This window comes from Bartonella sp. ML70XJBT (genome assembly GCF_028618425.1).
Lineage (GTDB): Bacteria > Pseudomonadota > Alphaproteobacteria > Rhizobiales > Rhizobiaceae > Bartonella.
The window spans coordinates 173,015-224,783 of sequence record NZ_JAQISX010000002.1; the positions used below are offsets into that span (position 1 = coordinate 173,015).

Genomic DNA, 51,769 nt, shown 5'->3' on the forward strand with positions numbered 1-51,769 from the left:
ATGCGTTCTTTAAGAACATTTTCTTCCCAATTACCATAAGGAAACCCTGCGTCATCAGCTACATAAATAAATTGTATTTCAGGAATAAAAATGCGCGCTTCCCTCAACACTGTTAAACCACCAATACCACTATCAAAAAAAAGAACAGGTCGTACATCCATTAGTTTTCACACTTGTTTTTAATTTTTTGACGATCACGCTCGTTAGGGGCTCTACTCCCCCGTGGATATTGTGGAGAAAAATGATCCAATGAAGATATAACGCCTCGCAATAAGCGAACCTCAGATTCACTAAAGTTAGCACGCGTAAAAACAGAGCGTAAATTTGTAAGCATAACCTCTTTTCGTTCTCGGGGCCTAAAATACCCACGGATATCCAAAGCCTCTTCCAATTGAGATAAAAAACCATGAAAGGCTGCTTTATTTGCAGGCTCCATCTTTACTGCATGAAATGCCGTATCGCTCACATGTTCTAGACCTGCTTTCATCCATTCATAAGACATCAAAAGAACCGCTTGTGCAATATTAAGTGACGCAAAAGCAGGATTAACTGGAAAAGTGATGATTTCATCCACAAGGCTAATTTCATTATTTTCTAGTCCCCATCTCTCTCTTCCAAAGACAATACCTGTTTTATGTCCGATATTCTCACGCTGACGGAGTACATTTGCTGCTTCGACAGCACTTTTTACAGTTTTAAATCCGCATCTTTCACGGGCTGTTGTCGCAAAAACATAATGTAAATCTGCAATTGAATCACGCAATGTGTCAAAAATCACGGTGTTGTTAATGACATGATCAGCTTTACTTGCTGCAGCTCTAGCTTTTTCATTTGGAAATGTTTCTCGAGGTTTGACGAGCCGAAGCTTAGAAAGCCCAAAATTTGCCATTGCCCTTGCGACCATGCCAATATTTTCTGGAAGCTGCGGTTCAACTAAAATAATAATGGGTCCATTTGTTAAATTTTCACGATTCTTATTCGTTCCAGCCATCAACCTTACCTAGTTTCATTTAACGATTTCTCTCTCCACTATTTTTTTAACGTAACCTTCTTCACAGTACTCTAATGTTGCTTAATAATAAATTATAGGCAATGTTATCCTTCCATTCAAAGAGTATAGATTTCTCTCATAAAAATTTTAAAAGCCATTAAAGTGAACGATGAAGTTTATAACAATTTATATAAGATATCATGGCGTTTTTTACATCAATTTTATTTTTTAAATGGGAATAGCTCTTACAAATCATAATCTCAGTTGAATTATGAAATTATAAATCCTAAAAAAGAAATATGTACTTTATTCCCAAACTTTTTCCTGCAAAGCTTATCCGTCGTTATAAACGTTTCCTTGCAGATGTTAAACAGGATGACCAACACATCTTCACTGTGTCGGTACCAAACACAGGATCAATGCTTGGATTGACAGCTTCCAACGCCAATATTTGGCTTTCATATCATAAAAATACCAAGAGAAAATATGCCTATCAATTAGAAATTGTCGAATCTGATAATACTTTAGTTGGTATTAATACCGCTTTACCTAATAAACTTGCATTAGAAGCAATTCAAAACGGATTGATACCTGAATTAAGTGGATATAAAACAATTTTAAAAGAGCAACGCTATGGAACACAATCGCGCATTGATTTTCTTTTACGGGATGACATTCTTCCTGATTGTTACCTAGAAGTCAAAAATGTCCATTTTATTCGTAAAAAAGGATTAGCAGAATTTCCAGACAGCGTAACAAAACGAGGAGCCCATCACCTTGATGAGCTCATACAGGTCGTACAACAAGGAAAACGAGCTGCTATGCTTTATATTATTCAACGAGAAGATTGTGCAGCTTTTACCATCTGTCATGACCTTGATCCACTCTATGGACGTAAATTTGATTTAGCATTAAAATCGGGGGTAGAATGTTATGCTGTAAAATGTCAGTTAAGTGTAGAAGGTATTTTTCCGATTGAGAGAGTAAAAATAGAAAACAGAAAAAACAATGATTGAATATATTGAATATAATAAAGCCCCTTTAAAATTTAACGGGAAAATTCGCATTTTCGATGACTATGCTTTCGCTAAAATGCGTGAAGTTGGTCGTATTGCTGCAGAATGTCTTGATGCACTTACGGATCTTATTAAACCTGGTGTCACTACGCAAGAAATTGATGATTTTGTATTTACTTTTGGTGCCCAAAAAGGAGCTCTTCCTGCTGACCTAAATTATCATGGATACAATCATTCATGCTGCACATCTATCAATCACGTTGTCTGTCATGGTATTCCTAATAAAAGACCCTTGCAAGAAGGCGATATTGTGAATGTTGATGTGACCTTTATTCTTGATGGTTGGCATGGTGATTCAAGCCGGATGTATCCTGTTGGAAAAATTAGACGTGCTGCAGAACGCCTTTTACAAATAACCTATGAAAGTCTTATGAGGGGCATTGCTGTCGTTAAACCTGGAGCAACGACAGGGGATATTGGTGCTGCCATTCAACAGTATGCAGAATCTGAACGGTGCTCAATTGTGAGAGATTTTTGCGGACATGGTATCGGTCAACTGTTTCATGATACCCCCAATATTCTTCATTATGGAAATCCTGGAGAAGGAATCGAATTAAAACAAGGGATGATCTTTACAATTGAGCCTATGATTAATCTTGGTAAGCCACAAGTTAAAATTTTATCTGACGGTTGGACTGCTGTTACTCGTGATCGCTCTTTGACAGCACAATATGAGCATACAATTGGTGTCACAAATGAAGGGTATGAAATATTTACACAATCGCCTAAAAATATCTTTTATATTCCAAATTCGCAGATCTAATCCACTGTAGAGATGTTATGGTTAAAAAAATAAATCAAAAGGAAAATATTCAAAGTACTCACTTTGCATTAACATCAAATTCTCCACCCACCCCAGTATCAGAAAGAAAAAGTAAAGAACTTAAGAGAAACATACAGCTTGATAAACATTATCAAGGACATCGTGAGCGTCTTCGAAAACGTTATTTAAAGTCAAAAGGAAATGCACTTGAAGATTATGAATATCTTGAATTATTGCTTTTTCGCACAATACCTCGGGCAAACACAAAGCCTATAGCTAAAAATTTGATAGCACATTTTGGTTCATTAGCTGATGTGTTAGGAGCTGATATTCATCGACTTCAAGAGGTTCAAGGATGTGGTCCCGCAACGGCAATTGATTTAAAAATTATTTCAGATGTTGCTGGACGTCTTGCTCGTGCAGAGTTGTTCAAACGCGATATTTTTTCATCATGGGATAAAGTATTAGCATATTGTAAAGCTGTTATGGCTCACGAAACACGTGAACAATTTCGCATTTTATTTCTCGATAAGAAAAACGGCTTACTTGCCGATGAAGTACAACAAACTGGAACCATTGATCATACCCCTGTTTATCCTCGTGAAGTTATTTTTCGAGCTTTAGAGTTATCCGCATCAGGACTTATCTTAGTCCACAATCACCCTTCTGGTGATTCTACCCCTTCTGATGCAGATATAACAATGACATACAGATTAAAAGACGCGGCAAATGCATTAGGTATTACGGTTCATGATCACCTTATTATTGCACGCCACAACCATACAAGCTTTAAAGCATTAAAACTCATATAAACCTTTATGGGGAAAAAACTTCATTCAAGGATGAATAGCCAATCAATTTTCTAAATCAATATCTAATATAGCCATTGAAAAATTATAGGATAGCTCATCTTCATCTTCATCTCGATAGATAACGCCTAAAAACTCATCCCCCATATAGACCTCACAAGAATCATCCTTTTTAGGCCGTGCTCTGACTTGCAATGCTGAGTTTTGGAATGTATTTTTTAAATAATTATCAAGTTTTTTTATTTCATCAGCATTCACTATGCTCTCCTGTTTTTTGAAACAATTTAAATAACCGCGTGTTGCGCGGATAAGACACTTATCTGATTCTGTAAAGCCAGTAAAAAAGCTTAATCTGAATATTGGCTTAATATTACATATATTTACAACTTTTTCTTTATATATTCATAAAGAACTTTTATAAAAGGAGTCTATCATTATTAAATATACTCGTATAGATAAAAAAATGGCAGAAAACTGTATATTTTAAATAATTTTACTTTATCTCCAGTTTTAGCATCTGTATTTATGAATACATATTTAGAAGAAAAATTAATCAACGATTTATAATTTTGTCCCTTTTATAAAAAATAAAGTAATAATAATTTTTATTTAAACTTAGATTTTTTAGCAAAAAATATTATTACGTCACTCAAAAACAATTCTGTTCAACAAATTTTAAATATAGTTATCTAGCTTTAAAAGAATTACATATTTTAAAAAATATACAAAATAAGTGAAAAAAACTTATGTCAAAATGGAGAAGTTTTTAAACAAGCTTTTGAGTTTATACACGAAAATATTGGGTATTTTTGTAAATGCTAAGACCTATCAAAATTTTTATTTTATAGGATAACGAGAAAGAAAATTGATAACACCTTTTTTATAAACTTTATCACCTACAGCAAGCATATGATCTCGATCAGGAATTGATAAAGCTTCACCACAAGGCAACAAAGCTGCTAATGGCTCTGCAGCACCGCCAATCTCATCTAATGAACCAACGGCAACAAGTGCGGGTTGTTCAATTTTATAAATTTCAGACGCCGTTAACTCCTGTTTTGATGTGATAATACAAGCAGCCAGAGCACGTCTATCACTTTTCGTTTGATCAGCAAATTTACGGAACATTAAACCACGCGTATTGGTAATGGTAGAGGGATCTTCCGCTAAAAGAGCCTCAGCAACAGGTTCCCAATTTCCTGCACCCGTTACCATACCAATACCTAAACCACCAAAAATAACGCTGTTCACATATGTTGGATATAAAAGAGCCATAAAAGCACTAATACGAGCTCCCATAGAATACCCCATAACATGGGCTTTAGATAATTCTAAATGCTGTAAGAGTTTGACCGCATCGCCAGCCATAGCTTGAGGTGTATAAAAGCTAGGATCATAACTTTTAACTGAATCTCCATGCCCTCGATTATCAAGAGCAATAACACGATATCCCGCTTCAGTGAGAATACGAAACCAACCCGTTGCATACCAATTCACCCGAGCAGAAGATCCAAAACCATGAATCAACAAAATAGGTGCACCTTGCCCTTCTTCTCGATAAGCAAAGCGCAAACCATCATATTCAAAAAAACGAACGTCCTCAGCTGTCATTGTTTATTACACTTTCCACAAATAACAGGATGAATAATATGTTGCCCTTTTTGTATCTGTTTTTCAGAAACCTCACCAGCATTAATCTCAAGTGCAAAAGCTGCCGGAACGCCTGAAGAAATGATTTTTTTTGAAAATGGAGAAGTGTTTTCAATAATCGATACAATAACCCCTTTAGAGTTTAAAAAAATCATATCTAAGGGCAATGGTGTATTTTTCATCCACATAAAAAGCTTTTGTTCACCTCCCGATTGATAATTTTTCTTCTGCTTAAAAAGCATTGCACGATCGCGTGGAAAATCAGTCCGATACATTAAACCTGCTGCTGCTTGAGAGGGAGTAAAAGCAATCTCTACCTTATAAGAAACTATACCTTGGCTTGTGTGTATTTCTAAAAGAACCGAATGGACAGGAATCTCTATGGGCTCCTTCGCGACAACAACGCGCATTTCTAACATAAAAAGCATCGCCCATAAAACAATATATCCTTTTTTAAAAGGCTGTAACACTCTTGTCTCTACCACAAAAAAATTTATACTTTGTTTCTAAAATAAAAAATATCAGAGTTTAAAAGCCAAAAAACTAGAGAGTTGTTCTCTTGCTTTCCTTATTTTTTTCAATAAGTACACGCATTTTTCTTACTTAGTTTATAAACTCACAAGAGCCATAACAAAGACCCTCTATAGCTATTTATACAATAACACCCTTTTAAAAATACAAAAATGTAATGACTTCATTCGTAAAATTCAATGAGTAGCGATTTAATGTGTTGTTGCAAAAGGAAATCCTATATCTGGATAAATTTCTGCTGTCATCAAACCTTTTTCCCCTTTACCAAATCGGACAAGAACAACTTGCCCTGAACGAAGCTCTGCTAAACCAAAACGGCGCAACGTTTCCATATGAATAAAAATATCTTCTGTCCCCTGCCCACGGCTAAGAAAACCAAAACCTTTGTCACGATTAAACCACTTAACAATTGCACGCTCTAGACCACTTTCTGGAGTAACAACAACATGAGTACGGGCAGGAACTTCTGATGGATGAACTGCTGAAGAACAATCGATGGATTTCACTTGAACGCATTTTAACCCTCGCTCAGTTTTTTCCACAGCGCAAATAACTTTAGCGCCCTCCAAAGCTGTTTGGAAACCATCCCTTCGCATGACTGTAACATGCAATAATATATCAGGGAAATGAGGCAAATCAGGTACAATAAATCCATAGCCCTTACTACCATCAAACCACTTAATGACACCACTGATTTCGATAATCTCCCCACAAGTACCTATACTCTCCTCAGATAGGGAACAATCTTTTAATGCATCCTTACTCGTCATAATAACGTGATCCTGTAGCTTATAAATTGTACAATATTGATTCTCTAGGTTTAAGTAAACATTGCTCTTGTATCAACACGCAAGCCCCAAGATAAGATTTCCCCATATTGTCGTATCTCTTACACGTTAATATCAACATGAAATTTATAAAAAATATTTATAAAACTATTTGATTGTAAGCTTTACATATCCTAAAAAAGGGACCAAACAAAAAAGCTCATATAAAAGTTTTTCACATAATGATATTTTCATTAATGTGTAACTTGCGTGATGAAGAAGTTCAATATAAGGTCAAGAACAACAATTCAATTAAGGAAAATGCGCAATGCAATTGAAGAAAATCCTTACGACAATCGCCACTTTTATGGCATTTACAGCGAATGTTTATGCGAGTGAACCTATCAAAATTGGTGTTTATCTTCCATTAAGTGGTCAAAATGCCTTTGGAGGTCAGCTTGAAATTCGAGGGATCGAATTAGCCCATAAACAAGTCCCAGAAATTTTGGGACGCAAAGTGGAGCTTGTTATTATTGATAATAAATCTGATAAAGTTGAAGCGGCAAATGCTGTTATGCGTTTAACAGCAAGTGAAAAGGTAAGTGGAATCATTGGTAGCTATGGTTCTTCACTCTCACTAGCAGGTGGTGAAATATCTGAAAAAGCAAAGACTCCGACCATAGCAACTTCTTCAACGAGTCCCCTTGTTACACAGGGTAAAAAATATTACTTTCGCGCTTGTTTTATTGATTCCTATCAAGGAATCGGCATTGCAACTTATATAAGCCAAGTTTTACGGGCAAAAAAAGCCGCTATCCTCAAAGATATTTCAAGTGATTATGCCATTGGGCTTGCAAGTTATTTTACGCGAGCTTTCAAAAAATTAGGTGGTGAAGTTATCTCAAACTTAAATTATAATTCTGGAGATCAGGATTTTTCAGCTGTTCTCACACAGATTATTGCAAAAAAACCTGATATTTTGTTCATTCCATCTTACTTTTCTGAAGGTGCCATCATCATGAAACAAGCGCGTGAATTAGGAGCGAAGTTTCAAATTATGGGTGGAGATGCCATGGATAATCCAGAAACCATTACCATTGCAGGAAGTGCGGCAGAAGGTTTCTTACATACGACACTCCCCTATAGTGAGGATATGCCAAATATGTCAGCCGCTGCGCAAAAGTTTACAGAGGAATGGAAAAAAGCTTATCCTGATAAAGAGCCCAATATCAATTCAGTTTTGGGATACACGAGTTATATGATGTTTATGAAGGCCATTGAAAATGCTGGCAGCGCTGATCGTGAGAAAATTACGATTGCGCTAAGCAAGTTAAAAGATTTTCAAACGCCTTTTGGTGATATGTCGATGGATGAAAATCATAACCCTAGAATTCCTATTGGTATCATTAAAATACAGGATGGAAAACGTGTTTATTTAGAAGAAGTTAAACCTGCTTTTTAATTTAAGAATTGTACGTATTAAAATTGAAATGCAAAAATTGGTTGAGAATATTTTTCTCAACCAAAAGTTTAAAAAATCTTATTATCCTATGTAAATTAACGAATGTGGAAGGATGAGAGATGAGCACTGAAATGTTCATCCAGTATTTTTTTAATGCACTGGCATTGGGGTCTCTTTATGGGCTTATCGCTATTGGGTACACCATGATTTACGGTATATTGAGACTGATTAACTTTGCTCACGGTGATATCTTTATGCTGGGAGCCTATTTTGTTTTCTTTTCCACAATTAGCTTTATGCCTGCGTGGGCCGCACTTCTTCTTTTGTTCCTCGCTACTCTTATCTATTATTCAGTATTTATAGGTTTTAGAAGGCGTCCTTCATTTTATTGGATTGCTGTTTTTTTAATTTTTACGTTAGGGGTTGTTTATTATTTAAAAATTTCTCCACAAGATTTTACCCCAATCTGGTTTTTAGCTCTTTGTTTTTCCATTTTTATTACAAGTGCAGTGGGGATTATTGTTGATCAACTCGCTTATAAACCTCTACGTCATGCGCCGCGTATTTCGGCTCTTATCGGTGCAATTGGTGTTTCTTTTTTTATTGAAAATCTTGCTACTGTACTCTTTAGTGGTGTTCCCAAAGGTGTAAAACAACCAGATTTTCTGGTAACACCATTTTTATGGCACCTAGGATCAGAAGCAGAAGGTATCATTAGAATTGCTCCCATGTCATTGATTGTTCCCATTGTGTCATTGATTCTTATTGTTTTACTGTTATGGGTTATCCATAAAACAAAGCCTGGTCTTGCTATGCGTGCAATCTCTCATGATATTGAAACGACACGTTTGATGGGGGTTTCTGTCAATAAAGTCATTGCATTTACATTTGGGATAGGCTCAGCACTTGCTGCTATAGCCGGTATTATGTGGTCTTTACGTTATCCTCAAATTCAGCCTTATATGGGCGTTCTTCCTGGTCTTAAAGCCTTTATCGCTGCTGTTATCGGAGGTATTGGTTCAATACCAGGAGCAATGTTGGGAGGATTATTATTAGGGTTTATTGAAATTATGATTATCGCATTTTTTCCCGCGCTATCTGGATATCGTGATGCCTTCGCTTTCATTTTATTGATTCTGATTTTATTGGTATTGCCCACGGGATTAATGGGTAAAAAAAGTCAGGAGAAAATCTAATGGTAAAGTCAGCGACAACCTTTTTATCATGTATGAGTATTTTCGTTCTTATAGGTTTTTTATTCTATGCGGATAACCATTTTAATGATTATACACTTCGTATCATCAATCTAATTGCTATTAATGCAATCTTGGCAATTTCACTTAATTTGATTTATGGCTTTACAGGTATGTTTTCCCTTGGACATGCTGGCTTTATGGCTATTGGTTCTTATGTCTGTGCAATTTTACTTCTTTCCCCTGAACAAAAAGAGATGATGTGGATTCTTGACCCCATAGCTGAACCATTATCTCATCTGCAATTCCCTTTTTTTGTTGCTGTTGTTATCAGTGGTTTGTGTGCAGCAATTATCGGTTTATTAATTGCTTTGCCAATATTACGTCTTGGTGGCGATTATCTCGGAATTGCAACATTGGGTTTTGCAGAAATTATCCGCATTGTCATTACGAATGCGACATCTCTCACAAATGGTTCTTTGGGAATCAAAGGAATACCTCAAAATGCAACATTATGGTGGAACTATGGTTGGTTAACATTTACAATTCTCTTTATTGCTCTCTTACTGCGAAGCAATACGGGTAATGTATTACGGGCTATTCGTGATGATGAAATTGCTGCGAAAACTATGGGAATTAATGCTTTTTTCTACCGTAGTTTTTCTTTTACTGTTGGAGCGTTTTTTGCAGGTGTAGGTGGCGCATTAATGGCTGCTCTTATTTCAACCATTGATCCGAAAATGTTTAATTTTTTGCTCACTTTTAATATTTTGATGATTGTCGTTGCTGGTGGTCTTGGCTCAATTACAGGAAGCGTTATTGGCAGCATTATTATTACCGTCATGCTTGAATGGCTTCGTATTATTGAAAGTCCATTTGACTTAGGCTTTATACATATTCCAGAAACACCAGGACTTCGCATGGTTGTTTTCTCTCTTTTATTGCTGGTAATTATTTTATTTTGGAGAAAAGGGTTGATGGGACAACGTGAATTCTCATGGAATGGAATTTATAGCTTTTTGGTACGCAAAAAGTTTTCTAATACTGAGGGAAAGCTATGAACGACATTCTTCTTTCACTCAATGATATTGTAATGCGTTTTGGTGGATTAATTGCTGTCAATAACGTTAACATGGCCATTAAACGAGGAAGCATAACAGGATTAATTGGTCCCAATGGTGCCGGAAAAACAACAGTTTTCAATATGATTTCTGGGTTTTATGCCCCTACAAGTGGTACCATTCTTTTTGATGAGCAAAAAATTTCTGGAGAACCTCCTTATATTGTCTGCAGGCGTCATATTGCCCGAACATTTCAAAATATTCGTCTTTTCTCAGGGTTGACGGTTTTACAGAACGTTATGGTAGGCGCTCATGTCCGTCAAAAATATCCTTGGTTTTATTCGGCTCTCTTTTTTTCAAAAGCAATGAGAGAAAAAAGAGAAGTTTATAAAAATTCCATGGAACTTCTTGAACGGCTACAACTTGATCATCTTGCCAATCAATTGGCAACAGCTTTACCTTATGGTGTACAACGGCGTTTAGAAATCGCACGTGCGTTAGCCACAAGGCCTAAATTGCTTCTTCTTGATGAACCTGTTGCTGGCATGAATCCGCAAGAAAGTGAAGATCTTAGAAAATTCATAGCAAAAGTGCAAAAGGACTTTGATCTTACAATTCTTCTTATTGAGCACGATATGAAAGTGGTTATGGGGCTCTGCCAACATATTTTGGTTATGGAATATGGCTGTTGCATTGCCAATGGCACACCAAATGAAATTCGTAATGACCCAAAAGTTATTGAAGCTTATCTTGGCGGAGATGTTTATGGATATTCTTAAAATAAAAAATCTTCACGTTCATTATGGCGCCATTAAAGCTGTCCAAAATCTTTCCATGTCCATAAAAAAAGGAAGTATTGTTACTTTAATTGGAGCGAATGGTGCAGGAAAAAGCAGTATTGTACGCTCTATTACAGGACTTAATCGCTCTGTTTATGGAGAAATTACCTATAATGGTGAATCAATTATTAAAAAATCACCAGAAGAGATTTTGCGATTAGGGATTGCTCTAAGCCCTGAAGGGCGACGTATTATGCCCCATTTCACTGTTTTAGAAAATCTCCATCTGGGTGCTTATATCCGTCATGATAAACAGGGAATTTCTCGTGATATTGAATGGATATTTGATCTTTTCCCGCGTCTACGTGAAAGATCAAAACAGTTGGGAGGAACAATGTCAGGTGGAGAACAACAAATGGTTGCTGTAGGGCGCGCACTCATGAGCAATCCTGATATGGTTATATTAGATGAGCCCTCATTGGGATTAGCCCCCCTTCTTGTCCGGGAGATTTTTTCGATTATCCGGAAAATTAATGATATGGGAAAAACTGTTCTTCTTATTGAACAAAACGCATTTGCTGCACTTTCTATAGCTGATTATGCTTATATTTTAGAGGTAGGGCATATTTTATTTCACGGTGAAGGAAAAGCTATGCTTTCTGATCCGCGCGTTAAAGAAGCCTATCTTGGTGGATAAAGACAAAAAATTAAGGAAATAGAGTCCACCCCTACTCACTTTTAAGAAAGCATTTCTCATAACTGATGAGAAATGCTTTTCAGTTTGATGATTATATCCACCATTTTTCTGCACAAAATGTTCCTGCAGCTTGTTCAATAATATGTGCCATTTGAAAAATGACCTCTTCAGCAAAAGGTTTACCAATCAATTGCAATCCCAAGGGTAAAGCATTTGATGACAAACCAGCAGGAACAGAAATTCCTGGTAAACCAGCCATATTAACCGGCACAGTAAAAATATCATTAAGATACATTGCGACAGCATCATTTTTTATTTTTTCATCAGCAATACCAAAGGCAGGTGTTGGTGTTGCTGGTGTAAGAATAGCATCAATGCCTGAATCAAAACATTGATCAAAATCACGTTTTACAAGTGTTCTTACTTTTTGAGCTCTTAGATAACAGGCATCATAATAGCCTGATGAAAGAACATAAGTCCCTATCAAAATACGCCGCTTGACTTCATCACCAAAACCAACAGAACGTGTCTTTTCATACATTTCAATGATATCTTTTCCAGGTACACGCAAACCGAAACGGACACCATCATAACGCGCTAAATTAGAAGAGGCTTCTGCAGGAGCTATAATATAATAAGAAGGTAGAGCATATTTTGTATGGGGTAAAGAAATATCGTGTATTTCAGCGCCTGCATCTTTTAACCAATTTATTCCATTTTGCCAAAGTTTAATAATTTCAGAAGACATTCCATCCAGATAATATTCTTTTGGAATACCAATTTTCATTCCTTTAATTGATTGACCAAGATAACTTTCATAATCAGGAACTGGTAAATTCACAGAAGTAGAATCTTTTTCATCAAAAGAGGCCATTGATCTGAGTAAGATAGCACAGTCACGAACATCTCTAGCAATAGGTCCAGCTTGATCAAGGGATGAAGCAAACGCGACAACACCCCATCGTGAACAACGTCCATAAGTTGGCTTTATTCCTACAGTCCCCGTAAAAGCTGCTGGTTGACGTATTGAGCCACCTGTATCTGTTGCTGTTGCACCCGCACAAATTTGTGCGGCAACAGCGGCAGACGATCCCCCCGAAGAACCACCAGGAACGAGTTTTTCATTCGAGCCTTTTTTTCTCCATGGATTAATAACGGGACCATAATATGATGTCTCATTAGAGGACCCCATAGCAAACTCATCCATATTAAGTTTTCCTAGCATTACGGCACCATCTTGCCATAAATTAGCCGTAACGGTTGATTCATAACGCGGTTTAAAACCATCAAGGATATTTGAACAAGCTTGAGTATGAACACCACGGGTTGCAAAAAGATCTTTAACTCCTAAGGGAATCCCTTCTAAAAGCCGCCCCTCTCCTTTCGCCAAGCGATCCTCTGATTCAGCAGCCATTTTTCTTGCTTGTTCTGCTGTTATTGTTACATAAGCATTCAAAGTAGGATTAGCCAATTCTATAGCTTTTAAATAGGCTTCTGTTAGTTCCGTTGCTTTGAGCTTTTTCTTTATGAGAGCATCACGAGCTTGTGCAATTGTGAGAGTTGTTAAATCAGTCATATTGGTTCTCAAATTTCAAAAATATAAAAAGTTACTCAACAATTTTTGAGACAAGAAAAAAATTTTCTTCTGTAACAGGGGCATTGGCGATAATATCCGCTACTTTATTGCCATCTGTAACATGATCTTCGCGCATTCGTAGAGTCATCGGTATCAGAGATGTTAATGGTTCAACTTCACTGACATCAACTTCATTCAATTGCTCTACAAAACCTAAAACAACATTGAATTTTTTTGTCATAGGTTCTATCTCATTATCGTGGATGGCAATCCGCGCTAAACGTGCAACCCGCTTAACGGTTTCTTGATCAACAGACATACTCTTTACGCCTTTCTGTTTTCTTTTATTTGTTAATCTTTATTCTGGCTATACAAGGCTGCACTTGCAAGCGCAAGAATATTAGATAACATAAATAAAGAATATAATTATAGATCTGAAACATTAAAAAACGTATTATAATTCTTATGGCTGTTATTAATATCAATGAAGTTATGACACATCTTTTGCCTGGACAAACAATAGCAGGCTTGGATTTAGGGACAAAAACGATTGGAATTGCGATTTCTGATATGGGGCTAATTGTTTCAAATCCCCGTCCTGTACTTCAGCGAAAAAAATTCACAGAAGATGCTCGCACACTGATTAAAATTTTTGATCATGAAAATGTAGGCGTTGTTATCATTGGCTTACCTCTTAACATGAATGGAAGCAGTGGCTCTCGTGTTCAAGCAACTAAGGCTTTTGTAAGTAATATGAAAGCACATACAGAAATTCCATTTGTTTTTTGGGATGAACGCTTATCAACCATTGCCGCAGAACGTTCTCTTTTAGAAATGAATGTATCACGTACTAAAAGAGCAAACAGAATTGATTCGGCAGCTGCTGCTTTTATATTACAAGGTGCTCTCAATAGAATTCAAAACTTTCATCATATGGAAGGATAGAGAACATTGAGCAAATGCCCTGCATTATAGCGCGCAATAAGCATCCCATAAGAAGATCTCCATTGTCCACCAAGGCGGCTTTCCATATAGGCATTTGCAACGTGTTCTATATCCGTAAAACATAATGATGCAGCAGCTGCTGCATAAGCTACTTGTTCAACAAAAAATCTTCCTGCTCCTTCATTTGCCGCGGCCATATCACTGGCAGACTTAATAATTTCAATGGTACGTGGTCCTGCTGGGCCAATATCAAGAGCAATTTTTTCTAACAATTTCTGAAACAAACTCGGCGCTTTTTCAGCAATAAGAATGGCATCCTTTACCAATTGATTAGCCGAACTATTTCTCACAATTCGCGCAGGTCCATTATGCAACATTTGTGATAATGGATTGTTCTCTATAAAGCTTTCAATACCAAGTTGTGCAATAATTTCACCAATAATAGGCACAACCAATTGACTGACGTGATAAGCAATAATAGGTGTCATAATGCGAGCGAAAGCGGCTTCAGAACGGTCATTTGCTGCATTGTCAAAGGCTCGCGCTAAACGCAAAACCAATGCTTGTGAAGCAGCAATATCTAATGCAATATCTGCAAAAATACGTTCTGTTAGTGGTGGTAAAGGCTGATTTGGTGTTTTTTTGCGGAAAAAATCTATACCAAATTGAAGAGCAGCACGCAAAACACCTGCCGATATGACAGATTGATCAAAACGCATCATCGTCTCGATATCTTTAATAACTTTAAGCCCTTCTCCAGCATTTCCCAAAAGCCAGCCATAACTGCCTTGAAAATCAACAACTCCCTCTGGGGTTAAATGTTCTCCAGAACGCTGAATTAAATGACGAATCGATATCAGTCCATTTAATGCACCATTTTCCTGTATACGTGGAACAAAAAAGCAACTTAAATGACCATTTAAATCTGCACTAACAAGATATCCATCAGCTGTAGGATTAATAACATTAGTTTTTACAACATTTAAACGATACAGATCACGTTCCATATTTTCATCAAAAGAAATTTTCTTAACACTTGGAAAATTGAAAGCGTATTGTTCAATGTCATCAAAAGCACACGTTAGAGAAGCAGATTTTTTATGATCAATAGGCTTTGATGAGGAATCATATTGGCGTGACAAAAGGACATTTTGCCATTTTTTAAAGATGTCACTATCACTAATTAAAACAGCAATCGCTGCACTCGTTATAATAACTTCATTCAAATGCCCTGTTTCTAAACCAGCAGATAAAGCCAAACGAATCGCACGTGCTTGATAGCGTACCCCATTTTCTGAAGAAGTATTTTCCCAAAGTGAAGTGACCAACCCTGCTTGTCTAGAATATTTTTGAAGATCTTTATAGGAAGAATGTATTTCTAATTTTTCTACCTGTTGCCCCCATTCATCGTTATAATACAACAAAGGCTTATAATGATTCGCTAAGCAAGAAAGCTTCCATGCCTCTCGACTCGCAGTAAAATCCCCTATTTCTTCAAAGCTTGCTAGTAAAAACTTAGGTAAAGTAGAGGCTATACGAAACATAAGCGTATCGCTAAGAAATGTATTTTTTCGACGAGCATTTTGCGCAGAGACAGCACTCATAAGTCTATTCCTATATTCAAATCATTCATATCATAGACTATTTGTCTTTTTAGAGTTAAGAAACATTTATCATATTCAAACAAATGCTTGTTAAATCCGTTTTAAAGAGAGATAAAGAAGAATGCTATGATTCAAGATAATTTTTTTCCACTTTTCCCTCATAAACATCTTTTAGCTATTAAAGATCTGAGTGTACAAGATCTTAATACATTGCTTGATCGTGCAGAAGCAAACATTATTCTTTCTAACAAAGTTGATAAAATAAAATCTATTTTGTATGGGCGGACTCAAATTAATCTCTTTTTTGAAGCTTCTACGCGAACACAATCTTCTTTTGAATTAGCAGGCAAACGGTTGGGAGCAGACGTGATGAGTGTAGCGATCGACAACTCATCTGTAAAAAAAGGGGAAACGTTACTTGATACGGCTGCAACACTTAATGCGATGAAGCCAGATATACTGGTTTTTCGCCATAGCAGTGCGGGAGCAGCAGCTCTATTAGCACAAAAAGTTGATTGTTGTGTCATTAATGCCGGTGATGGTTCTCATGAACACCCAACCCAAGCTTTATTAGATGCTCTCACCATTAAAAGAGCAAAAGGTCGTATTGAAGGATTAACGGTTGCCATTTGTGGAGATATCTTGCACTCGCGTGTCGCGCGTTCTAATATCCTCAGTCTTAATGCTTTGGGGGCCCGAGTTCGTGTTATTGCACCTTCCACACTCTTACCCACAGGGATTGCCGATATGAGCGTTGAGGTTTTTAACAGTATGAAAGAAGGTCTTAAAGATGCTGACGTTATCATGATGTTACGCTTACAACATGAACGTATGGCAGGCTCTTTTATTCCCTCTATACGTGAGTATTTTCATTATTTTGGCTTACATAAAGAAAATTTGGCTTATGCTAAAGATGATTGCATTATTTTGCATCCTGGTCCCATAAACCGTGGTGTGGAGATTGCATCCGATATAGCCGATGGACCACAAAGTATGATTCATACACAAGTAGAAATGGGAATTGCAGTGCGTATGGCCGTCATGGAAGCTTTATTAGATTCACGCTTGAAGATCAATGGAGAAAAAAAATGATAAAACCAATTGTTTTTCAAAATGCTCGTATTATTGATCCTTCACGTACAATCGATGAAATTGGTACAGTTATTGTTGAAAATGGACGGATTATAGCCGCTGGGAAAGAAGCTTTGAATCAGGGAATGCCTACAGACGCAGAAATTATTAATGCACAAAACAAAGCAATTCTCCCTGGACTTGTTGATGCACGTGTTTTTGTTGGAGAACCAGGAAATGAAAATTGTGAAACAATTGCATCTGCAAGTCAAGCAGCCGCAGCAGGTGGTATTACTTCCTTTCTTATGATGCCCGACACGCACCCAGTTATTGATAATGTTGTCCTCGTTCAATTCATTAAGCGCACAGCAGGGGAAATGTCATCGGTCAATATTTATCCTGTTGCGGCAATCACACAAGGTTTCAACGGAGAAGAAATAACCGAATTTGGTTTGCTCAAAGATGCAGGAGCTGTTGCTTTTAGTGAAGGAAAAAAAACACTTCAAAATTCATCTGTTATGCGACGTGCAATGACTTATGCACGCGATTTTGATGTTCCCTTGATACATGAAACGCAAGATAAGGATCTTACAGGAAAAGGTGTCATGAATGAAGGGTTGCTCGCCAGTTGGCTAGGGCTTTCTGGAATCCCCCGTGAAGCAGAAGTTATCCCACTTGAAAGGGATCTGCGCTTAGCGACATTAACGCAAACCCGCTATCATGCCGCCCAGATATCAACAGCGCTCTCTGCTGATGCTCTTCGCTTAAGCAAGCAGCGCAGTGAAAAAATTTCAGCCGGTGTATCGATTAATCATTTATCTCTCAACGAAAATGATATTGGTCAATATCAAACTTCTTTCCATCTTATACCCCCATTGCGTACAGAAGAAGACCGGATAGCACTGATTGAAGCAATAAGAGATAGGACGATAGATATCATTGTCTCTTCCCATGATCCTCAAGGTATCGCCACAAAACATTTACCCTTCAATGATGCAGCAGCTGGTGCTATTGGTATGGAGACCTTATTGAGTGCAGCTTTGCGTCTTTATCATGATGAGAGCCTATCTCTTCTCCGAATAGCTGAGCTTTTGTCAACAACGCCTGCAAAGCTCTTTGGACTCGATGCAGGAACACTCAAAAAAGGTGCTTATGCGGACCTTATTGTGGTTGATCTTGAAGAACCATGGGTTGTTTCAACAGAGAAGTTTTATTCACGTTCAAAAAATACGCCTTTTGAAAATGCACGTTTTCAAGGACGTGTACTTCAAACCTTTGTAAAAGGGAAATCCGTTTTTAAACTTGACCGACAAACGTAATGAGATTCTTGAATGAATGAAGCAAAAATATTTTTTCAGTCTACTCCATGGTTTATTTTCCTCGTATCTTATCTCATCGGATCGATTCCTTTTGGTCTTCTATTTACGAGATTGGCCAAACTTGGCGATATAAGAGCAATTGGTTCCGGAAATATTGGAGCAACAAATGTTTTACGAACAGGAAATAAAAAAGTTGCTGCTCTAACACTTCTTTGTGATATGTTGAAAGGAGCTATCGTTATTTTCGTTATAAAGTTCTTTAATGATCCGCTCGATAAGAGTGTTCTTATTTCTCTAGCGGGTTTTTTTGCTTTCTTAGGACATCTTTTTCCCGTATGGCTTAAATTTAAAGGTGGTAAAGGTGTTGCAACCTATTTAGGGGTCTGCTTAGGCGTATATTGGCCCGCAGCAATTATTTTTATTATTGTATGGAGTGCAATTTTTCTTCTCATGCGTTATTCTTCATTATCTGCGCTTATTGCTGTTACAGTCACGCCGATATTCGTTTTTTATTTTTCCAATTTTTATTTCTGTTGTATGCTGATCGCGATGAGCCTATTTGTGTTCATAAAACATTGTGCAAATATCAGTAGATTATTAAGTGGGGAAGAAAGTAAGATTGGTACGCAAAACAGAGATAAATAAAGGAATCCTGCTTACTGATCGTCAACGTCTAAGCTGGTTACGGTTATTGCGCAGTGAAAATATTGGAGCTGTTAGTTTTCGCAATCTCATTGATCATTATAAAACAGCAGAAAATGCTTTAGCAGCGCTGCCAGAACTTATTAGAAAAGGAGGCGGTTCTGCATCTATTAAAATAGCAAGCTTAGAAGATACAGAAAAAGAAATACAAGAAGCTGAAAGATTAGGTATTCGGTTTATTGGTATGGGAGAACCAGATTATCCAGTTTTTCTGAAAGTTACAGAAGCTCCTCCGCCACTTATTGCTATCAAAGGTAATGTTTCAATTTTTCAAAAAACTTCGATTGGAATTATAGGCTCTCGAAATGCTTCAGCTGCTGGAAAAAAACTTACAGCTCAGTTTGCGCATTTTCTCGGAGAAGAAGACTTTGTAACAATTTCTGGGCTTGCTCGTGGAATTGATAGCGTTGCGCATCAAGCAAGTTTAAAAACAGGAACTGTTGCAGTCATGGCTGGGGGAATTGATCATATCTATCCTCCTGAAAATAAAAAGTTGTATGAAGATATCATCGCCAACGGTGGAGCCATCATCAGCGAAATGCCCATCTCTTGGAAGCCGCGCGCTATCGATTTTCCAAGAAGAAATCGTATTATTGCAGCTCTCTCACTCGGTCTCTTGGTTGTGGAGGCTGCCCTGCGTTCAGGATCCTTAATTACCGCACGTCAAGCAGCTGAAATGGGACGGTTGATTTTTGCTATTCCCGGTTCTCCACTTGATCCAAGGTCTGTTGGTACAAACAACCTCATAAAGGACGGCGCTCTCCTCACCACACATCCTTCTGACATCATAGAAACACTTACGCCATTAATTTCATCGCTTCCCAATTCCCAACTCAATTTTTTTGAGGAACCATCCTCTTTACAACTTGAAAAGGAGGATTGTAATTCAGTAGACGAAAAAAACTCTCATCCCTCTTTAATGGGTGATGATGATGCAGCACGCGCAGCAATTCTCTCTGCTCTTTCGACAACGCCAATCGACATAGATACACTCAGTACCCACGCAGGTGTTCCACTCCCAACTCTCTACCTCTTATTGGTAGAACTCGAGCTTGCTGGAAAGCTTATTCGACACTCTGGTGGTTGTGTGTCATTGTCGAATCTTGATCTTCCCCAAGAGCCTCAGCACTATTAATAATGCTTTGCCCTTCTTTGGCAACCATATCCAAAAGCAATGCTAAAAGCGGACTATGCGCCTGACGCGCCATCTGATTCATTTGCTTTGACATGTCTGTAATATATTGGATAACTTTCAAATGATTTATAAACATAATCCTCTATCCTTGAGCATTTCCCCTCCACCTCTCAATAGATGTCATCTTAGTATTTTAGTAATTCGCCGTACGCTTTTGTAATAACAGTTAAAAATAAATCGTGTAATTCTATATAGGGTGCGCTTTAATAATAACAATCACAAGTTGTACAATATTCATGTTTTTTATATGGCTAATATTTTTTTTATGTGTTCTTAAGCAATTGCCATTAGCTATTCACGTGAAAGGCGTTTATAAAAAAGTTTTTATTTCAATATTCGGGTAAAATTATGAATATCGTTATCGTTGAATCTCCAGCAAAAGCAAAAACAATTAATAAATATCTTGGGTCTCAATACAAAGTTGTCGCATCATTTGGACATGTTCGTGATTTGCCTGCAAAAGATGGCTCCGTTTTACCGGATCAAGATTTTTCGATGAAATGGGATATAGATTCTGTGGCTGAAAAACGTTTAAATGAAATAGCAAAAGCCGTTAAAGAGGCCGATAGCCTTATCTTAGCAACAGACCCTGATCGTGAAGGGGAAGCTATTTCATGGCATATTCTGGATGTTCTTCATCAAAAAAAAGTTTTAAAAGATAAACCTATAAAAAGAGTTGTCTTCAATGCCATCACGAAAAAGTCTGTGCTTGATGCTATGAACAATCCGCGGGATATTGATACATCACTTGTCGATGCCTATCTTGCACGTCGTGCTCTCGATTATCTTGTTGGTTTTACACTTTCACCTGTTTTATGGCGTAAACTCCCTGGTGCACGCTCGGCTGGACGTGTTCAGTCGGTTGCTTTGCGGATTATTTGTGACCGTGAAGCAGAAATAGAACATTTTATCAAAGAAGATTATTGGTCCATTACAACACAGTTAAAAACCATCAGAAATGATCATTTTCAAGCAAGATTGACAATGTTTAATCAAAAAAAGATTGGCAAACTTGATATTCAATCTCAAGAACAAGCAGATCAAATTCGCCTTATGTTGGAGAAGGCCCAATATCATACACTCAGTGTTGAAGCAAAACCTACAAAAAGAAATCCTTTTCCTCCCTTTACTACCTCTACACTACAACAAGCGGCTTCTTCAAAATTAGGCTTTTCAGCTTCTCGCACGATGCAAATTGCCCAAAAGCTTTATGAAGGAATTGAAATTAACGGTGAAATGGCGGGACTTATTACTTATATGCGTACCGATGGTGTGCAAATAGCGCCAGAAGCCATTGATACAGCAAGAAAAGTAATTCATGAATCTTTTGGAAATGACTATGTTCCTGAAAAACCACGTTTTTATTCAACAAAGGCAAAAAATGCACAAGAAGCACATGAAGCAATCCGTCCAACAGATTTTCAAAGGTCCCCCAACCAAGTTCGTAATTTTCTCGACAGTGATCAGGCAAAGCTCTATGAGTTGATATGGAAGCGCGCTATTGCCAGCCAAATGCGTTCTGCTGAAATTGAACGTACAACCGTTGAAATTGAAGCCCAGCAAGGAGACAACCGTGCAAATCTTCGCGCAACAGGATCTATTGTTCGTTTTGACGGCTTTATTTCCGTCTATACAGATCAACGAGACGAAGAAAATAATGAAGAAAATGAATCAACACGTTTACCACAAGTAAATACAGGTGAAGCACTTACGAAAGAAAAAGTTGAATCTGTACAACATACCACAGAGCCCCCTTCCCGTTATTCTGAAGCCTCATTAATTAAAAAACTTGAAGAATTGGGAATTGGTCGCCCCTCAACTTATGCCTCCACATTGGCAACATTGTGTGATCGTGGATATATTGTCATTGATAAGCGGAAGCTAATTCCTGATGCTAAGGGGCGTATTGTTACAGCCTTTCTTGAAAATTTTTTTAATCGCTATGTAGAATATGGTTTCACAGCAGATCTTGAAGAAAAGCTGGATCTTATCTCTGATGGCAAACTTTCTTGGAAAGACGTATTGCGTGATTTTTGGGATGGATTTAATGCATCTATTAGCAATATCCAAGAACTTCGTATCGCCAATGTCCTTGATGTTTTAAATGTAACATTAGCACCTCTCGCCTTTCCTGAACGCGAAGATGGAAGTGATGTGCGTTCCTGTCCTCTGTGTAAAAATGGTCAATTATCTTTAAAGCTTGGTCGTTATGGTGCTTTTGTTGGCTGTTCCAACTATCCTGAATGTAAATATACACGCCAACTTGGGACAGATACAGAAGAAGAAAATAAAGCTGTGCACAATGAGGAACCTGTGATGCTTGGTGTTGATCCTCAAACAGGAAAAGATATTTCTCTTCGCAATGGCCGTTTTGGTCCCTATATTCAACTTGGTGAAAGCAAAGAAGCCAAACGTGCGGGATTACCAAAAGAATGGCAGGCGGAAAATATCACTCTTGATAAAGCCTTGGCTTTACTCTCCCTACCCCGTGAAATTGGAACGCATCCTGAAACAGGCAAAATGATCACAGCGACAATTGGACGCTATGGTCCCTACCTTAGTCATAATGGAAAATCTGCGCGCCTTCTTCATGCGGATGAAGTTTTTGATATTGGTATCAATCGTGCTATTACAGTATTAGCAGAACAACAAGAAAATAAAACCAAGCAAAGCAGAACAACATCTACAGCACTCGCAACATTAGGAGAGCACCCCGAAGGAGGAACTGTCACTGTGCGCAATGGACGTTATGGTCCTTATGTCAATTGGGGTAAAGTTAATGCAACATTGCCAAAAGATAAAGATCCCATTAGTGTAACCCTTTCAGAGGCATTAGAACTTATATCGGCCAAAGTATCGCGTAAAAAGACAACATCAAAAAAAGCTTCTTCCAAAGCAAAAGTAAAAGAGACATAAAATTTGGCTAAAGGTGAAAAAAACGTAAAATTCCTCTCCTCAGTTAGGGGGGGAAATTTGCCCAATAGGGAAGAAATTCTTTCCTTTATCAATGAAAACCCTAACCGATTAAGTAAACGAGAAATCGCCAAAGCTTTTAACTTAAAAAGCAATTCTCGTATCTGGCTTAGAGATATATTATGCACATTAAAGGATCAAAATCTTATATCTAAACAGCGCAAAAGAGTAATAAACAAAGGACAATTACCCCCTGTTACTTTAGTAAAAATTAGCGGTCGTGATAAAGATGGGGGGTTTATTGCACAACCTTTTGAATGGGAAGATACGCCAAAACCTAATATTGAAATACACTCTTTTCGTCACATAAAAGGAGGGAGCATTGGTGTTGGAGATCATGTTCTTGTAAAAGTTTTTCGAAATAAAAATTCTCAAAATTCCCCTTATACGGGGCGAATTATTCGTAAAATTGATATATCCCCAAAGAACACATTTGGTGTTGTACGAAAGTTAGAAAATAATCAATGGCGTCTTGAACCTATAGACCGCAAAACCAATGAGCTCTTCATTGAAGTATCTCCAGAAATGAAGGTTGAAACGGGTGATCTCGTTGAAGTTGAAATAAAAAAAAATACTGGTTATGGACTTAAAAGTGCGCAAATAAAAAATGTTTTAGGGCATATTAAGAGTGAGAAAACACTCTCAATGATTGCTCTTCTTTCAAAAGGAATTCCTTATATTTTTCCTGAAAGTGTTCTTGAGGAAGTTAAACATATCAAAGCTGCTAATATGGATAATCGTGAAGATTGGCGACAATTACCATTTATTACGATTGATCCACCAGATGCAAAAGACCATGATGATGCAGTCTATGCAAGCAAGGATAAGGATCCTACAAATGATGGTGGTTGGATTATTATTGTAGCTATTGCAGATGTTTCTTACTATATCAAAACAGGAAGCGCTTTAGATAAAGAAGCATTAAAACGTGGAAATTCTGTTTATTTTCCTGATACCGTTGTACCAATGCTACCTGAACGCCTTTCTCATGATTTATGTTCTTTGCGTGAAGGAAAAGAAAGACCAGCTTTAGCCGTTCGTATGATTTTTGATGCAAATGGTAATAAACTAAAACATAGTTTTCATCGTATTATGATGCGTGTAAAAGCCAAACTCTCCTATCAAGAAGTACAATTGGCAAAAAAAGAACATATCCATAAAAAAAATGCTTCCCTGTTTGAGAATATTTTGCCCCCCTTATGGAAAGCTTATGCATGTCTTAAAATCGCTCGAAATCGTCGACAGCCCCTAGAACTAGAAATAGCAGAAAAAAAGATTATTCTTGATCAAAATGGATGCATCCAAGATGTTGTGAGTGAAGAACATTTAGAAGCCCATCGTTTGATTGAAGAGTTTATGATACAAGCCAACATTGCAGCTTCTGAAACATTAAAAAAACATCATCAGTCCTTCATTTATCGTATTCATGACAAACCCTCTCTTGCCAAACAAGAAATATTGCGGAATTTCCTTCAAAGTTTAGGAATATCCCTCTCAAAAAGTGCTGAATTAACATCAGCACGTCTTAATAGAATTTTAGAAAAGGTTGCTCATACGGAACAACAAGAACTTGTCAATCAAGTTATATTGCGTTCACAATCACAAGCAGAATACAATCCTAAAAATAGTGGACATTTTGGTTTGAATTTGCAGAACTATACACATTTTACATCACCAATTCGCCGTTATGCTGATCTTGTTATTCATCGAGCACTCATTAAAGCTCTCAAACTAGGAAATGATCAATTAACGGATACACAAGAACAAAACCTTGCAGAAATTGCTACGCAAATTTCTTTATACGAGCATCGTGCAATGATTGCTGAAAGAGAAACGATTGATCGGCTTGTTGCGCACTATTTAACGAATAAAATTGGCCGTATTTTTACAGGCCGTATTTCTGGAGTCACAAAAGCAGGGCTTTTTATTTCTCTTGATAAACTCAATACAGATGGTTTTGTCCATATTTCTACACTTAAAAATGATTATTATCATTTCGATGAAGCGCAACATATTCTTATAGGACAACATAGCCATAAAGGCTATCAGCTTAGTGATATTGTAGAAGTAAAACTTATAACCGTACAGCCTTTTGCTGGTGCTTTAAGCTTCGAGCTTTTAACAGAGCCCCGTCCAATCAAATTTTCATCGATATCCTACCATAAAAACAAATTAAAAAAACAAAAGCGCCATTTTTATGGAAGAAGAAAATATTAGTTAAAAGTAAAAAATATTTCTTAAATTTTTATTGAAAAATAATAAAGCTTTTCATTCACTCTTTAATAGTTAATAATAAATGATATCATAATGATTTAAACTAAGAAACTGTCTATAATATTGAATATTTATATCATTTTTGTATACAATATGCTTTCTTTGACATATTAAGAGCATATGTTTTATTTTGTATTAAAAGTATTGCAGAGTTTTTTTTATACTCAATGAAGAGAGAGAATCTGCAAAGGTTTGTTTGATCTTTCTTTCATTTCAGCTTGCCTCTTCATTACAAAAGTACCTTAAGCCATTCTCATGAAAAAAAACTCTCAAAATAATCCCTTGCGTGCAATTATTGCCGCTATTGCAACCATTGGCATTGTTGGAACAGCATTAGCAATGGGAACACAACTTGTCTCTCTTCTTATGGCAGAGAAAGGGCTTTCCAACAGTACGATCGGCTATAGTGGAACAGTTGGTGGAATCGCCACAATTATTGCAGCTATTTTTACATCTCGAATTGCTTTATGTTTAGGCGTCGCTCAAACAATATTGCTTATGAAGGCGATAGGATCTCTAAGTTTTTTAGGATTCTATTTTTTTTGAATTCATATGGGATTGGTTTATTTTAAAGTTTATATTGCATTTTACTATGACAGTTATGCTCCTCCCAAAAAACGCGGTTTGATCCTTTCTATTTATGCTATTGTCTTAGAATTAGGGTTTGTGATAGGTCTAACACTGCTAGCAAAAGTGGGAACACAAGGATTTATTCCTTTTGCTGTTGGCTGTAGCCTTATTATACTTGCTACTATACCAATTCTTGCAGCTTGGAAATTAAGTCCAGAATTTCAAAAAAATCAATATACGCCATTTTTTCGTTATCTTTTTCAGGTTCCAAACGCGATGATGGCGGCTCTTGTTTATGGGCCATTCAAATGGGCACATTAACGCTTATAATCCCCTTTAGTTTATCCATTGGTTATAATGAAAATGAAGCAGCACACTTTATGGCAACCCTTGCACTCGGGAATATTTTTCTCTTAATTCCTATCAGTATGTTAAGCGACTATGCCAAAGATAGGCGCTATCCGCTGATAGGTTGTGCTATCTTAGGTTTTGTGGAAACTTTTATAGTACCATGGATTATTCAATATCTATGGATTCTGATGTTTGATCTATTTATTCTAGGTGGTGTATCAGCGAGCCTTTATACAATTGGTCTTGCACATCTAGGTGGTGCACGTCTTAGGGGGCAAGAACTTGCTGCTGCTAATTTTGCTTTTACTTTTTGCTATGGAATTGGTATGCTCATAGGACCAACTTTTATCGGAAAATCCATGGATATTTTTGATCTTTTTGGTTTTTTTAATAGCCATGGCTGTTTTTTTTGGTTTATATGTCATTTTGGTATTTACCCAACTTATGAGAAAACTAATCAGCTCTTGACTTTTTTGAGAACATCCGTACTGTTGCCGGAAAATTTGATGATGTTGGAAATAAGTTCTAACAGCGATGATATTTTTTTCAGTATAAATAGGATTTTTGCATTATGGCTAAAGCAGCAACCATTAAGATCAAGCTTTTATCAACTGCAGATACTGGTTTTTTCTATGTAACAAAGAAAAACAGCCGTACAATGACAGATAAAATGAGCAAACGTAAATATGATCCAGTTGTAAAAAAACACGTTGAATTTAAAGAAACGAAAATTAAATAAATAAGCCAATCATTATTGATAGGTTTTATACTCCCAAAGAAATGCGAGATTATTACTCTTCAAAGTTATTTTTTGAGGAGTGTTTTTTGTTGTTTTTATTTTGAAATCTGTATAACTTTAAATTTGTATTGGCCTATATGGATTTAGCTAAGTTGATTTATTATTTAAGTTGCTTACATATTATACTGAATGCATATTTTATTTTTGTAATATCTAACGAAATTTTATCATTAAAACGGAATGCTTTTTTCGTCATGTGAATGAAGTTTTTGAAAGAATGATAAGCAATGCTCAATAGAATGCGTTATAATGATAGTAGCAGTTTCTTTATTTCATGAAAAAAAACTTTTCCCATTTTAATCTAAGAAGCTTAAATCAAATTATCGGTTTTAGTATTTTTATCACAGCTAGCATTCTTATCATGATGACAACTTATTTTAAGCCGACTCAGACGTTGCGCCAAAAAGAAAAATTTTCTTCTAAAAATTCTATTGAAGGAAAGACTCTTGTCATTGATGGCGATTCCATCATGATTTCTTCCATTAAGATTCGGCTAGTTGGCATTGATGCTCCTGAACTTCATCAATTTTGTGGAAAAGAAAAGCTACGATACCCTTGTGGACTTGAGGCAAAAAAATATTTAGAACAATTGGTAGAAAACCAATCTGTTACATGTCATTGGCATAAAACAGATAAATATCGCCGTATCCTTGCAACATGTCAAACGCAACAAGTTAGCGATATCAATGCCGCACTTGTACAGAATGGTTGGGCTGTAAGCTATTATGATTACCCCAAAGAAGAGCAAGAAGCCAGAAGAAAAAAAAGAGGAATATGGGCATCAAGTTTTCAACGACCCAAAGAATGGCGCAAAGCACATCCTCGCACAGAGTAAAAAATATTTTTAAATTTTATTGACTAATGAAACAATGTAGCCCAATTATCAAACTTGAAAAAGAAATCTATTCCTGTCGGGTTTGTATCCAACAACCATATTATTTCTCTCCTCTTCCTCATGAACCAAATCCCGTTGTTTATTTATCCCATACGGCTTTAATTGCAATCGCAGGACAAGCCCCAGGATTGCGTGTTCATGAAACATCTATTCCTTTTAATGATCGCTCTGGTGAAAGATTACGTGATTGGCTTAACGTAACAAAAGAAGAGTTTTATAATAGATCTCTCTTTGCGTTTGTTCCTATGGGATTTTGTTTTCCAGGTTATGACAAAAATAAAACTGATTTGCCACCAAGACGTGAATGTAGAGAAATATGGCATGAGAAGATATTTCAAGCGATGCCTCAAATAAAGCTTGTTCTTGCTATTGGCAGTTATGCACAAAAGTGGCATATTACAGAATTAAAACATAAAACCGTTTCAGCAACTGTTCGTGATTGGAGAAATATCCTTTCCATCTCTCAGCCTCGAGGCTATAATGTTATGCCTTTACCTCATCCATCATGGCGAAATACTGCTTGGCTACAGAAAAATCCATGGTTTAATGATGAGCTTATTGTATATTTGCGTCATTTAGTACGTAAATTTTTATAGATTAAAATATTGAGAAAAAATATGGATCGTCTTGACCGAAAAATTTTACATCTTTTGCAAGAAAATGCGACACTTTCTGTAGCTGATATTGCTAAAAAAGTGGGGCTTTCGACCACTCCTTGCTGGCGTAGAATTCAAAAACTTGAAGAAGAAGGTGTTATTCAGCGTCGCGTTGCCGTTCTTTCTCCAGAAAAAGTAAATGCGCACGTTACTGTTTTTGTTTCTATTCGTACAAACACCCACAGTCATGAATGGTTTAAGCGCTTTTCAAAGATTGTGCAAGAATTCCGTGAAGTCATTGAATTTTATCGAATGAGCGGGGATATTGACTATTTATTGCGTGTTGTCGTTCCCGATATTGAAGCTTATGATCTTTTTTATAAAAAATTAATTTCTAAAATTGATATCCGTGATGTTTCATCTTCTTTTGCAATGGAACAGATTAAATATACAACAGAACTTCCACTTAATTATATTAAATTACATGAAAAGGCGAATGAACAAACTTAAAAGTTTTTTTTATGTCCTTCTCATATTTTTTTAAGTATTCAAACTTTCTTGCTCCAAAACCGCCATTTGCGCATGTGTTAAAACAGCAGCTTTGACGATACCAGCAGCCATAGCGGCTCCGGCCCCCTCACCAAGGCACATTCCCAAATCCAGAAGTGGCTCTTTGCCAATTTTTTTTAAAAGTTTACGATGAGCTTCCTCAGAAGAAACATGTCCAACAAGGGTATGTTCAAGAGCTCTTGGATGCATTTTATAAAGGATAGCAGCAGCAGCTGTTGCCACAAAACCATCTAAAATAACGGGTATTTTTTCCATTCTTGCTGCTAAAATAGCACCAACCATAGCAGCAATTTCACGCCCTCCCAAGCGACGCATTATCTCAAAAGGATCGTTGAAATGTTCTTTATGCAAAGCGACAGCTGTCTTAATCGCTGCTATTTTACGCTGATAAAAATCATCTTCCGATCCCATACCACTTCCTGTCCACTCTTCAACTTCTCCCCCAAATAATGCAAAGCATAAAGCTGAAGCTATTGTTGTATTTCCAATCCCCATTTCACCGATACATAAAAGATCTGTCCCACCAGCAATGGATTCCATGCCAAATGCCATTGTAGCAGCCGCACTCCGCTCATCCATTGCGGCATCCTTTGTAATATTTATTGTTGGATATTTCAGTGCTAAATCAAAAATTTTTAATCCAAGATCATAAGCTATACAAATTTGGTTGATAGCAGCACCACCAGATGCAAAATTTTGAACCATCTTTTGTGTCATCGATTGTGGATATGGCGTAACATTCTCTTCTACGATACCATGGTTTCCAGAAAAAATAGCGACCAAAGGCCGCGTTACGATAGGTTTTTCTGTGCCTCTCCACCCCGCATACCAAACAGCAATATCTCCTAGTTTTCCTAATGATCCTCGCGCTTTTGTTAAGTTTTCTTGCCGTTTTTTAGCTAAAATTATCGAAAACTCATCAGCAACAGGTAAATTTGTAAGTAAAGTACGAAAATCATCAAATGGACGAGCTGTCATGAGAATACCTTTTAAAATCTACAATGTTTAATGAAAATCACGTCATATAGATAGGGTATGAATAATTTATTGCTTTTTTAAATAGTGTTTTTAAAATATTAAATATTATAGCGAAGACTTCTATATTCCATTTTCTACCCCAATAAGAAACATGCAAGATTCAAAATAGCATCAAGACGTTATGACGAGCTTTACAGGATATCTTTAACCTATTTTTCTGTCTAATAGATGTCATCAACATGCCGTTTAATATATAAACTTTAATATCCTTATTCATAATAAAAGTTATAAATTTCCCCAAACTATAAAATCCAAATGATCAAAATACAAAGGATCTGAGCTTTACACATGTTAATGTCTTGCTTTTATCCCATGAGTGCAGAAAAAGCTTCTTTCAAAATATAGATATCTGCATTTGGTTTTGTCGCCTCATTAGATAATATTTGTCTCCATCGACGAGCCCCTCCCCGCCCATGAAATAAACCAATCATATGACGCGTCACATGAGAAAGACGCCCTCCCGATACAATATGTTGAGCCGCATAATCACACATGATTTCAATAAGATCACTCTCACTCAAATTATTCTGCGACTCACCATAGAGTTCAAAATCAATATGCTTTAACAAAGTTGGATCATGATAAACTTGGCGCCCAACCATGGCAGAATCACAAAAAATCAAGTGTTCTTTTATCTCATCAATTGATTTAATTCCACCATTTATCCCAATGAATTTATGAGGATATTTACGTTTTAATTTATAAACTCTTTCATAATTAAGGGGTGGAATATTGCGATTTTCTTTTGGACTTAATCCTTTTAGCCACGCTTTACGCGCATGAACCCAAAGGGCATCACATCCTGCATTCCAAACTTTCTCTGCTAAAAGATCTAAAGCTAATTCTTCATTCTGCTCGTCAACCCCAAGACGACATTTGACCGTTACAGGTATCGTAACTGCTTTTTTCATGGCTTCCACAGCATTTGCCACAGTATCAGGATATAACATCAAACAAGCTCCAAATACACCTGCTTGAACACGATTTGATGGACAACCAACATTGAGGTTTATTTCATTATAACCAAAATCTTCAGCAATCCGTGCAGCCTCTGCTAATTTTTTCGGATCCTCTCCCCCTAATTGTAATGCAACTGGACATTCCTTATGGCTAAAAGCCAACAATTGTTTGCGAACACCATGAATGACGGCATCTGCTACCACCATTTCCGTATAAAGGAGTGCTTTTTTTGTTAAAAGACGATAAAAAAATCTGCAATGTCGGTCTGTCCAGTCCAACATTGGTGCTACTGCAAATTTTACAGGCGATGGAACATTGTAAAATATCATGAGGGCACTGCTCTTATATCCCAGTATCTCTCTTTATACAGAGGAAAATACTTACCTTTTAGTTTACAGAAAGCTTTATTCTCTGAAACCATTATGAATATACCAACAGCGCCTTTATTCAATTGATATAAAGGTTGACGATAATCAAGCATATTAAACCACAATTTTTATAGAGTAACGCTAAAGTATATAAACATGAAAAAAGAAGATCTTCACCTGTAATGTACAAAAAACTCATTTTAAAGTTTTTTATGTCATTAACTTCTCATCCTTACGGATTTTACCAGAGAGTTTAAAATAATAAACTAAAACATTCCACAATTTTCCACGATAGGCTTATTTTTCTTTAGCCTTTTTCAATTCGTTGTAAAACAAACGCAATAGAAAGTGCTTTTATTTTTTCTCCAATAAAAAACAAAAATTTCTTCTTCCATACAAATCCGATTATAAATTATTTTCTCTCAATGCGTTTTTCTTGGTGGTATTTATTAAATTTTCCGTCATAGGATAAACAAATTTCATTCTAAATATTCCATCCAATTTTGCCATTTTATGGCTGTTACAAAAAACTAAATTAAGAATATAGACAAACAGCATTTTTCAATGTTTATGGATTGTATTAAGATCTCCTGAAGAAAAATATTTTACAATATTGCAGATAAAACCTGCTAAACTTAAACGACTATAAATGTTTTTCAATTTCTTTTTGGCTTTGCATATAGGAAGAAAGAATCTCAACCTCTTGCTCATTAAAGAAAAGGCCAAGTTTTGAACGACGCCATAACACATCTTCAGATGTTTTTGCCCATTCCTTTTCCATTAACCATTTTACTTCTATTTCATAAAGTCCATGTCCAAAATTTTTTCCTCTATTCGCCTTACCATCAGCAAATATCACCAATGCTTCTGTACCATAGGAGCGTGCAAGCCTGCGATGTGTAAAAGCATCTAAATCTGGCGTCAAAAAAGCAATCCTATTTTCGATTGTATCTAATTGGTTATAAGGAAAATCACCGCCGGGAAGAACTGCATTAGCCGTCCATGATGCCCCCTTTTTACCAAGCGCTTTTTCAACAAATTTCATCGCATCTTCAGCTAATTTACGATAAGTTGTAATTTTTCCACCATAAAGATTGAGAATTTTTGGTGTACTTCCTGTTCCTATTTCTTTCAAAACATAATCGCGCGTAATTTCTTGCATTTTTGAAGCCCCATCATCATAGAGTGGACGAACTCCAGAGTAAGACCAAACAATCGTTTTAGGCGACACTGGTTGTATGAAATATTCACTGGCTGCTGCACAAATATAACTAATCTCTGCATCTGTAATATGAACATTGGCTGGATTTCCCTGATAATCACAATCTGTAGTTCCAAGCAAAGTAAAATCTTCTTGATAGGGAATAGTAAATATAATACGTCCATCACCGTTTTGAAAAATATAAGCACGATCATGCGTATAAAGCTTTGGAACCAAAATATGAGAACCTCTAACAAGCCGTACAGGTGGATGTTCTTTACAGTTTAATATGCTCGTCAAAACATGATCAATCCACGGACCTGTCATATTTGCGACATAAGAGGCTGTGACACTATATTTTTTGCCACTTAACTTATCTTGTAGAATGATACGCCATTTTTTCTCTTCTTTTTTTAAAGAGAGAACTTCTGTCCGTACTTTTATATCTGCTCCGCATTTTTCTGCATCACGCGCATTGGCAATGACTAAACGGGCATCATCGACTCTGGCATCAGAATATTCAAAACCTCTCTGATATTCTTTCTTTAGTGTAGAGCAAAACTTTTTTGAAAAATTAATCGTTTTACTGCGCCACAATTTCTGATTCCATTTCCCTAAATAATCATAAATAAAAAGTCCAAAACGCAACATCCAAGCAGGACGCAACTCTTTATGATAAGGAAGAAGAAAACGCAAAGGACGCACGATATGTGGAGCCATACGTAAAATGATCTCCCGTTCTTTTAATGCTTCACGAACAAGTTTAAACTCATAGTGTTCAAGATAACGAAGCCCCCCATGAATAAGCTTTGTTGATGCACTCGATGTTCCCGATGCAAGATCATTCATTTCAGCTAATCCTACTTTAAAACCGCGTCCAGCTGCATCTCTTGCCAATCCACACCCGTTTATCCCTCCTCCAATGATAAACAGCTCATAATGCGTTGTGGTTTTCATAATTTTACTTTTCATGATTTAATTTTGTTTCACACTACTCAATAAAGTAACATTAAAAAATCAATACGAGTGCGTTTCATTGTATTATCAATCTGCTTTTTTCCACAATAAATACGCATAAAAAGCTTTTTGATACCCTTTTATCAAAACAACATTTGACAAATTAAAGAGATTTTTTTTATCTTCGAAAAAACATAATCTTTAAAAATGTGCATTATATAAAGTTTTTTAGAGAAAAATTGACGTTTTTGCTCATTTGTGAATAACAACTATAGCTAATGCTTTATTGCACAGAGATAACGCTTTTCATATAGTTCACTTAAATAACACGATAGAAAATATGAAGGGATACAGATGACTCATCAACTTCAAAATCCAAAAGTAACACTTGTTTCAAAAATTTTAACCTCTGTTATATTAAGTATTTTATTTTTTTTCCCTTCTTTATCAAATGCAACATCACATCCCAAAACAGAAAATCATTTAAACTTAGAAAATCTTAAAATACAACTTCTGGAAGATTCTAACTTTTTATCTAAGCTTAAGGAAAAAGTTACCTCCCATATTGATTCTCATCAAATTCAACAAATTGTGAGAGAGTATCTTCTTAATCATCCAGAAATTATGATTGAAATGCAGCTTATCCTTCAAGACAAGCTAGAAAAGCAGAATGAATACGAAAACGAAAGACAAACCTCTGTCATCCATTCGTTAAAAAAGGAGATTTTCCACTCTTCTCATGACGCTGTTTTAGGCAATCCAAATGGCAAAAAAGTACTTGTTGATTTTTTTGATTACAACTGTCAACATTGTAAAAATTCCTATTCGAATATAGAAAACTTGATAAAAGAATACCCAGATTTACGAGTCATTATCAAGGATTTGCCAATTTTAGGACCTGATTCTATAGCCGTCCATACTGTTGCCTATGCATTTCGAAAACAATTTCCAGAAAAATATCCACAGTTTCACAAAACGCTTTTAATACATCAGGGGCGTGTAAATGAAGCTAAAGCTATAAAAATAGCTGTTTCATTAGGAGCAGATGAAAAAAAACTCCGTAATGCAATAAAAGATCCTAATCTGCAAAATACCTTTAAAGAAAATATTCAAATTGCCTCTACACTTCATATTACAGGAACGCCTTCTTACATTATCGGTAATAAAATACTCATCGGTGCAGCCAGCCAGGATATGCTAAAGCAAGCGATAGACAATATACAGTGAATAGCTTTTTTATACCTGATCCATTTTAGGAAGAATACTATAAATGAAGTGATTTTATGCTTTCTCTTTTTTGATAACAGGCTTATAAATGCAATTTTGCATACAGCAGAGACGAGTTTAAAATTGCAAAGTATAATGACTTAAAGGAAATAAAAATCTTTAAAGCCTCAAAAGATATCATCCCTAATCTAGAGATGTTCAGTCATAAAATGAGATAATGGCGATCTTTATTGATCAAGGAGTTAGAATTAAAATGGCAACAAAAAAAATAGATTCGGAAAAATATACCGCAATTGATACAAAAATTATTCGCGATCTTGCTGAAATTTTGAATGATACGAATTTAACAAATATTGAAGTTGAACAAGGGGAACTTCGTATTTGTGTTTCACGCCAAAATAACTCAACTTCTTCCGAACAAGTAATTTATTCCCCTGTTGCCACTCCTAGCTTTTCTGCAACATCTTCTCAAGTCCCAACAACCGAATCTCCCATACAGCCTCTCCAAGAAGATAAATCAAAAAATACCATAACCTCTCCAATGGTTGGCACAGCTTATCTTGCCCCTTCTCCAGGTGCTCAACCATTTGTAGAAATAGGGCAAAGTGTTTCTGAAGGAGAGACGTTACTAATCATTGAAGCGATGAAAACAATGAATCAAATTTCATCACCACGCTCAGGAAAAGTAACCACTATTCTTGTCGAAGATGGCCAACCTGTTGAGTTTGGTGAACCACTTATTATTGTTGAATAAAGCGAGGGGTAGTTATGATTCGAAAAATCCTCATTGCTAATCGGGGAGAAATTGCTCTTCGCGTTTTGCGTGCATGTAAAGAACTTGGTATAAAAACCGTAGCTGTTCACTCTACTGCTGATGCAGATGCAATGCATGTTCGTCTTGCTGACGAAAGTGTCTGTATTGGCCCTCCTCCTGCTCGAGATTCTTATTTGAGTATTCAGCAAATTATAGCTGCTTGTGAAATTACAGGAGCTGATGCCGTTCATCCGGGTTATGGTTTTCTTTCTGAAAATGCAAAATTTGCAGATGTTTTAGAAGCCCATGATATTACATTCATCGGCCCAACGGCTGCTCATATTCGAATCATGGGCGATAAAATTGAGGCCAAAAAAACTGCCAAAAAACTTGGTATTCCTGTCGTTCCTGGTTCAGATGGAGCTGTCACAGAAGAAGAAGATGCTTTACGCACTGCTCGTGAAATTGGTTATCCCGTTATTATCAAAGCGTCTGCCGGTGGTGGTGGACGTGGTATGAAAGTCGTTCATTCTGAACAAGAATTTTCGATAGCTCTTAAAACAACGCGTTCAGAAGCAAAAGCAGCCTTTGGTGATGACGCTGTTTATATAGAGAAATATTTAGAAAAGCCTCGTCATATTGAAATACAAGTTATAGGTGATGGTGCGGGAAATGCTATTCATTTAGGAGAACGTGATTGTTCACTTCAACGACGACATCAAAAAGTATGGGAAGAAGCTACATCACCTGCTCTTAATGAAACTGAAAGAAAAAAAATTGGTAGTATTGTTGCAAATGCCTGTGCTCAACTCGGATACCGTGGAGCTGGTACTGTCGAATTTCTTTATGAAAATGGTGAGTTCTATTTCATTGAAATGAATACGCGTTTACAAGTCGAACATCCTGTAACTGAAGAAATTACAGGTATAGATTTAGTTCATGAACAAATTCATATTGCATCAGGCTGCAAGCTTTCAGTGACACAAGATGATGTTTGTTTCTTCGGTCACGCCATTGAATGCCGTATTAATGCAGAAGATCCTCTTACCTTTACCCCGTCACCGGGAACCATTACACATTTTCATACCCCTGGAGGTTTAGGAATTCGTGTTGATTCAGGTGCTTATTCAGGTTATCGAATTCCTCCTTATTATGATAGCATGATTGGAAAGCTGATTGTTCATGGACGTACCCGTTTAGAATGTATGATGCGTTTACGACGTGCTTTAGATGAGTTTGTCGTGGATGGGATTAAAACGACACTTCCTCTCTTTCGTGAGCTCATTAACAATCAAGATGTTGCAAACGGTAATTATAATATTCACTGGCTAGAAAAATACCTTTCTCAGCAACAGACTTCTTCAGACTTTTGATTCAAGAACGATAGACTATCATCAGATTCTATAAGTAAGGATATTTCGACGCTACTGTAAACATCGTTAAAAAAGAAATAAGCTGATTATTTTTTATTTGTTATATAATTTTCTTTTAATATGTACAAAAATTGATAATTTTCTGTTTTCCTTTTTGTAAGTTTGTGCTAACTCCTACGTGGTTATGCCCTTATAGCTCAGTTGGTAGAGCACCTGATTTGTAATCAGGGGGTCGGGAGTTCGAGTCTCTCTGGGGGCACCATGCTCTTTTTTATCCAAAATAAGCTATTGGTTTTTCATACATTTTTTTAGCGTTAAGGGCGCTAGAATAAAAGTAAGGATGTGGGCTTTGAAAGTCTGTATGTTAAGATTTATGCTCTTTGCCTATTTCAATTAGCATTTTTAGAATCGCTTTCCATCTCTTTTACATCTATATATCATTCAAAGAATTAAAAATATTATTGTAGAATCTTTGATTATTTCATAAAAGGACTTTTCCCTATTGATCTAGGTGTATCTCTCAATAAGCTTTTTTCTATTCACATTAACTTACCACTTAATTTTATAGAAAAAGCGTTATAAATATATCTAATTTTTAGTCGTACTTGGAAAAAGTTTTACACTGTCAATACAAATCTTGCGTAAAATTTTATTCAATTAATATAAAAATGAAAAAAACTACTGTTAATCAATGAAAATTTTACTATGATTCTTACTTAAATTTTTCAGCTTTTCTTTATGAGAGTAAATCAGCTGTTTTCTTAAAGTTAATTTTTAACTGTAGTAGATATCTACATATTTTTATTAAAAAATTAAAATCTTTTAAAGAGTTTTCATATTAAATCATACTTATTTAAAATCAATATAAACTCATCATGATTAATATGTGTCATTCTCACAAATTTATGTTTTCTTAACTATCAGAAGAATAAGATATTCTTTTCGCACAACATAAATGATTTTTAGAGATTTTAAAAATATTGCTTTATGAAAAAACTTTTAAACAGGAAAACGAAATGATAAAAGTCATATTTGTCTTCATTAAGAATTATTATGTTTAAAAATAAAATTATTAAGATAGCCCACTCAAAGAATTGACTTATGAGGAGTTATTTTGCTTGAAACTTAAATAATTTTACAAAAACGCTTTAGAATGCGCATTAAAATGATTGACCTTTTGCAAGAACTTTGTAAAAAGACGTATTTGTTTTGGAGGGGTGGCCGAGCGGTTTAAGGCACCGGTCTTGAAAACCGGCGTGCAGGAGACTGTACCGTGGGTTCGAATCCCACCCCCTCCGCCACAGCACTTTTATCGTGCTATAACTTATTGATTTTATAGCTGTTTTTTAAGGTGCGGGATAAATAAATAAAGGTTCGGGAATAGGATTTTGCAACATACCTTTACAGAGCACATCTTTTTTTGCCAACTTTTTCCAATAATTTTTTAAATTCTGTCAAATCCTGTTGTGAAAAATTTTCTAAAGTTCTAACAAACATGCCAACAACTTCACGCCCAAATGAATCAGAAGGTTTTATTGTAAAACTCTTACGGCAAGAGTCAGCCTCTTTTCTTAAAAGAAAAGCTATATCTTGATTTAAAGCGTAGAGCTTAATGATCTTTTCTTCCATGCCAACGGGTACAGATTTTTTGCCAATCTCAACAGAAGACAAAAATGATACAGATACATCTAATTTCTCAGCCATATCTAAAAGGCGTTCAGAGTGATCAATACGAAGTTTGCGTAAAATTTTGCCAAATGATGTAAGCATATAAAAAGTCCTATTAGAGAAGAAATATTTCTGCTGATTCTAACAAATCTTTTTCAAACTTTCCTCAATTATTACGAATCAGCACTTCTTTTCGAGGTGCTTTTTTTGCTGTACCTGCTGTCCAAAGGGTCTCTACTTCTAAAAAATCAAAATCTTTAAAGATCTCTCTTACAGCATCACAATCATTCAGACTCAAAACAAATTTGCCTTGAATACCTTTAAGAACTTTTGCCATGCTCTCAAAATCATCTTCAACAAAATTACCAGAGCTATAGCATTTCTTCTTTATAAGATAAGGTGGGTCTAAATAAAACAAACTATCGGGCGCATCAAATAACTTCACAACCCGTTCCCACGATATGTTTAAAATAACTGTATTAAGCAGTTTTTTCCTAACACGTTTCATCCTTACTAAAAGTTTGTCCGGATTAAAGCTTACCGTTTTTTTTCCTACAAAGCTAAAAGAGTAGTAATCTTCTTTCCCATACATCACACAACGTTGGAGAAACAAAAAGCGTGCTGCTCTTTCAACTTTGGAGAGGCTCTCTGGGTCAATAGCAGCAAGTTCAAAAAACAACTGTCTTGAACAAACAAACCACTCTAATCGTTTGGCTAAATCATCAAAGTCATTTTGAACACATTGAAACAGATTCGTGATCTCTCCATTCAAATCATTAATGACGGAATATTTCGCTGGTCTTTTGTTTAGAAAAATGACACCTGAACCTAAAAACGGTTCAACATAGGTTTCATGATCAATACTATTTAAAATCGGTATAATTTTCTTACGTAGATAATGTTTTCCACCCATCCACGCAAACAGTGTCTGTGTAAAATCTTGTTTTGTCATATCTTTAAAGGAAAAGTTTTGTAGGCTCTAATTTTTGGTGAACCACTGTTTTAAATGTGCAATGACATTATCTATCGCATCCATGAAGCGTGCAAAATCAAGGATAAGTAAAAAAAGAAAAAATGCTATCCATTTCATCAAGCGTGACATCATTTTCACGCTTTGATAGGTGATGATCATTTCTTGAAGCATTTCTTTTTCTGCTTCTGTAAGCTTTGTGTGTTTTGTCGTTTTTTTTCTAACCATGTTTCCACCCACACAAGCGTTCACCTTGCTCATTATGCTTTAAGATCTCTCTTGCTAAGTTTGAGCTAATGGTGTTCAGGTCTTGTCGGCTTAAATAAATAGGTAACCAACCAACACAAGAAGAAGCATATTTATTTGTCGCGCAACCAGTGAGAGAGAGCAGCAAGCACATCAGCATCACTTTTTTTGTTAATTTCATTTTCTACCTCAAGCCGTGCTGTTGCTGCCTTTAAAGCACTTTCTGTTTGCTTTTGCTGTTCAACCTTTTTTCCAAGGGTAAAAGCTCTTGCTAAGGCAATAAAAAAAGCGGCTAAAGCCGCACCTGTTAGCATCAAGTTTCTTTTCATCCATAAGATCATAGGCGGTGCTCCTGAAAGCGTTTAGCAATAAAGAAAATGCCAGTACATGCGGCTAAAACCATAATGGTTGCCAAAGCCCATTGAACTGGACCATTCCCCGCTAAAAAACCACCAAGCCCTGAGAAAGAACCAATAATCGGTGCCAATGCTTCTGCTTTGAGAAAACCTGTTGGTTGATTCATTTCTACTGTTTGATAATTAGAAGAAACATAAGCCCCTTTCGCCCATAGCCCTGCCTCTGCTACACGCCTGTGTACGAGACCTTGTAAACGTTTTCCACCCGCTTTGGTCCATTTTTGTAATTCGAAGGGAACGGCTTCATAATCCCCCCGATTAAGCCTTTTAAGCAATGTAGAGCTTTGGAAAGCTGCAATACCCACATTATAACAAAAGGAAACAAGAGCGCCGAACTGTTCATCGCTTAAATTCACACAAACTGCTTTTTCTACCGCCCTCTCATATTGCTGCAAATCTGCTAAAAGCATGGTTTCGGCTTTTTTTTCCGTAATCACCATGCCCTCAATAACTGTTGGTTTACCGGCTTTTTTCGTATGACCATAACCAATCGTCCATACGCCAGAAGCATCTTGATAAGCCTGCAAGCGCAAACCTTCCCACTTTTTTAAACAATATAAACAGTCTTTACTTATTTTCCGTGCCATTGTTCAATTCACCTTATAAATATACCTTTATGAGTACTGCTCCGTCACCGCCGTCGCCGCCAATTTTGTCGCCTCCGTGTTTCCCATCAAAATATCCGCCGCCGCCGCCGCCACATTCTTTACCACCTCTACCACCGTTACCGCCTTTGTAACTCTCACCACCCTGCCCCATGATAGAACCCTTGCATTGACCACCACCTCCTCCGCCACCGCCAAGAAAAGAACTTCCTCCGGTACCTGCTCTCTTGCCGTCGACCCCACTCCCGCCACCATTACCACCAGAAAAAATAAAGCTCTCACCACTGGTGCCCCCTCTGTTTCCTCCTCCATCACCGCCTTTCCCTCCAAAGTTAACAAAAATCATGGAGACGGAATATCCTCCTTCTGCAGTAACAAGTCCTTTGATCATTGTTCTACCACCATTGCACAAAACATTACTGTCATTGCCTTTACCACCACGACCAATGTAAGCTGTTTTTAATTTATCTAAATCAGAACCTTTCATTTTAAGATGCACGCATTGACCGCCGCCGCCGCCGCCATCTTTAACACCACCACCTCCACCGCCCCAAGCCCATACTTCGATATCGGTCTCAGCAGTAATACCATCAGGCAATGGAATATCTCCGCTTTCTGTCATCAGAATTTCAACAGGTTTTCTAACCCCGCCACCATTATTGCCGTTACCAGCACCGCTGCTATTGCTACTATTTGCTTTAATTGAAGCCATCAGTTTGGCTGGTGAGATAAGTGCATCCACTGTCTTTGTGCCATCAATCCAGTCTTTTTTGGCAAGAGGTTGAATGAGATCAACTTTTTTCTGCAAATTGCGTGCTGTATCTTGCGCTTTATTGGCTGCTGTTTGTGCAGTGGTCGCAATCGTTTTTGCTTCACTTGCAACATGAAGCCCTTGTTTTACATCGTCTTCAACTTTATCAATTTTAGCAATCTGTGTACGTTCTTGAGACGTTAAGATAAGATGCTTATTTCCCTCTTTCATATTATCCATATCAAAGGCATCTTTTTCTATTGTATCTGGATCATAAACTGATTTTGACATACCAAAAGACTTTGATGCTACGAAATAGCTAATGGTATTTTTGAGATCTGCCGGAGATATGGGATAATAAACGCCTTCAATTCCCTTATGCCACTTTTCTATTGTTGGTTGGCTAGGGCTTAACCATCGTAGCTTTGATCTTTCCTCTGTTGTCAAAATCTTTTTTGTAGGACCCTCACTCATATTTTCCATAGAAAATGCATTTGCCCCCACATTGTCGGGGTCATATGTCGCAGCCTTCATATCGCCAATCCCTAAAGGCGATATTTTTACCCAGCCAGCGCCTGATAAAATCGTATTTTCATGAGCTTCACCACTTGCTTCAATATCGTGGATTGTGACCTTATCTTTGTAAGCAAGAGCTCCAATATCTCTCTTTGCAACAGCATCATCAGCCTTTTTCCCTTGAGCAGCAGTTGCAAAATATTCTACCTCATAAGCTGCTGCACTCCCCACTGAAACAGGTGCAAGAGCCTTACTATCTGAAACACCTTCTTTGACTTCTTTCTTTGTTGCTGGTTCAAGCTTAAAGATATGCGTATGATAGGGTAATGGCATCGCGGTTCATTCCTTAGTAAGTCTGTTTTTGAGATTTTTGGGGATGAGAGACTGTAATTCATCAATAAGTTTTTGCATGGTCTCTATGCGTTGATCTGTCGCTTCTTGATACTCTGCCAAAGCGCTTAAAAGATCATGATGTATGTCGCTTTTGACGAGATCAAGCACCTTATTCAATGGCGCATGAACCATTCTATTGCTTGCATAAAAAAGGACGCGGATTTGCTCCGCGTCCGCAATATCATCAATAGCAGACGGATTATTGATCATCTGAAAACCTTATGATTTTATGGCATAAACAACCGTAGTATTAACAGGGCGCGTTTCTGCCTCGCCCGTTGAAGAAAGTGTTACCTTATGCGTATGCACTCCAGCAGGTTGTGTTATCCCTGTAAGGGTTTGATAGTGATAACTGGGGTTCCTTCTGCCAATATCATTGGCGCTCCATCCAACTCCAGCATACTGAAACTCATGTGCGTGCTGCCCCGCCGATTCAACACTACAAGCATGTGTATGCGATTTAAGGCTATCTTGCTGTATATCGGCAAATTTTCTACTTCTGTCTAAACCACGACCATTGTCAAAGCCGCGCAAAAACACTCCTCTAAAATCTGGAACTTTAAAGGTTGTATCGCTGTCTTTTCCCCATTTATCCCCTATCGCCTTGAATAATTGCGGATAATCTTTGCGTTCATATGTAGCACCATCACATAAAAGCCAACCGTTTGGCACTTCTTGCATAGCAAAGGTCGCAATAAACCCGCAAGGAAAGGTTTCGACCTTTGGTGGTGGAATGGGGGTAGGATTTAAAAGATACCAGCCATCAAGATCTTTTGTTGATGCGCCATCATTATAGACAATTTCATAAATACCCCCTTTTTGTAACTCACCGCCTATCAATGGCACTATCCCCGTATTGGTAGCTTTATAGAGTGGCTTTGCTCCCATACTATTCATGTTTATTGTTGTCGTGCCAATATTCATACCACGCGCCTTAAAACGGATAATGATATCGTTTTTATATTTCGCTATTGGCGAAACCGTCGTCAACGTAATTGATGTTGTTTGTTCCTTTGCATTCACAATAAACTTTGAGTCAAGAGAACCACCATTATCGGCAAGATATTCACGTATACGCTGCATCATGACCCGCGCACTATCATTAACAGAACTAGGCGGCTGCCCTTCTGCCCAATTAATGATACTATCGGAATTGGCATTTTGATCAGCTGTGAGTGACCAGTCATAAATATCAGACATGATAAGCCCCCGTTCTTCTTAATAGCTCTTGGCGCAATTGCTCTTCTTTTTGCCGCCCATAGGAACCAACAGATTGCCGCCTAGAGGGATCAATGAGAGGTGTTAAATCTGTCGGGCGCCCAGTCGATTGTGAGAAACCCGCCATGACTGGTTGCTGCAACATTTGTTGCTGTACCATCTGTGCCTGCTGTTTTTGTCGTTCTCCATTCTCTCTCATTAAATGAAGCAAGCCGGAAAAGCCCTTTTTAAGAGCACCTGCATCAATACCTTGTGCTTGTAATGGTGTGGTTTCCATAACCTGTCCTGTTAAATTGTCTCTGCTTTCAGGTGCCATCATTCTGTTTGGAAATGGCGTGTCATATGCCATCAATTGGTTGCCCCCTTGATCACCTTGCCCCACCTGATTACCTTGAAGTGTCTTTTGAAGCCTCTCAACCCCACGCAAAGGACCCACATCGTTTGGTGCCGCTTGTCCATTGCTTTGGTTTTGCTGTATCGTTCTCTTCAAAGCATCTCCCGTTTTATTGTAAAGCCCATAAATATGATTCATGAAATCCCCTGCTGTAGCTTCCATGTTGCCACCGTTGAGTGTGACTGCCTGTCGACCTAAAAGCTGGCTTGCTGGGATATGTGGATTTTTGATAAGCTTTACTGCCCCTGCTGGTCCTTGTTGGTGTGCGAGGTAAAGCTCTGCCTCTGATGGCTCTCTGCCTAATGCTGTGGCTAAATAACGTGTATTATCCTTCGTTAACCGTGCCATAGCATCGGTTGCTTGAAAGGGATCAAACTTGTTATTGAGTTGATAGTGTTTTGCTGTTGAATCGAGAAATTGATACAGCCCTCCCGCACTGCTGTTCTTATTTCTTGCATTTGGATTACCATTACTTTCTATCATAGCAACACGTTCAAGAAAGCTTTCTGGCAAACCATATTTTTGTGCTGCCTGTGAGATAGCACGCTTTACATTGGGATGAAAATTGATCATTAGTTTATAACCGTTCTATCAGCACTGCTATTCAAAAGAATGCCAATAAAATTGAAGAATTTTGTGTGGTCTTCTTTGGTTATTAAGCGTTTCTTTTCTGCTTCATGAAACTTCTTAATTAATTCAACGGCTTTTTCTCTTGCTAACCCAAAGTCTCCTTTTTCCCGCGCTGTTATAAGCGCTGCAATATCTCTCTCAGTATCTTTATGGACGCTTGAGAATTTGCGTCCAAATTTCTCTAAGAAATTTTTTACAACTGCCTTGATGAAAGCAATCTTTCCTATACCCATAGTCTGTTGTGCCCCCCTCTCTTCCACTTCACCTATATGGTTTGGCAATCGTGCAAAAAGCTTTGTTCTTTCCACTTCTGGTCGCAACACTTTCATAAGTTGCTTAGCTTTATCCTCACCAAAAATACGCTGCAATTTTTCTTGACCATTTTTTGTGTCAAACAAACTCAAAAGACTGTGTTCAAAATTCTGTGCATTGCCTGCCGCAGTTTCTATTTGTGACCGTACACCTTTTTGAAAAGCCTCTTTTTCCATTAACCCCAAATCTGAAAGTTGGCTGTTGATTGTATCAAGATTAACGCTCTTCTTCAGTGCTTGCTCTCCTTGCTCGAGGGCATCACCGATAGTACGCTCGTCATAATAAATTTTCCGTGCCTTCGCATAATCTGGAGATGACGTATCCAAAATGTCCAGAATGCGTTGTTTGAAATCAGTCAAATCTCGAGCATATCCCCATTTTCCTTTGATACGTGCAGAATTAATTTGATCATCCAAAACCTCTTTCATCTTATGTAAAATTCGCATATTCAGCTTTGGATATCCATTGCTCCCTATAACTGTTGCATCCGCTTCATTTGGCATTTGTGCAATTGCTTTTTTGTATGCTTTTTGGAATGCGGGGGTTTCTTGCAAGCGCGATAAATCTTCACGAACAGCATTTGAAATGGGAGAAGCTTTTGCCCTCTCATAAAATGGTTCAGCCTTTTTCTGTGCTTGCTTAATAATTTCTTCTTTTAAATTGAGCGTATCGACCTTTGGACCCAACACCTCTGTCAAGGCATCACTTACTCGCTTATCACTGGCATATTGTCTTTCATTCAAACGATTACTTATGAGTGAATAGGTATCGTGATCTTTTTTTGCCGCCTTAAAAACTCTCGTAGCAAGACCATCATGAAGATCAATAATCATTGAATCAGGACCACGCTGTTTTAATGCCCTTTCAAGCTTATCAACACCTTCATCCCCTAAAGTTTGGCTTACATCCCTAAGCGCTCTATCGCTTATCTGAAATGCCTCTTTTTCTATACCTTGTGTTATTGGTTCAGTTTTACCAAACAATTTTCCAACTGTGTTTTTGAGAGCCTCAGGTGTTTTTTTCACAATAGCAGGCGTTTTTTTAAGTGATCTTGTCGCAAAAGATGTTGCTTTTGATACACCACTGGCAACAAATGGCGTTGCAGCACCTAACCCTGCACCTAACCCAGCAGACACTAGAGTATCTGCAAGCCCTTCCCCCTCACCACTGCCTGCTATTCCACCATAAATGGCTCCAGCTTTTGCTGCACGCCCCAAGCTAAATTTTGCCGCCTCTTTACTTGCTACTGCTTTCATTGCTGCTTCACCTGCAGCTTTTGCCGCTGCCCGTTCCGCACCCTCTGCTAAAGCAGATTGCACCGCCCTTTCTCCTGCTGCTAAAGCTTTACTGGTTATTTGTGCTCCTGCAACACCAGCTCTACCTCCCAAGACAACATCAGCCCCAATTGCCGCACGAGCCGCCGCAGCAGCAGCAGCCCCTCCCGCAGGAGGAAAGAGCGCAGAAGCAATTATGGGTGCCGCAGCACCCGTTAAATTCCCAGCAAGAGATAAATAAAAATGATCTCGGTTCGCCGCTCTTTGATAATCACGCCATCGCTTTGTTACTTCATTATATTTTTTAACTGCCTCTTTATCTCCCATCCAATAAGCAATAGGACCTGCTTCTAATATTCCAGCTAATTCATCATCATACCCCATGGTTAACCCATGAAGAGCACCCCATCCAAAAGCACCCGCTGCACTTGGATGTGGATCATTTTCTGCTGTGATCGCATTATTTTCTGCAAAAGAACCCCTCAGCCTTTCCTTATTCTTCGCGAAAAGCTCTTGAAGTTGTTCTGGTGTATAGTCACTTATATGCCCAATGACTCTTGTGTTTTTACGATTAATAAGAGGAGGAATTACTTCAGCCATTGGTTTGTTTCTCCTTAATGCGCCCGTCACTATCAATAAACAATACACCTTCCGGTAATGCTTCTATCTGTTTTTCTAGTGGATCATTTGACTGTGCATGATTTCCCTTATAAGCATCTTGCCCATAGGCGGCTCGAACGAGCTCGTTTGTTGCTTCTGCACCACCAAAAAGAATTGCGCGCGTTGCTGCATTGGATTTATTGAAAGTGTCAATAACTGTTTTTAAAGATTTCTTCATTTGCTCTGCAGAAAGATCTTGATACAACGCCGCTACAGAGTTTTGCAATGCTTGCAATTCCATATTAGACAAATTCCCAAAGCCAGATGCGCCATTTGGTGAAAATGCTTTTGCTTTTCTCAAGGCATCAAGCCCGATACTTGCCTTCAATGAATCGAGCATATGCCCAAAATCTTTTGCCTTAAAACCAGGTATGAATGACTCTATAGAACCCGTGAAACCAACAACATGCGGGTGTTCCTCAACAATTTTTAGCAATTCTTTAGATGCTGAGAGTATACGATTTGATCTGTCCTCTGTATCCAGAATTTGCATTTGTGTTTGTTGGTTTTTACGCTCCTCCTCCTTCTGTTCTTGAATTAATTTATGTTCTGCACCACTGCCTGCAATTGGCACCGCACGTATCCCACCAGGTGCTTTTTTATCCTTAATATACATATAACCTGCTTCAGGCTTTGACAGCATGCCATCGGTATTCCCTCCTAATCCGGAAGCAGTGGAAAGCTGTCCTCCTTGGACAGGTATAATTTTCCCTGTGCTTGTTGAGACTTGGAAAGTCATATTCTCAGGCAATCCCTGCTCTGCCTTTTCTTCCGCTGTCAATGTCCTATAGCCTTCTTGAGGGCTTAACGTGCTGCCTATAACTTTCATGGCAAGATCTGGATATTGCACAAGGGCTTGTGCGTCTTTATCACTATATCCTTTAGAGCGTAAAAACTCAAAAATTGGTCTATTTTGAGCACGTATATTATTGCCCTGCCGCATAACAAGTGCCGCATTTGAAAAACTTTCCTGTGGTGTCTTCCCTGATGCAAGCCCCGCAAAAAAATCCATTAAATGCTCGGAAAATTCTGATTTTCTAAAACGCTCCCATAAGCTACTTGGGTCTGCATCTTTATGAATAAAATTTCCAACTGCGTTTACATAATCGGTTGCCTGTTCGGGCTTAGCATTTGCTTTTAAATGTTCTTCTTCTTGAATAGGCATATGAGAAAGTTTTTCTTCATTGACAGGGCTGCTCTCCTGCGGATTCTCTGCCATAGATCTGTTGTTGATCTCTGTAATATAATCCATCACATCTTTTTGCTGTCGCCCAGCTTCATCCCCACTAGACTGATCAATGTTCCCAACAAGTGGAGATTGAGGGATCATTGATGTAACGCCTCCCTGCTCTGAGAAGTCATGTTTTTGTTGCTCTGGTGCCTCTTGTATCTTAACAGTATCCTTTGAAACATCCGGCAAGGGAGGCATTTGGCGTTTTAAATCATCCGTAGACATAATCAATTCTGCTGGCGTTTTTTTCCCAACGTCTCCTCCTCCTGTTTGAGAGCCGCGAATAAGCTCTGTAGGACTCAATTTTTGTGGAGTATCAGCCCCATTGTTCGCATCAAAAGGGTTTGTGCTAAAAGCAGCACGTTCTAAAAAACTTGGCTTGTATCGTCCTTCAAACGGTGTGTTTGAAGGCGTGGAATATTTTTGAAAAAAATATTTAGGTAACTGAAAAAAACCCTGATGTATTAAAGGACGCAAAACTTTTGGATTCATAAATAGTGATAAAGTATTAAAGCTGTTTTGTTCCATCACTGCACCCTTTCCATTTCAAATCCAAGCTTGCCATAATCCACATGCAAAAAGCCTGTGGTATTATGCAAGAAAACAGCTTCAGGCTTTAACTTCAAAACATCTTGTGCCATCACCCCGCGATAGCGCTCTGGATAGCCCTTGTAATTATACTCATAGAGTTTATAGCCATTTCTCTGCCCCACTTGCACGATATTTTCTTTCGCTCTGATGTCGCTAAGCCCAGCAAAAGTACCAAGGATAGTTCCAACATTTCCAACAATCTCCCACGGATTAGGTTTTGGCTGTGGCGTCAATGTCGTCATTTGTCCTGTTCGCGTTCCATAATTTCCAGCAACAGCCCCACCAGCTGTAAGCAACTTACTTAACTGGTCCCAATCAAGATTGTTCTGCTGCTCCCATTTTTGCCGCTCTTCATCTAATTGCCGTTGATGATTGGCATCAAGCACACTCCCTCCCGTCAACGCATTAAGATTTGCCTGACCTTGACCTTGAAAGAAGTTATTGGCGCCCGCCAACTGATTTTGGTTTGCTTGGTCAATGAGACCATTGGCATTCATCATGTTGTTGACATCTTGGTTATATTGCTGTGATAGAGCTTGTGTTGCTATGCCCCCCAATTCATCAGCCAAAACCCCAGTATGCGCCCCAGAACCATAACGCCCAGCACCTGCCAATGAACTATTAATAGAATTTGTTGCTTTATTTAATGTGTTTTGAAGTGCTTCATTAAAATAAGGGTTATTGCCTATTTGCTGCCCTGAAGCCATATTTTTTAAGTTTTGGCTTGTTGAATTTTGCCCTGTGGCTATTCCATTTAAATAATTGTTATCATAGTTATGCGTATTATTGCTAAGCCCATTAATCGCATTCTTTGTCTGATCACTTAACCCCGCAACTCGCTGCCCGTCATAAACGGCTTTTCCGCTACCTTGATTATAAAAAGTCATGGCATCTTGAGCTGCGTGTTCAAAAATACCTTTTGCCCATTCAGGGGGTGCATTTGTTTGCGTCGTATTTTGGGTATTCTGGATTGGTTTAGAACTTTTTCCCATGTTAAAGCTGCTTTCTATATTCTAAAAGATTAACGAAATATCCATGCGATTTAAGAGATTTTTCCCACCCTCGCCTGCCTATGATGACAAGCTCTTTTGCCCCTTTTTCCTTGTAATAGGCTTCAATCTGAGTGATAAGCTTTGTTAAGGGCGCTCCTCCCTTTCCACCAAGCGTGACAATAACCGCCCTTAATGCTCCAGTGACGAGTTCCTGTAACTGTGTTGTGACATGCGCCATAAAGTTTTCATGCGCATCAACGATAATCCAAAGAACTTTTTCTCCCTTCAAAATATCGTTTAAAATGGTCTCTGTATTATAATCATCAGGAAATTTTTGATTAAAGTAAGCTATCGATTTTATGACATTCTCAAAATAGGGCGCCATTTGTTTAGCGCTCCATTTTTCTGTATTATAGATCTTAAAACTCATCTTATGCCCGCGGGTTTGAGCGTTACATCAAAGCCTGTTATATGTGTCCATGGCGTGCCTTCTGGTATTCTCAGACGCAAGGCGTGATAACGCGCTCGTGAGCGGATATTATACATCCCAATATTATAGCCGGCATAACGCTCTTTAGCCCAATTTAATTGGTTCTTGTTGTCAATGATAAATGCCGCCCCAACACTTAAAAAACCTTTTGTTGTATCCGCTTGAACAAAAGCCTCACTCATCAGGTTGATTTGCCTGCCCGTATCCCCCACAATTTGTGAAGCAATAACTGCTTCCATCGGAGGACCTGCAAAAAAACCAAATGTGTTGTCTGGCGTAAAGGCTCCCAAAACAGGCGCACCATTTTGCCACATTTTACTATCAAGAGAAGCTGGTAAATCTTTCAAGCTCTCTTGTACTTCGTCTAAGCCTTCTAATGTATAACCGGCTGCAAAAAGGGGAAATAAGAGAAGGTTCTGCCCCTTAATGACACTCCATATTTGCAAAAGCCAATCATAAACATAAATATGCATCCCTTCGGTGTTATCATTGATAGAAAAATAAACACGAGAATAGACCGGATCAATACATGCCCTCATCTCATCAATGGCAAAGTTATTGTAAAGTGTGAAGATAGTTTTATCGACTTTGCCAAAGCCAATAGGGAGCATTTCACCCACACTGTTGATTTGATAAAAACCATCATCAGAGACAAAGAAAGTACAGTCTCCACGGCTTGCAATTGCTGTGCTGCTTTTCGCGCCTATTTTGTCTTTTATTTTTGCAAAACTGAATATAATTTTAGAGCCTGGTACAAAGGTTGCATGATAAATGGCGGAGCGCATAAAAATAAGTGGATTTGTTGATTCCGTAGACCCTTGAACGTATTCACCATCAGGAAAATCTTGATAATCGCAACTTTTCTCCCCAACCGTCCAATGTGTTGCATCATTCAAACCAGACCACTGAACACGGTTTGGCTTATCTGTTAGTTGCATCAGGCAAACAAAATCACCCCACACACGCACAAGTCCAGCACGCGGCGGATTACCACTCAAATCACAAAACTTTTCATCTGTTTTCAACGAAAGCATTTGTGGTGGGTCATTGCTATTAACAGCAATGATATGGTCCCCAAAGGAGGCAAAAGACCAAAGCGCAGTCTCATTGGCGTGATATTGTGTGTGAGGCTTGCTAATGTCTTTCCAGCCGCGCGTGCTGTTGTCATATTCATAAAGCTTTGTTGGTGCGCCCACAATGATGCGCACACCACCCAATGAGCGCACAGCATAGACTCCCAAAATCACATCTGGAAAAGGATCTGAAACCGGCGCCACAATGGGAAACGGAATATATGAATTTGGTGCAGGCAAAA

At 37.7% G+C, this 51,769-nt stretch carries 52 protein-coding genes, 2 tRNA genes and 1 pseudogene (1 of these 55 only partly in view); 27 read left to right on the plus strand and 28 right to left on the minus strand.

All coding sequences use genetic code 11. From position 1 onward, the window contains the following. A protein-coding gene (murI, locus tag PVV65_RS01595; protein WP_273788948.1) for a glutamate racemase crosses the window boundary here: on the minus strand, positions 1-161 show its 5' portion. It extends 667 nt beyond the left edge of the window; only the first 161 of its 828 coding nucleotides appear in the window; the start codon lies at positions 159-161; its stop codon lies off the left edge, out of view. Then, positions 133-991 (minus strand): annotated as a pseudogene (locus PVV65_RS01600) (RNA methyltransferase). The gene murI and the pseudogene PVV65_RS01600 overlap by 29 nt, the downstream one beginning before the upstream one ends. Before the next feature lie 299 nt (positions 992-1,290). Between PVV65_RS01600 and sfsA the strand changes: the two are divergent. Genes sfsA through radC form a run of 3 tightly spaced genes read left to right on the plus strand, consistent with a single transcriptional unit; the run spans position 1,291 to position 3,642 of the window. Further along, positions 1,291-2,007 (plus strand): DNA/RNA nuclease SfsA, encoded by a 717-nt coding sequence (gene sfsA, locus PVV65_RS01605; protein WP_273788949.1) that lies wholly within the window; start codon positions 1,291-1,293, stop codon positions 2,005-2,007. Next, a complete protein-coding gene (map, locus tag PVV65_RS01610; RefSeq protein WP_273754150.1) occupies positions 2,000-2,830 on the plus strand; it encodes a type I methionyl aminopeptidase in 831 nt (276 codons plus the stop codon). Before sfsA ends, map begins: the two co-directional genes overlap by 8 nt. Before the next feature lie 17 nt (positions 2,831-2,847). Then, complete coding sequence (radC, locus tag PVV65_RS01615; protein WP_273788950.1) at positions 2,848-3,642, plus strand: DNA repair protein RadC; 795 nt, start codon at positions 2,848-2,850, stop codon at positions 3,640-3,642. Between the two features lie 42 nt (positions 3,643-3,684). Here the strand turns inward: radC and PVV65_RS01620 are convergent, their stop codons facing one another. From PVV65_RS01620 to PVV65_RS01635, 4 genes are all read right to left on the minus strand, one after another. Further along, complete coding sequence (locus PVV65_RS01620) at positions 3,685-3,897, minus strand: DUF3126 family protein (RefSeq protein WP_005773530.1); 213 nt, start codon at positions 3,895-3,897, stop codon at positions 3,685-3,687. 579 nt (positions 3,898-4,476) lie between these two features. Continuing rightward, a complete protein-coding gene (locus tag PVV65_RS01625; protein ID WP_273788951.1) occupies positions 4,477-5,250 on the minus strand; it encodes an alpha/beta fold hydrolase in 774 nt (257 codons plus the stop codon). Further along, positions 5,247-5,759 (minus strand): DUF192 domain-containing protein, encoded by a 513-nt coding sequence (locus tag PVV65_RS01630; RefSeq protein ID WP_273754146.1) that lies wholly within the window; start codon positions 5,757-5,759, stop codon positions 5,247-5,249. The genes PVV65_RS01625 and PVV65_RS01630 overlap by 4 nt, the downstream gene beginning before the upstream one ends. Positions 5,760-6,011: 252 nt before the next feature. Then, the gene (locus tag PVV65_RS01635; protein ID WP_273754145.1) at positions 6,012-6,590 is read right to left on the minus strand and encodes a cold-shock protein; all 579 of its coding nucleotides are present in this window, start codon (positions 6,588-6,590) and stop codon (positions 6,012-6,014) included. A 325-nt stretch (positions 6,591-6,915) separates the two neighbouring features. Between PVV65_RS01635 and PVV65_RS01640 the strand changes: the two genes are divergently transcribed. From PVV65_RS01640 to PVV65_RS01660, 5 genes are all read left to right on the plus strand, one after another. Then, positions 6,916-8,049 carry an ABC transporter substrate-binding protein gene (locus tag PVV65_RS01640; protein ID WP_273788952.1) on the plus strand — a complete coding sequence of 378 codons (1,134 nt, stop codon included), beginning with the start codon at positions 6,916-6,918 and terminating at the stop codon, positions 8,047-8,049. A 119-nt stretch (positions 8,050-8,168) separates the two neighbouring features. Continuing rightward, positions 8,169-9,245, plus strand: a complete 1,077-nt coding sequence (locus PVV65_RS01645) for a branched-chain amino acid ABC transporter permease (RefSeq protein ID WP_273788953.1) — start codon at positions 8,169-8,171, stop codon at positions 9,243-9,245. Next, complete coding sequence (locus tag PVV65_RS01650) at positions 9,245-10,303, plus strand: branched-chain amino acid ABC transporter permease (RefSeq protein ID WP_273754141.1); 1,059 nt, start codon at positions 9,245-9,247, stop codon at positions 10,301-10,303. The genes PVV65_RS01645 and PVV65_RS01650 overlap by 1 nt, the downstream gene beginning before the upstream one ends. Then, positions 10,300-11,082, plus strand: a complete 783-nt coding sequence (locus PVV65_RS01655) for an ABC transporter ATP-binding protein (RefSeq protein ID WP_273788954.1) — start codon at positions 10,300-10,302, stop codon at positions 11,080-11,082. The genes PVV65_RS01650 and PVV65_RS01655 overlap by 4 nt, the downstream gene beginning before the upstream one ends. Beyond that, entirely contained in the window at positions 11,069-11,779 is a 711-nt protein-coding gene (locus PVV65_RS01660; RefSeq protein WP_273788955.1) for an ABC transporter ATP-binding protein, read from the plus strand. The genes PVV65_RS01655 and PVV65_RS01660 overlap by 14 nt, the downstream gene beginning before the upstream one ends. A gap of 91 nt (positions 11,780-11,870) precedes the next feature. Here the strand turns inward: PVV65_RS01660 and gatA are convergent, their stop codons facing one another. After that, positions 11,871-13,355, minus strand: coding sequence for an Asp-tRNA(Asn)/Glu-tRNA(Gln) amidotransferase subunit GatA (gene gatA, locus PVV65_RS01665; protein WP_273754137.1), 1,485 nt, complete (start codon positions 13,353-13,355; stop codon positions 11,871-11,873). A gap of 31 nt (positions 13,356-13,386) precedes the next feature. After that, positions 13,387-13,674 carry an Asp-tRNA(Asn)/Glu-tRNA(Gln) amidotransferase subunit GatC gene (gene gatC / locus PVV65_RS01670; protein WP_273754136.1) on the minus strand — a complete coding sequence of 96 codons (288 nt, stop codon included), beginning with the start codon at positions 13,672-13,674 and terminating at the stop codon, positions 13,387-13,389. Between the two features lie 146 nt (positions 13,675-13,820). Between gatC and ruvX the strand changes: the two genes are divergently transcribed. Further along, on the plus strand, positions 13,821-14,300 hold the full coding sequence (ruvX, locus tag PVV65_RS01675; RefSeq protein WP_273754135.1) for a Holliday junction resolvase RuvX: 480 nt from the start codon (positions 13,821-13,823) through the stop codon (positions 14,298-14,300). Here ruvX and PVV65_RS01680 read toward each other — a convergent pair. Beyond that, complete coding sequence (locus PVV65_RS01680) at positions 14,285-15,904, minus strand: acyl-CoA dehydrogenase family protein (protein ID WP_273754134.1); 1,620 nt, start codon at positions 15,902-15,904, stop codon at positions 14,285-14,287. The genes ruvX and PVV65_RS01680 overlap by 16 nt on opposite strands. Before the next feature lie 126 nt (positions 15,905-16,030). Between PVV65_RS01680 and PVV65_RS01685 the strand changes: the two genes are divergently transcribed. Genes PVV65_RS01685 through dprA form a run of 4 tightly spaced genes read left to right on the plus strand, consistent with a single transcriptional unit; the run spans position 16,031 to position 20,131 of the window. Further along, positions 16,031-16,996, plus strand: a complete 966-nt coding sequence (locus PVV65_RS01685; protein WP_273788956.1) for an aspartate carbamoyltransferase catalytic subunit — start codon at positions 16,031-16,033, stop codon at positions 16,994-16,996. Then, complete coding sequence (locus PVV65_RS01690) at positions 16,993-18,294, plus strand: dihydroorotase (protein ID WP_273788957.1); 1,302 nt, start codon at positions 16,993-16,995, stop codon at positions 18,292-18,294. Before PVV65_RS01685 ends, PVV65_RS01690 begins: the two co-directional genes overlap by 4 nt. A gap of 12 nt (positions 18,295-18,306) precedes the next feature. Then, positions 18,307-18,939 (plus strand): glycerol-3-phosphate 1-O-acyltransferase PlsY, encoded by a 633-nt coding sequence (plsY, locus tag PVV65_RS01695; RefSeq protein WP_273788958.1) that lies wholly within the window; start codon positions 18,307-18,309, stop codon positions 18,937-18,939. Then, entirely contained in the window at positions 18,914-20,131 is a 1,218-nt protein-coding gene (gene dprA / locus PVV65_RS01700) for a DNA-processing protein DprA (protein WP_273754128.1), read from the plus strand. Before plsY ends, dprA begins: the two co-directional genes overlap by 26 nt. On the opposite strand, the gene PVV65_RS01705 is transcribed toward dprA, so the two are convergent. After that, entirely contained in the window at positions 20,061-20,267 is a 207-nt protein-coding gene (locus PVV65_RS01705; protein ID WP_005773510.1) for a hypothetical protein, read from the minus strand. The genes dprA and PVV65_RS01705 overlap by 71 nt on opposite strands. A gap of 272 nt (positions 20,268-20,539) precedes the next feature. On the opposite strand from PVV65_RS01705, the gene topA reads away from it, so the two are divergent. From topA to PVV65_RS01750, 9 genes are all read left to right on the plus strand, one after another. Continuing rightward, positions 20,540-23,107, plus strand: a complete 2,568-nt coding sequence (gene topA, locus PVV65_RS01710) for a type I DNA topoisomerase (RefSeq protein ID WP_273788959.1) — start codon at positions 20,540-20,542, stop codon at positions 23,105-23,107. 3 nt (positions 23,108-23,110) lie between these two features. Then, a complete protein-coding gene (gene rnr / locus PVV65_RS01715) occupies positions 23,111-25,381 on the plus strand; it encodes a ribonuclease R (RefSeq protein ID WP_273788960.1) in 2,271 nt (756 codons plus the stop codon). A 312-nt stretch (positions 25,382-25,693) separates the two neighbouring features. Continuing rightward, entirely contained in the window at positions 25,694-25,984 is a 291-nt protein-coding gene (locus PVV65_RS01720; protein ID WP_273788961.1) for a hypothetical protein, read from the plus strand. Between the two features lie 6 nt (positions 25,985-25,990). After that, entirely contained in the window at positions 25,991-26,329 is a 339-nt protein-coding gene (locus PVV65_RS01725; protein WP_273788962.1) for a hypothetical protein, read from the plus strand. Continuing rightward, the gene (locus PVV65_RS01730; protein WP_273788963.1) at positions 26,317-26,997 is read left to right on the plus strand and encodes a hypothetical protein; all 681 of its coding nucleotides are present in this window, start codon (positions 26,317-26,319) and stop codon (positions 26,995-26,997) included. The genes PVV65_RS01725 and PVV65_RS01730 overlap by 13 nt, the downstream gene beginning before the upstream one ends. Next, a complete protein-coding gene (rpmG, locus tag PVV65_RS01735; RefSeq protein ID WP_004864083.1) occupies positions 26,931-27,098 on the plus strand; it encodes a 50S ribosomal protein L33 in 168 nt (55 codons plus the stop codon). Before PVV65_RS01730 ends, rpmG begins: the two co-directional genes overlap by 67 nt. Positions 27,099-27,432: 334 nt before the next feature. Then, complete coding sequence (locus tag PVV65_RS01740; RefSeq protein WP_273788964.1) at positions 27,433-27,993, plus strand: thermonuclease family protein; 561 nt, start codon at positions 27,433-27,435, stop codon at positions 27,991-27,993. A gap of 26 nt (positions 27,994-28,019) precedes the next feature. Then, positions 28,020-28,649 carry a uracil-DNA glycosylase family protein gene (locus PVV65_RS01745; protein WP_273754120.1) on the plus strand — a complete coding sequence of 210 codons (630 nt, stop codon included), beginning with the start codon at positions 28,020-28,022 and terminating at the stop codon, positions 28,647-28,649. A 21-nt stretch (positions 28,650-28,670) separates the two neighbouring features. After that, complete coding sequence (locus tag PVV65_RS01750) at positions 28,671-29,159, plus strand: Lrp/AsnC family transcriptional regulator (RefSeq protein ID WP_273754118.1); 489 nt, start codon at positions 28,671-28,673, stop codon at positions 29,157-29,159. A 30-nt stretch (positions 29,160-29,189) separates the two neighbouring features. Here PVV65_RS01750 and cobT read toward each other — a convergent pair whose 3' ends face one another. The 3 genes from cobT to glpD all read right to left on the minus strand — a co-directional run bounded on the left by cobT (position 29,190) and on the right by glpD (position 33,761). Further along, a complete protein-coding gene (gene cobT / locus PVV65_RS01755; RefSeq protein ID WP_273754116.1) occupies positions 29,190-30,197 on the minus strand; it encodes a nicotinate-nucleotide--dimethylbenzimidazole phosphoribosyltransferase in 1,008 nt (335 codons plus the stop codon). A 365-nt stretch (positions 30,198-30,562) separates the two neighbouring features. Beyond that, a complete protein-coding gene (gene dusA / locus PVV65_RS01760; protein WP_273788965.1) occupies positions 30,563-31,546 on the minus strand; it encodes a tRNA dihydrouridine(20/20a) synthase DusA in 984 nt (327 codons plus the stop codon). 682 nt (positions 31,547-32,228) lie between these two features. After that, positions 32,229-33,761, minus strand: a complete 1,533-nt coding sequence (gene glpD / locus PVV65_RS01765; protein WP_273788991.1) for a glycerol-3-phosphate dehydrogenase — start codon at positions 33,759-33,761, stop codon at positions 32,229-32,231. A gap of 336 nt (positions 33,762-34,097) precedes the next feature. On the opposite strand from glpD, the gene PVV65_RS01770 reads away from it, so the two are divergent. The 5 genes from PVV65_RS01770 (at position 34,098) to PVV65_RS01790 (ending at position 38,398) form a co-directional block, all read left to right on the plus strand. Then, positions 34,098-34,970: a DsbA family protein gene (locus tag PVV65_RS01770; RefSeq protein WP_273788966.1), complete on the plus strand. Its 873-nt coding sequence runs from the start codon at positions 34,098-34,100 to the stop codon at positions 34,968-34,970. Between the two features lie 253 nt (positions 34,971-35,223). Beyond that, complete coding sequence (accB, locus tag PVV65_RS01775; RefSeq protein ID WP_273788967.1) at positions 35,224-35,724, plus strand: acetyl-CoA carboxylase biotin carboxyl carrier protein; 501 nt, start codon at positions 35,224-35,226, stop codon at positions 35,722-35,724. A 14-nt stretch (positions 35,725-35,738) separates the two neighbouring features. After that, complete coding sequence (accC, locus tag PVV65_RS01780; protein ID WP_273754111.1) at positions 35,739-37,097, plus strand: acetyl-CoA carboxylase biotin carboxylase subunit; 1,359 nt, start codon at positions 35,739-35,741, stop codon at positions 37,095-37,097. Between the two features lie 186 nt (positions 37,098-37,283). After that, positions 37,284-37,359: transfer RNA gene (locus tag PVV65_RS01785), tRNA-Thr, on the plus strand. Positions 37,360-38,308: 949 nt separating this feature from the next. After that, positions 38,309-38,398: transfer RNA gene (locus tag PVV65_RS01790), tRNA-Ser, on the plus strand. A 100-nt stretch (positions 38,399-38,498) separates the two neighbouring features. Here the strand turns inward: PVV65_RS01790 and PVV65_RS01795 are convergent. The 15 genes from PVV65_RS01795 to PVV65_RS01865 form a co-directional block, all read right to left on the minus strand. Beyond that, entirely contained in the window at positions 38,499-38,867 is a 369-nt protein-coding gene (locus PVV65_RS01795) for a helix-turn-helix domain-containing protein (RefSeq protein WP_273788968.1), read from the minus strand. Positions 38,868-38,931: 64 nt separating this feature from the next. After that, positions 38,932-39,717: a DNA adenine methylase gene (locus PVV65_RS01800; RefSeq protein ID WP_273788969.1), complete on the minus strand. Its 786-nt coding sequence runs from the start codon at positions 39,715-39,717 to the stop codon at positions 38,932-38,934. A gap of 27 nt (positions 39,718-39,744) precedes the next feature. After that, positions 39,745-39,963 carry a hypothetical protein gene (locus PVV65_RS01805; RefSeq protein WP_273721277.1) on the minus strand — a complete coding sequence of 73 codons (219 nt, stop codon included), beginning with the start codon at positions 39,961-39,963 and terminating at the stop codon, positions 39,745-39,747. Next, entirely contained in the window at positions 39,956-40,162 is a 207-nt protein-coding gene (locus tag PVV65_RS01810; RefSeq protein WP_273788970.1) for a hypothetical protein, read from the minus strand. Before PVV65_RS01810 ends, PVV65_RS01805 begins: the two co-directional genes overlap by 8 nt. Beyond that, a complete protein-coding gene (locus PVV65_RS01815; RefSeq protein ID WP_273788971.1) occupies positions 40,095-40,322 on the minus strand; it encodes a hypothetical protein in 228 nt (75 codons plus the stop codon). Before PVV65_RS01815 ends, PVV65_RS01810 begins: the two co-directional genes overlap by 68 nt. Further along, the gene (locus tag PVV65_RS01820; protein ID WP_273788972.1) at positions 40,319-40,984 is read right to left on the minus strand and encodes a lysozyme; all 666 of its coding nucleotides are present in this window, start codon (positions 40,982-40,984) and stop codon (positions 40,319-40,321) included. The genes PVV65_RS01815 and PVV65_RS01820 overlap by 4 nt, the downstream gene beginning before the upstream one ends. A gap of 13 nt (positions 40,985-40,997) precedes the next feature. Next, complete coding sequence (locus PVV65_RS01825; RefSeq protein ID WP_273788973.1) at positions 40,998-42,602, minus strand: hypothetical protein; 1,605 nt, start codon at positions 42,600-42,602, stop codon at positions 40,998-41,000. Between the two features lie 6 nt (positions 42,603-42,608). Continuing rightward, on the minus strand, positions 42,609-42,872 hold the full coding sequence (locus PVV65_RS01830; RefSeq protein ID WP_273721760.1) for a hypothetical protein: 264 nt from the start codon (positions 42,870-42,872) through the stop codon (positions 42,609-42,611). A 9-nt stretch (positions 42,873-42,881) separates the two neighbouring features. Then, complete coding sequence (locus PVV65_RS01835) at positions 42,882-43,862, minus strand: phage tail protein (RefSeq protein ID WP_273782871.1); 981 nt, start codon at positions 43,860-43,862, stop codon at positions 42,882-42,884. Then, positions 43,855-44,847 (minus strand): transglycosylase SLT domain-containing protein, encoded by a 993-nt coding sequence (locus PVV65_RS01840; protein ID WP_273788974.1) that lies wholly within the window; start codon positions 44,845-44,847, stop codon positions 43,855-43,857. Before PVV65_RS01840 ends, PVV65_RS01835 begins: the two co-directional genes overlap by 8 nt. Then, the gene (locus PVV65_RS01845; RefSeq protein ID WP_273788975.1) at positions 44,847-47,090 is read right to left on the minus strand and encodes a hypothetical protein; all 2,244 of its coding nucleotides are present in this window, start codon (positions 47,088-47,090) and stop codon (positions 44,847-44,849) included. The genes PVV65_RS01840 and PVV65_RS01845 overlap by 1 nt, the downstream gene beginning before the upstream one ends. Then, entirely contained in the window at positions 47,083-48,909 is a 1,827-nt protein-coding gene (locus PVV65_RS01850; RefSeq protein WP_273788976.1) for a hypothetical protein, read from the minus strand. Before PVV65_RS01850 ends, PVV65_RS01845 begins: the two co-directional genes overlap by 8 nt. After that, a complete protein-coding gene (locus PVV65_RS01855) occupies positions 48,909-49,964 on the minus strand; it encodes a tail fiber domain-containing protein (protein WP_273788977.1) in 1,056 nt (351 codons plus the stop codon). The genes PVV65_RS01850 and PVV65_RS01855 overlap by 1 nt, the downstream gene beginning before the upstream one ends. A gap of 1 nt (position 49,965) precedes the next feature. Next, positions 49,966-50,349, minus strand: coding sequence for a hypothetical protein (locus PVV65_RS01860; RefSeq protein WP_004854271.1), 384 nt, complete (start codon positions 50,347-50,349; stop codon positions 49,966-49,968). Between the two features lie 41 nt (positions 50,350-50,390). Beyond that, positions 50,391-51,769: hypothetical protein (locus PVV65_RS01865; protein ID WP_273788979.1), on the minus strand; the 1,379-nt coding region annotated here is incomplete at its 5' end.

What these genes read in the sequence shown, in the direction of transcription:
- sfsA (WP_273788949.1), top strand. Translation starts at nt 1,291, where the DNA reads ATGTACTTTATTCCCAAACTTTTTCCTGCAAAGCTTATCCGTCGTTAT.
- map (WP_273754150.1), top strand. Translation starts at nt 2,000, where the DNA reads ATGATTGAATATATTGAATATAATAAAGCCCCTTTAAAATTTAACGGG.
- radC (WP_273788950.1), top strand. Translation starts at nt 2,848, where the DNA reads ATGGTTAAAAAAATAAATCAAAAGGAAAATATTCAAAGTACTCACTTT.
- PVV65_RS01625 (WP_273788951.1), bottom strand. Translation starts at nt 5,250, where the DNA reads ATGACAGCTGAGGACGTTCGTTTTTTTGAATATGATGGTTTGCGCTTT.
- PVV65_RS01635 (WP_273754145.1), bottom strand. Translation starts at nt 6,590, where the DNA reads ATGACGAGTAAGGATGCATTAAAAGATTGTTCCCTATCTGAGGAGAGT.
- PVV65_RS01640 (WP_273788952.1), top strand. Translation starts at nt 6,916, where the DNA reads ATGCAATTGAAGAAAATCCTTACGACAATCGCCACTTTTATGGCATTT.
- PVV65_RS01645 (WP_273788953.1), top strand. Translation starts at nt 8,169, where the DNA reads ATGAGCACTGAAATGTTCATCCAGTATTTTTTTAATGCACTGGCATTG.
- PVV65_RS01650 (WP_273754141.1), top strand. Translation starts at nt 9,245, where the DNA reads ATGGTAAAGTCAGCGACAACCTTTTTATCATGTATGAGTATTTTCGTT.
- PVV65_RS01655 (WP_273788954.1), top strand. Translation starts at nt 10,300, where the DNA reads ATGAACGACATTCTTCTTTCACTCAATGATATTGTAATGCGTTTTGGT.
- PVV65_RS01660 (WP_273788955.1), top strand. Translation starts at nt 11,069, where the DNA reads ATGGATATTCTTAAAATAAAAAATCTTCACGTTCATTATGGCGCCATT.
- gatA (WP_273754137.1), bottom strand. Translation starts at nt 13,355, where the DNA reads ATGACTGATTTAACAACTCTCACAATTGCACAAGCTCGTGATGCTCTC.
- gatC (WP_273754136.1), bottom strand. Translation starts at nt 13,674, where the DNA reads ATGTCTGTTGATCAAGAAACCGTTAAGCGGGTTGCACGTTTAGCGCGG.
- ruvX (WP_273754135.1), top strand. Translation starts at nt 13,821, where the DNA reads ATGGCTGTTATTAATATCAATGAAGTTATGACACATCTTTTGCCTGGA.
- PVV65_RS01680 (WP_273754134.1), bottom strand. Translation starts at nt 15,904, where the DNA reads ATGAGTGCTGTCTCTGCGCAAAATGCTCGTCGAAAAAATACATTTCTT.
- PVV65_RS01685 (WP_273788956.1), top strand. Translation starts at nt 16,031, where the DNA reads ATGATTCAAGATAATTTTTTTCCACTTTTCCCTCATAAACATCTTTTA.
- PVV65_RS01690 (WP_273788957.1), top strand. Translation starts at nt 16,993, where the DNA reads ATGATAAAACCAATTGTTTTTCAAAATGCTCGTATTATTGATCCTTCA.
- plsY (WP_273788958.1), top strand. Translation starts at nt 18,307, where the DNA reads ATGAATGAAGCAAAAATATTTTTTCAGTCTACTCCATGGTTTATTTTC.
- PVV65_RS01705 (WP_005773510.1), bottom strand. Translation starts at nt 20,267, where the DNA reads ATGTTTATAAATCATTTGAAAGTTATCCAATATATTACAGACATGTCA.
- topA (WP_273788959.1), top strand. Translation starts at nt 20,540, where the DNA reads ATGAATATCGTTATCGTTGAATCTCCAGCAAAAGCAAAAACAATTAAT.
- PVV65_RS01720 (WP_273788961.1), top strand. Translation starts at nt 25,694, where the DNA reads ATGAAAAAAAACTCTCAAAATAATCCCTTGCGTGCAATTATTGCCGCT.
- PVV65_RS01725 (WP_273788962.1), top strand. Translation starts at nt 25,991, where the DNA reads ATGGGATTGGTTTATTTTAAAGTTTATATTGCATTTTACTATGACAGT.
- PVV65_RS01730 (WP_273788963.1), top strand. Translation starts at nt 26,317, where the DNA reads ATGGGCACATTAACGCTTATAATCCCCTTTAGTTTATCCATTGGTTAT.
- rpmG (WP_004864083.1), top strand. Translation starts at nt 26,931, where the DNA reads ATGGCTAAAGCAGCAACCATTAAGATCAAGCTTTTATCAACTGCAGAT.
- PVV65_RS01740 (WP_273788964.1), top strand. Translation starts at nt 27,433, where the DNA reads ATGAAAAAAAACTTTTCCCATTTTAATCTAAGAAGCTTAAATCAAATT.
- PVV65_RS01745 (WP_273754120.1), top strand. Translation starts at nt 28,020, where the DNA reads ATGAAACAATGTAGCCCAATTATCAAACTTGAAAAAGAAATCTATTCC.
- PVV65_RS01750 (WP_273754118.1), top strand. Translation starts at nt 28,671, where the DNA reads ATGGATCGTCTTGACCGAAAAATTTTACATCTTTTGCAAGAAAATGCG.
- cobT (WP_273754116.1), bottom strand. Translation starts at nt 30,197, where the DNA reads ATGACAGCTCGTCCATTTGATGATTTTCGTACTTTACTTACAAATTTA.
- dusA (WP_273788965.1), bottom strand. Translation starts at nt 31,546, where the DNA reads ATGATATTTTACAATGTTCCATCGCCTGTAAAATTTGCAGTAGCACCA.
- PVV65_RS01770 (WP_273788966.1), top strand. Translation starts at nt 34,098, where the DNA reads ATGACTCATCAACTTCAAAATCCAAAAGTAACACTTGTTTCAAAAATT.
- accB (WP_273788967.1), top strand. Translation starts at nt 35,224, where the DNA reads ATGGCAACAAAAAAAATAGATTCGGAAAAATATACCGCAATTGATACA.
- accC (WP_273754111.1), top strand. Translation starts at nt 35,739, where the DNA reads ATGATTCGAAAAATCCTCATTGCTAATCGGGGAGAAATTGCTCTTCGC.
- PVV65_RS01795 (WP_273788968.1), bottom strand. Translation starts at nt 38,867, where the DNA reads ATGCTTACATCATTTGGCAAAATTTTACGCAAACTTCGTATTGATCAC.
- PVV65_RS01800 (WP_273788969.1), bottom strand. Translation starts at nt 39,717, where the DNA reads ATGACAAAACAAGATTTTACACAGACACTGTTTGCGTGGATGGGTGGA.
- PVV65_RS01805 (WP_273721277.1), bottom strand. Translation starts at nt 39,963, where the DNA reads ATGGTTAGAAAAAAAACGACAAAACACACAAAGCTTACAGAAGCAGAA.
- PVV65_RS01810 (WP_273788970.1), bottom strand. Translation starts at nt 40,162, where the DNA reads ATGAAATTAACAAAAAAAGTGATGCTGATGTGCTTGCTGCTCTCTCTC.
- PVV65_RS01815 (WP_273788971.1), bottom strand. Translation starts at nt 40,322, where the DNA reads ATGATCTTATGGATGAAAAGAAACTTGATGCTAACAGGTGCGGCTTTA.
- PVV65_RS01820 (WP_273788972.1), bottom strand. Translation starts at nt 40,984, where the DNA reads ATGGCACGGAAAATAAGTAAAGACTGTTTATATTGTTTAAAAAAGTGG.
- PVV65_RS01825 (WP_273788973.1), bottom strand. Translation starts at nt 42,602, where the DNA reads ATGCCATTACCCTATCATACGCATATCTTTAAGCTTGAACCAGCAACA.
- PVV65_RS01830 (WP_273721760.1), bottom strand. Translation starts at nt 42,872, where the DNA reads ATGATCAATAATCCGTCTGCTATTGATGATATTGCGGACGCGGAGCAA.
- PVV65_RS01835 (WP_273782871.1), bottom strand. Translation starts at nt 43,862, where the DNA reads ATGTCTGATATTTATGACTGGTCACTCACAGCTGATCAAAATGCCAAT.
- PVV65_RS01840 (WP_273788974.1), bottom strand. Translation starts at nt 44,847, where the DNA reads ATGATCAATTTTCATCCCAATGTAAAGCGTGCTATCTCACAGGCAGCA.
- PVV65_RS01845 (WP_273788975.1), bottom strand. Translation starts at nt 47,090, where the DNA reads ATGGCTGAAGTAATTCCTCCTCTTATTAATCGTAAAAACACAAGAGTC.
- PVV65_RS01850 (WP_273788976.1), bottom strand. Translation starts at nt 48,909, where the DNA reads ATGGAACAAAACAGCTTTAATACTTTATCACTATTTATGAATCCAAAA.
- PVV65_RS01855 (WP_273788977.1), bottom strand. Translation starts at nt 49,964, where the DNA reads ATGGGAAAAAGTTCTAAACCAATCCAGAATACCCAAAATACGACGCAA.
- PVV65_RS01860 (WP_004854271.1), bottom strand. Translation starts at nt 50,349, where the DNA reads ATGGCGCCCTATTTTGAGAATGTCATAAAATCGATAGCTTACTTTAAT.